Here is a 52,826-nt window from a genome sequence, read left to right on the forward strand (position 1 = left end):
ATCGGCGGAGTGCTGGTAGCTGGTCTCTATCTTCCCAACGGCAATCCGCGGCCGGGACCCAAATTCGACTTCAAGCTGCGCTGGTTCGAGCGCCTGCACCAGCACATGGCCGGGCTGGTCGCGCTGGACGCACCGGTGATCGTCGCGGGCGACTATAACGTCATGCCGACCGATCTGGACGTCTATGTGCCCGACCGCTGGCGCGACGACGCGCTTTTCGCCCCGGAGGTGAAGCAAGCCTATTTCAGGATCCTCGACCAGGGATGGACGGACGCGCTGCGCCACATGCATCCAGACGAAACGATCTACACCTTCTGGAAATATCTGCGCTTTGCCTTCGAGCGGAACGCGGGACTGCGGATCGATCACCTTCTGCTCAACCCGGTCGCTGCCCGAAGACTGATCGCAGCGGAAGTCGACAGGCGCCCGCGTGGCTGGGAGAAGACGAGCGATCACGCCCCCGTGTGGGTCGAACTATCGGATTGACCAGGACGGACCGCGTCCTCGAGACCGGCGAACCATTCGGCGTAATCGGTGGTCCTCGCGATGCGCCGGCTCAGGTCCGGTGCGCCGTCGTCCCACCAGACCGGCCCGCGCTCGCCCAAGGCATGCTTCGCGCGATCGACCGCGGCGCGCGCCTCGGCCTCTCCGGATGGGTCGTCACGCCGCTTCGCCACGCCGACCGCCCGCCTGGCAGCCATCAGGGCATGCACGAGCGTCTCTCGCTCGCGGTCAGGCAAGGCGGGGTTGGCCATCCGCCAGAGCCGGCCGCGCACGACGAAATAGCGACCGTCCGGCGTCACCGGATATTTTCCGGCAGGGCCTACCCCTTCCACCATCAGCGCAGTTGGCTGTCCTTGCTCCCGCGCCGATTGATTCCGGTGGAGCGGACCGCCGCATCGCGATCGGACTGGCACGCAATACAGGTGCGGCTCCCCGGCTGCGCCTTGCGCCGGGCCTCGGGAATCTCTTCTCCGCAATCTTCGTAATAGCGCGTGCCTTCGCCGGTCGCGAGTCTCGACCGCGCAAGGCTCACTGCGTCGGTGACGGTGTCCTCGATCTGCTCCTGCACGGCGCCATCCTGCGCCCAGCCATTGGCCATTTCCGATCCTCTCTGCACCGGAACGCGCGGCGCGCTCCTGGGTGCCGACGCGTCAAACGCGAAGGGCCGCCCTTTCGGACGGCCCTTCCATTGTCATCCGAACGCGGACAGCTCAGCCGAGCCGGACCCCCGCGGTGGAGGCCATGCTCAGAGAATTTGCCGCGAGCGGCATGTGACAATGAGACATCCGACCACCTCCTTTCCGTTGTTGACGATTGCCCGGATGTGGGATGCCAGTAGCGGTGTTTCAATCGCAAGAAGCTGACATCGCACGCATTTTTCGGGCGGCGACGCCTTTCGAAGCCCGACCGGGCCCTGCCACCCAGGACCGGACACCTTGCCAGGAACCCGCGCCGATGGCTCCTCGTTCTGTCGATGGGGGTACTGGAGCGTGCCATGACCGAGATAGACCGCCTCATCGCCCAATCCGAAACGGAGCTTCTCCGGGCAAGGACCGCGCAGTCCGTCGACGCGCGCGATCGTCATGTGATGTGCTCGGAACGCCTGCTCGACGAAGCCTGGCGGCTTAACGAGGCCGACGCGGATTTGCCGCCGCTCGAGAGCGGTCTGTGGTGCGTGCGTACAGACGGGATGCGCGCGGCCGCCTGAGGCCCGGAACAGGCACCCGGCGGGACGGTTGGGAAAGGACGAGGAGAGACATCATGACCGATCATGTTCCCCAAGGGGCCAGTCCCCAGGATTTCCGCGAGACTGCCGAACGCAGCCTCGATGCCGGTATCGCCGATGAGAGCGCCAGCTACGCGGCCGCGGCTGTACCGGCCGGCGACGATCCGGGACGGCAGGATGCCGATGGCATCCCCCAGACCGGCGAGGAGGATCCGCTCGCGCAGGTGAGCGACGGCGATTCGAGCGCGGGTGCCGCCGAGTTCGCGCGCATGGAGCGCGCCGAGGCGCCGCAGGAGTCGGTGGACGGTAGCGACAGCATCGAGCCCGGTCGTATCCCGGGCTCGGCGGAAGACATCGAGGTGGCTGGCGTGACCGGGCCCGGCCCGAGTGGCTGACCGCGGATCTAGCGGAAGTCCCGTGGCTTGATCTTGATGCCCTCGGTCGGCTGTCCGGGAATGATGCCGGATCCCAGGCGAAGGTCCGGGATATAGATATCGCGAGGATTGCGGCCGAGCGGCCGCTCCGCCGGATCGCGCGGATCGGGGCCCTGGCCGTGCCTGACCACATCGGCCCGCGCGACGCGGTAGATGTCGGCGACCTCGCGCCGGCTCCCGACGCTCGCCAGCAGCGAGGACAGGTCGTCGAGCTGCTCGGCGATGACGTGGATGACGTCGCCTTCGCGCTGCACCTTTCCGCGAAGACCGATCATCGAGGCGCCGAGCACGACGCTGCGATATTTCTCGAAGACGCCGGTCCAGACGACGAGGTTGGCGATATCGGTTTCGTCCTCGATCGTGATGAACATCACGCCCCTGGCCGAGCCCGGCTTCTGCCGGACCAGGACCAGTCCCGCGAGATTGATCCAGCGGCCGTCCCTCGTCGTCCGGGTCGCCGAGCAGGGCAGGATATGCCTGTCGGCAAGTTCCTTGCGGAGGAAGGCGAGTGGATGCGCCCGCAGCGACAGGCTCGTGCTGCGATAATCCTCGACCACTTCCTGACCCTCGCCCATCGGCGTCAGTATCACCTCGGGCTCGATGGCCTCATCGCGCCAGGCCTGGTCACGCCGGTCGGCGGCCGCGAACAACGGCAGCGGCGCGTCCGCCAGGCCCCGGACCTGCCAAAGCCCGCTCCGGCGCGTCTGGTCCAGCGAGCCGAACCCATCGGCCTCTCCGATACGGTTGAGCGCGCCGGCGCCGATTCCGGCGCGCCGCTGGATTTCCTCTACGCTGGCATATCGCCCTTCGCCCCGCGCGGCGACGATTGCAGCCGCATCGGCATTGGCGAGGTCGCGAACCATGCGCAGGCCCAGGCGCACCGCCATGTAGCGCCCGTCGGTCGGCTCCAGTGTACAGTCCCAGCGGCTGGCGTTGACGTCTATCGGGCGCACCTCGACGCCGTGCTCGCGGGCGTCCCGGACGATCTGTGCGGGCGCGTAGAAACCCATCGGCTGGGCATTGAGCAACGCTGCGCAGAAGGCGTCGGGATGATGGCATTTCATCCAGCTCGAGGCATAGGCGATGAGCGCGAAGCTCGCCGCATGGCTCTCGGGAAAGCCATAGCTACCGAAACCCTCGATCTGCTTGAAGGTCTTCTCGGCGAAGTCATGGGCGTATCCGCGCGCGACCATGCCGTCGATCAGCTTGTCGCGAAAATGGCTGACGCCACCGGTCAGCTTGAACGTCGCCATGGCGCGGCGGAGCAGGTCCGCCTCGCTCGCCGAGAAGCCGGCGCATTCGATCGCAACGCGCATCGCCTGCTCCTGGAAAAGCGGTACGCCGAGCGTCTTCTCGAGCACGCGGCGCAGTTCCTCCTTCGGATAGGTGACCGCCTCCTTGCCCTCGCGACGCCGGAGATAGGGGTGGACCATGTCGCCCTGGATCGGGCCCGGGCGCACGATCGCGACCTCGATCACCAGGTCGTAGAAGGTGCGCGGCTTGATGCGCGGCAGCATCGCCATCTGCGCGCGGCTCTCGATCTGGAAGACGCCGAGCGTGTCGGCCTTGCGGATCATCGCATAGGTAGCCGGATCCTCCGCCGGGATGGTCGCGAGGTCGAGCGCGACGCCCTTGTCGGCCTCGAGGAATTCGAAGGCGCGCCGCATGCAGCTCAGCATGCCGAGCGCCAGCACGTCGACCTTCATGAAGCCCAAAGCGTCGATGTCGTCCTTGTCCCATTCGATGACCTGGCGGTCCTCCATTGCGGCGGGCTCGATCGGCACCAGGTCGTCGAGCCGGTCCCGGGTCAGCACGAAGCCGCCGGGGTGCTGGGAGAGGTGCCGCGGCGTGTTGATCAGCTGCCGCGCCAGCTCGAGCGTGAGCGCGAGCCGGGGATCTGCCATGTCGAGATTGAGTTCCTCGGCTTGGACGGAAGTGACACCCTCGCGGCTCCAGCCCCAGACCTGGCTCGCCAGCCCGGCAGTCATGTCCTCGCTGAGCCCCAGCGCCTTGCCGACCTCGCGTACCGCCCCGCGCGCGCGGTAGCGGCTGACGACCGCGGTGAGCGCGCTGCGGTCACGGCCATAAGTCTCGTAGATCCACTGGATCACTTCCTCGCGCCGCTCATGTTCGAAGTCCACGTCGATATCCGGCGGCTCCCTGCGCTCGGCGCTGACGAAGCGCTCGAACAGAAGTTCGGAGCGGACCGGATCGATCGACGTGATGCCGAGGCAATAGCATACCGCCGAGTTGGCGGCCGAGCCCCGGCCCTGGCAGAGGATGTCCCGCGAGCGCGCGAAGGCGACGATGGAATGGACGGTCAGGAAATAGGGCGCGTAGTCGAGCTGGCCTATGAGGCGCAGCTCATGCTCGAGCTGCGCGCGGATCTTCGGCGTCACGCCGTCCGGATAGCGCCCGGGGGCCTTCTCCCAGGTCAGCCGCTCCAGCTCCTGCTGGGGGGTGCGCCCCGCCCCCTTGATCTCGTCGGGATATTGATAGCGGAGGTGCTCGAGGTCGAAGCTGCAGCGCTCCGCAATCTCGAGGCTTCGTACGACCGGACGCGTATCGCCGAGATAGCGGCGGTACAGCCGCTCCATCTCCGCGCCGGTCTTCAGGTGCCGGTCGGCGATCCTTTCGCGGCGGTCGCCCAGCGCATCGACCGTACATTTCTTCCGGATGCAGGTGACCACGTCCTGCAGCAAACGCCGCTCCGGCGCGTGATAGAGCACATCGCCCGTCGCCACGGTGGCGACCCGCGCCTTCGCCGCCATTTCGCACAGGTCGCGCAGTCGCACCGCGTCGCGCGGGCCGCGGCGCAGCGCAAGCGCCAGATAGGATCGGTCGGCGAAGATACGGCTGGTCCGGTCCAATGCCGCCAGAGTATCGGCATTGGCCCGGTCCGGAACCAACACGCCGATAAGTCCCTGGTTCCAGGTCTCGATATCGCCCCAGTCGAGATGACAGGCGCCCTTGCCGGCCCGGCTCTTGCCGATCGAAAGCAGGCGTGTGAGCCGGCTCCAGGCGGTCCGGTCGGTCGGATAGACGAGCAGGGCTGTGCCATCGGCCAGATCGAGCCTGCAGCCGGCAATGGAGCGCACGCCGGTCGCCTTCTGGGCGTCCCAGGCGCGCACGATTCCCGCGACCGAGTTGCGATCGGCGATACCGAGCGCGGGAAGACCGAGCAGCGCCGCCGCAGCAAACAATTCCTCGGGCGAGGAGGCGCCGCGCAGGAAGCTGAAATGCGTGGTTACCTGGAGTTCGACATAAGAGGGGCTGGACATGGGACGAGTCGGCAAGAGGAACGGTGTTCCTTATATGTTCTTGCCGGCCGGGTCGAATCGATCCTCAGGCCTCATTGCCCCGGACCGACGCTCGTGTCCGGGGCCGACCGCCGCCTAGTCGCCCTGCGCCAGCAACGTGCGGATCGCCACCGCAAGCGTCTGGAGCTTGTATGGCTTGCGAAGAATGGGAAATTCCCGCTGGTCCGCGGGAATGAACTGCTTGCTGCTATAGCCGCTCGCCAGCAGCACCGCGACCCGATCGTTCTGCTCGCGCACGCGCTTGGCAAATTCCAAGCCGTTCATGCCCGGCATGACGATGTCGGAGAATATCAGGTCGACCGAGTTGTCTCTCAGGCGCTCGAGCGCTTCCTCGCCGCTCGCAGCCTCGACCACCTCGCAACCGAGATCCTCGAGCAGCTGTCGCGCGAAATAGCGGACATGGTCGCTATCCTCGACCAGCAGCACATTGAGGCCGGCGGAAATCGAGACTTGGGGATCGAGCTCTGCCCCCTTTTGCGCCGGCTTGTCGGTCCGGGGCAGCAGAATGCGGACCGTCGTGCCGTGGCCGAGCTCCGATTCGATGGTTGCGGAACCCCCGGATTGCACGGCGAACCCATGGATCTGGGACAGGCCGAGCCCGGTGCCCTTTCCGGCCGGTTTGGTCGTGAAGAAGGGCTCGAAAACGCGCTCCAGCTTCTCGGGCGCGATGCCCTCCCCGGTATCGCTGATCGCAAGGCACACCATGTCGCCCTCGGGCCGCGAAAGGTTGCTCGTCACGAGACGGATCTGGCCTCCGTTCGGCATCGCATCGCGCGCATTCAACACCGCATTGAGCAACGCAGTCTCCAGCCCCGTCGGATCGATCTCGACCGGCCAGAGCGCCGGCGCCAGGTCGAGCTCGAGCGCGACATTGCCGCCCAGCGTACGCTGGAGCATCTCGGCCACCGCATCGAGACGAACGCTCAGATCAAGAACCTCGGGCTCGAGCGGCTGGCGCCGCGCAAAGGCCAAAAGCTGCGAAGTCAGGCTGGCGGCGCGCTCGGCGGTCTCCAGCATGACGTGGAGATAGCGGTTACGCTTTTCGGCGGGCAGGTCCGGCTGCTGCAGAAGGAAATCGGTCGAGCCGCGGATCACGGTCATCAGATTGTTGAAGTCGTGCGCGATGCCTCCGGCCAGCTCGCCGAGTGCCTGGAGCTTCTGCGACTGGAGGAGCGCGGCCTGGGTGTCGCGCAGCTCGTCCTGCGCGAGCTTGCGCTCGGTCACGTCGCGCGTGATCTTCGCGAAGCCGATATGGGTGCCGACCTCGTCGTAGATCGGATCGATGACGACATGGGCCCAGAACAGCGATCCATCCTTGCGGACGCGGCGAGCCTCGGCCTCGAACTTGCCTTCGCGCAGTGCCGTCTCGAGCGCCATGGCCGGCGTGCCCCGCGCGCGATCCTCTTCGGTGTGGAAGAGCGAGAAATGCTCGCCCAGCACCTCCTGCTCCTCATAGCCCTTGATTGCGCGGGCGCCGGCGTTCCAACTCGTGATGCGTCCGCTCGGATCGAGCATGTAGATGGCATAGTCGTGTACGCCCTGCACGAGCATGCGGAATTGCAGTTCGCTGGCCAGGCGCGCCTGTTCGAGCTGGCGCCGCTCGGTGATATCGCGCGTGATCTTGGCGAACCCGACCAGCGTCCCATCCTCGGCGCGGATCGGGTCGAGCACCGCATGCGCCCAGAACCGGCTGCCGTCCTTGCGCACTCGCCAGCCCTCGACCTCCGACCGCCCCTCGTCGGCCGCCTTGGCAAGCGCTTTGGCGGGAAGCCCGGCCGCGCGATCCTCCGGCGTAAAGAAACGCGAATAATGCTCGCCGACGATCTCCTCCGCGGCATAGCCCTTGAGCCGCTCGGCACCCGCGTTCCAGGTGACGATCCGGCCTTCGCGATCGAGCATGTAGATCGCATAGTCGATCACCGACTGGACCAGTATCTCGAACCGGTTTGCGACAGGATCCTCGAGCGGCGATTGGACCATATTATTCCCTGAAAAGAAGGCGCTGCGCCGCCATAGCGCGCATGGGCACGGCCGCGCAAATCCCGCTAGAAGGCGGAGATTGCTGGAAATTGTCCGGCTCCTCCGGGCCGCAGGATGCGCCACGACCGGAGCGCGCCCGAGGGGCGAGCATAGCTCAAACGGCGGGCCAGTTATGACTGTGGGCGGAACGTGCGCGTTGCCAAGGGGTTGATATCACCGCGTGGAAAGTATGCCCTGAAGTCAGCTAAGTGCAGGAAATCATTGTGTCGGATCCTCGTATCGTCGCCATTGGTCTGCTTACCCGGCAGGACCCGGAACGGCTGGGAGAAAGCTTCCGGGGCGCGATACCAGTGCCGGCCGATGGAGGGTTCGACGATCTCTTGCGCCAGCTCGACCAGGTCGAGCTGGCCGCCTCGGGCCGCGGCGTCCTGTTGGTTGCCGATCCTGCGTCGCACGGCGAGACATGATCTTCGCTCCGCCGGCTTGCTGCCATGCACGGTCCATAGCGGAGTTCGCCCATCATAGCGCGGCAGGCAAGTTCGCCCCCTATCACGCTCGAACCCACGATACCGTTTGCCCGACACGAGTCCTGATCTGGGTTAATTCGTGATTTATTAGGTAGTTAGCGCCCAGATGACCTCTGCAAGGAGAATTCGATGCTGCAACTTCTCTACATCAGCTCGGCGCGCAAGAACGAAGTCATCGATCTCGACCAGCTCCTTGCACAGGCGCAGCGCAACAATGCGCGCGACGAGATCACCGGCCTTCTCTACACCGATGGGCGTCGGTTTCTCCAGGCGCTCGAAGGACCGAAGACCGCGGTCGAGGACGTCTTCCTTCGCATCATCGCCGACCCTCGCCACCATGCGCTGGTGCTTCTCTCGCGGCGCGAAACCACGCGGCGCGAATTCGGCGAATGGTCGATGGCCCGCCGCAGCTTCCAGGAGACGCAGGACCAGTTCGGCGGCCGTATCGCCGCACTTTGCCGGGATACCGATCCGTCGATCCGCGGCACCTTCGCCGGGCTGGTCGACGTGCGGGACGCCGCCTAGCCCTCCTTGGGTCCGAAGTCGCCCATATCGTCCCGCGACGGCTGCTGCGGCGGTCGAGCGCGATCCGAACCCGGTCCGCTAGCTCCCCTTGCGATAGGGCTTGCCGACCACGTCGAGCTGTGTGCCGCGCGGAATATCCGCGACAAGATCCTCGTTATAGCCGGTCGTCATCAGAATGGCAGCAACGGCTGGCAACCGAAGTCCCCACGCCACCGGCGAAACACAACGCTAGGACTTGCCGCCTGTGGCGGTGTCGCCAGCCAGCATCGATTCGACCATGGCGCCACCGACGCCCGCAATCGCAGTCTGCGCCAACTCCTTCACTTCCTGCCGGCCGATATCGATCGCACTCTCCGTGGCGCCGCGCGCGACGTCCTCCAGCGTGTCCGCGAGCGGACCGAGAACCTCGGCTTCGCGGCGCGTTACGGGCAACAGCAGCGCGATTCCGGCGCCGATCGTGGCGGCACCAAGCGCGGCGGTAATCGGATTTTCCGCGACCTGCCGCGCACCTGCCGATGCCAGCCGGCCGAGGCGACCGCCAGCGCCGGCGATCACGGCGCGGCCTGTGTCGATGCGGCGTGCCTTGTGCGCGCCCCGTGCCTGGCTCGTGGCGGCGTTGAGCTTCGTAGCGGTCTGACGGGTCATGCGAGTGCCTCCTTTGCGCGTGCCTGGCTACCGGACCCGGACCGAACCAGCCCGGCCTTGAAAATGCGTCCGGCCGCGAAGCCCAGCAGCGAGGCCGCGCCGATCGCGATCACCGGGTTGCGCCCGATGACGCGCCGCGTGCCGTCGGCGATTTCGTCCAGTTGCGTGTTCCGCACCGTCTTCGCGAGCCGATCGAGGGCGTCTCCACCACGATGGACGGCGCTTCCGGCAGTATCGCCAAATCTTTCCCCGGCATCGTCGCCGAACTGGCGCACGATCTCGACGACGGTGCCGACGGCATCGGCAGCTCCTGCCTTTCGCTCTTCGGCAATCCGGCCAAGCCGCGCGATACCCTGGTCGACAAGGGCATTGCTCGAGGTGCCGATGCGGCTGGCGATGTGGGACAGTGCCGAGGGCGACGCCGCCTCGGGCGCCTCGGGCGCCGCGGCGGCGCCGGCGGCTTCTGTCGGAGTCGTCGTCATGTGATTTGCTCCCGTCGGAATTCGCGCTTTCAACCGACGCGAATGCACCCAGTTCCCTTTCGCCGGCAGAGTCAGGCCGTCCGCCACCGGGGACGCGACGATCGCAAGGAAGGGCGTGCGTCAGGCGGCCAGCGCGTAGCGCCTGCAATGCTCGAGATACCCCGCCTCGTGGCTCCCTGCGAGGGAAACGACGCTCTCCCAGAGCCAAGAGGGGGCGTCGATCAATCCGCGCCGGTCGGCGTCAAGCGCCTCCCCCCACGCCTTGCGGTCATGGGCGTCGAGTTGCCTCGCATGCGCCTTGGCCACCACGAAGGCGAGATAGCGTGCAGCCTTAATCGCCTGTCCCTGGCTGAACTGCTCGACTTCGATCTTGAGGTCCTGGGGCGCCAGTTCGCGCAGCACCACGCTGCGGCCCAGCATATGCACGGGCATCATGCGCGAGCCGAGGTGAGGCGAGAGTGCCTTCGCGGCGGTGACAACCCTTTCCCCCTGGTCCTTGGGCAGGCGGGCGCCCCGATAGGCCGGCGCGATCGGCTCGACCGCCTCTTTCAAATCCATCAAGGCGTATTCCGATTTCCCCTTGCCCGTCTCCAAGCCGACGATCGCCGCGAAACGCAGCGACCCGAGCGAGCTGCAGCCTTTCATCCAATAGGCTGCATCGACGAGCCGGACGCTGCGCGCCTTCCCTTTGCGGTCGAGCGACAGGATCAGCCGCGCGACATCGCCATCCTCGAACAGGCTTTGCAGCGCGGCACGCTCGTCGGGGTCCAGCGCCCAGAAGCGCTTGCCCAGCGGCAGCCTCGGCTCGATCGCGTCCAGGCGCTCCTTGGCAAGGTGTTTCCAGCGGCGTCCCAGCGCTCGCCGCTTGACGCTGCGGACGAGCTCGGGCTCCACACCGGGGTCGTCCCGATCGGGATCGCGCAGCGCCGCGCCATAGCCATCCACCATTTCCTCCATCATTCGAGCGGTCACGACACCCGGAAGATCGGAACCGCGTGCCGCCGTCGCGAGCGACAGGCCCAGGCGAATCAGGTCGTGGGCCGGATTTCCGATGACGGCCTGGTCGAGGTCGCGGATCTGAATTTCCACGTCGCCCAGTTCGTTGGCGAGCGGTCCGAGATTGCCGAGGTGGCAGTCGCCACAAATCCATATCGCCGGCCCCTGCGGGATCCGGCGCGCGGCGGGCGATGCCGCCAGCCATTCGTAGAATTTGGCGGTGTTGCCGCGGACGAAGGCGTGCGCGGACCGGGCCATCTTCATGGCGCGGCGACTTTCCAACATGGTCTTGCGGTCGGCTGGGAGTGGCATCGGCAAATCTGGCTTCCTCATTGGGAAACGCTGCAACGCCCGAGCGGCCGGATTGTAACAAACTGTTGCTGCAACCATGCTCCCAACCGTCGCCTAGGGGTTTAACCTGAAGCAAGTGCCTGAGCGAGCGCGAGATTTCTGAGGAACGCCGTGCCCGCTTTCGAGTTGAGCAGCGCACCGACGCCATAGGGCGACGCGCCACTTTGGCAAAGGCCGCGACCTGCGCGTCGCGACCGGACAATCATCGGAGGTCGCCACGCTTATTGCGATTACTGGCTGGGTAGCGCCCTGCGCGACCATGATCGCGGCGATGATGACCGCCGCGAACCTCGGTGCCCGTTTGACGGGATGGGGCTTCGTCGTCTTCACCGTCGGATCGCTCGGCTGGGCGACGGTCGGCCTTTCCAGCGGACAGACCAATTTGCTCGCGACCAACTGCTTCCTGACGCTCGTCAACGCGGTGGGGATCTGGCGCTGGCTGGGCCGCCAGCGCGTCTATGAGGATGGCGGGAAGTCCGCCTCCGAGGCGAGCCGGCGCGCCGCCGCGCCATCGCTGTTCACTGCCACCGGCCTGGCCGGGATGCCCGTCGTCGACAGCGTCGGCGACCGCGTGGGGAAGGCGGTCGAGGGGCTTGTCGAATGCGCGACCGGCGAGATCAGCTATGTGGTAGTGGCGAGCGGACCGCCCACCGGGATTGGCGAGGCGCTGCGCGCAGTGCCGCGCCAGGCGATCCGTTTCGGCTGCGACTTCCTGGCGCTCGATATGCCGCGCAACCTCTTCGACGCGATCGAGCCGCTCGACGGCGGCGACTGGCCCGTGAAAGTCGTGCTGGACCATGCGTCGTGATCGGCATCGGCCGCTCGGGTGCGGCTCGCCGTCTGCGCCCAGCGCGTGGGGATGCGGCTCCCCGGAGGACGCTTGCCCAGCCTCCGGCTGGCATGACCTTCCCATTCGAAAGGTAGAACAGCGTGTCATCCATGCCCGAGCCTGCGGTCCGCGCCCTCGCTACCCCCGATAAGGTGCGCCCCGCCCCGATCGGCGCGGCCGCGGCCCAGTTGGCCGAGATCCTTGCCTTGGAAGACGTCATCGTCGCCGCTGGCGATGAACAGCGGGCGGCGGCGCTTGCCCGGACGCTAGACGCTCTCACCGAAGCAGAGATCATCTACTGCCCCGGCAGCGACGCGATTCCGGGCGACGACGCGCCGGCATCCCCGGTGAATGTCGGGCAACGCGTCTCTGCGTTGCGCCGCCTCCGCCTCGCCCAGGCGCACGAGCGCCAGCGCCGGATCGCATTGGTGATCAGCGGCGAGGCGCTCGGCCATCGCTACCCGCCGCCACAGGCTTTCGATGCCGAGCCGCCCAGGGTTGTCCGCGGCGAGGCAGTGGACCTGGCCAGCCTCTTCGACGGCCTCGTCGAGGCTGGCTATGTCAGCGACGAACGGGTCGACGAACCGGGAGAAGTGGCGCTTCGGGGCCAGGTCCTCGACGTGTTTCCGGCCGATGCCGAGCTTCCGCTGCGCGTCGAGATTGTCGATGGCGTGATTGTTTCCATCCGGAGCTACGATCCGATCGACCAGCGTTCGGTAGAGGAACTCGACGCGCGCGAGCTTGGGCGCGTGGCCGAGCCGGATATTGGGAACGAAGGCGTCTCGCTCGTCGATCACCTCCCGGGCGCCCGGCTCGCGATCGAGACCGGCGCGGAGGAGCGCCGGCGTCGATTGCTCGCCCTCGTCGCGGATGCCGAGCGGAGGCGTCCTGGCAAGGCGCGCCGGCACGTCGTCGGCGATCGCGACTGGTCCGCAGCGATCGCGGAGCGCAAGGCTATAGAGCTGGAAGCCGAACCGGCTCCCGTCCCCCGGTTCGTGGAGGAAAGATCCCCAATGCGCGCCTTTGGAGCATTCGCGCGCGCGCTGCTCGCGGGGGGTGGCACCCTGGCGATCCTCGGAACCGCCCGCGACCTGCGCTTTCTTCGCGCACGCGTCGCCAAGGCGGCAAAGGCCGAGATCACGGACATGCCGGACTGGGAGAGCGTCGTCGGAGCCGAGCCTGGCCGCCTTCTCGCCCTGGAAGTGCCCCTGGACCGCGGCTTCCGCCGCGGCAATCTGGTTGCCGTTGCGGCCGCCGATCTGCTCGGCAGCCGGGCGGAACGCGGCGATGAGATCGCCGACAGCCACCAAGCATTGGTCTTCGCGCTGGACGAGATCCGCATCGGCGACGTCGTCGTCCATGAGGACCATGGCATCGGCCGCGTCCATGGGCTCGGAGCCTCGCCGGCAGGGGACACGGAAGCGATCGCACTCGAATATGCAGGGGGCGCAATGCGGCTCGTGCCGATCGGCCAAGCCGATCGCCTGTGGCGCTACGGCGCGGACGCCGACGCAGTGACGCTGGACAGGCTCGACGGTTCCAGTTGGGAGAAGCGCCGTTCCGCGATCGACGCCGCGATCGCGGAGACCGCAGCGGGGCTGATCGAGATCGCAGCGGCGAGCGCCGGGCGAACGGCGCCGGTGCTCGCGCCGGACTCGGCTGAGTATGAGAAATTCGCCGGCGGATTCGCATTCACCGAGACGCGGGACCAGGCCAGGGCGATCGATGCGGTGCGCGCCGATCTCGCCTCGGGAAAGCCGATGGACCGCCTCGTCATCGGCGATGTTGGATACGGCAAGACCGAGGTGGCGCTGCGCGCGGCCGCGCTCGCTGCGCTTGCGGGATATCAGGTCGCGATCGCCGCCCCCACCACCGTGCTCGCGCGCCAGCACCTTGAAAATTTCGCCGCGCGGTTCGAGGGAACCGGAATAGAGGTCGCGGGTCTGTCCCGGCTTTCCAAGCCGACCGAGCGCAGGCGCGTCCGAGCCGGCATCGCGGACGGCTCGATCCGGGTCGTCGTCGGCACGGGCGCCGTGGCCGGCAAGGGCGTCACCTACAACAGGCTAGGCCTGGTCATCATCGACGAAGAGCAGCGGTTCGGCACAGCCGACAAGGAACGCCTTCGTAAGCTGGGGGCAGGCCATGCGCTCTCGCTGAGCGCGACTCCGATCCCGCGCACGCTGCGAAGCGCACTTGTCGGCATCCAGCAGCTCTCGATCATCGCATCGCCGCCAGCGCGGCGGCAGCCGATCCGCACTGCGGTCACCGCGTTCGACAAGGCCGCGATACGGGCGGCACTGCTGCGCGAGCGCAGCCGGGCGGGCCAGAGCTTCGTGGTCGTGCCGCGTATCGAGGACATGGCGCCGCTCGCCACAATTCTCGGCGAGCTCGTGCCGGAACTCGACGTGCTGACTGCCCATGGCAAGATGGGCGCGGCGGAGATCGACGAGACCATGGTCCGCTTCGCGCGGGGCGACGGCGACGTCCTGCTGGCGACCAACATCATCGAGGCCGGCCTCGACGTACCGCGCGCGAACACCATGGTGATCTGGCGGGCGGACCGTTTCGGCCTGAGCCAGCTCCACCAGCTGCGCGGACGCGTCGGTCGCGGCGGACGCCGTGGCCAGGTCATCCTCCTGACCGACCCGGACAAGGCGCTGGCGCCGCGAACGTTGAAGCGCCTGCGGACGCTCGAGGCCTTCGATCGGCTCGGCGCAGGCTTCGCGGTGAGCGCGGCGGACCTGGACATGCGCGGCGCGGGCGACCTCATGGGCGACGCACAGGCCGGCCATATGAAGCTGATCGGCATAGACCTCTATCAGGATCTGCTGGGGGCGGCGCTTCGCGCCGCGCGCGGCGAATCCGTGGAGCGCTGGACGCCCGATCTTCGCCTCGGCATCGAGGGCCGGCTCCCGGGATTGTTGATTCCGGAAGCTGAGATCCGGATCACTTTCTATATCAGGCTCGCCCGTGCGCGATCGTCGAGCGAGATCGATCGGATCGAGGAGGAGCTGGAAGATCGGTTCGGATCGCTGCTTCCCGAAGCGAGGACATTGCTTGCGATCGCCCGCGTCCGAACCGAAGCGCGCTCGGCAGGCATCGCCCGCATTGATGCCGGGCCGGCTGCGATCGCGCTGACGCCGCGACCCGATAGCGGTCGCGCGTTCGAGGCCCTCGCGCTCGAGCGGAAGGGCGACCGGCTGATCGCAAGGGATCGCATCGAGGATCCGCTCGCCAGGCTCGAGCGGATAGAGGAATTGCTCGCGACGATCCGCGAGGCCGGCGAGGGCGGAGCCACGGACCCTGTTCGGTAAGGCCAGGCCCGGCTAACGGCGAAGCGCGTCGCGACCCGGACGCCATTGCCGGACTTCGCCCCGGGCTAGCCGTCCTCGCGATCGGCTCTTGCCGGCGCCAGCGATGGCTTCGCCGCGAAGTCCTCGAAGCTTGCCTCGCCACCCTGGGCCAGACTAGTCAGTCGGAATCGGCACCAGGCTCGGCCATGCCCCGATGCAGTTCCGCCAGCACCGATTGCGGCGCGATCCCTGCAGCTGCCACCTGCAGCTTGTTGGCGAGGCCCGACACGATATGACCCTTGCCGGCCATCAGCGCATCCCAGCCGTCCTTCGCCACCTTGGCAGGATCGGCCTTGGAATCGTCCCGGCCGACCTTGGTGTCGAGCATGTCGGCACGTGCAAAGAATTCGGTGTCGGTCGCGCCAGGCATCAGCGTGGTCAGCGTGACGCCCTTGGCGTCCTTGAGCTCGTTGCGCAGCGCCTCGGTGAAATTGTCGATGAACGCCTTGGTGGCATTGTACACGGCATTGAAGCTCCCGGGGATGTATCCGGCGATCGAGCCGGTCACCAACACCTTGCCGCTGTCTCGAGCTACCATGTCGCGCAGGACGTTCTGGAGCAGATAGACGGTGCCGGTGACGTTGGTGTCGATCGAATGTCGCCAGGCCGCGACGTCCTGCTCGAGAAAAGGACCACCGGTGCCAATGCCCGCGTTCGCGCAAACCAGATCGATGGCGCGGCCGGCAGCTGTCGCGAGCAGCGCCTCGACGCCGTCGAGCGTCGAGAGGTCGGCCTGCACCGACTGTACCTCGGTGCCGAACTGCCGGAAGTCCGCTGCCGCCGCATCTATTAGCGGTTCGTCGGCGACGACGATCAGATCATAGCCTTCCTTCGCCGCGAGTGTCGCCAGTTCGAACCCGATCCCCGTGGAGGCACCGGTCACGATCGCGAGTTTGTTCGCCATTTTCCCTACTCCGCTGCCAGCGCCAGGCCGGGCTTGAGCACGACTTTGGTCACTTCGTTCTGGTTGTCGTGGAACATCTTGTAGCCCTTGGGCGCGTCCTCGAGCGGCAGCGTGTGGCTGATCAGGAAGGTCGTATCGATCTTGCCTTCCATGATCGCGTTGAGCAGCGCCGGCATGTAGTGCTGGACATGGGTCTGGCCGGTCTTGAGCGTCAGGCCCTTCTCCATGAAGGCTCCCAGGGGAAACTTGTCGACGAAACCGCCATAGACGGCTGGCATCGAGACGCGGCCGCCCTTGCGGCAGGCGTGGATCGCCTGACGGATCGAGTGGATGCGATCGGTGCCGAGAAAGGTGCTTGCCTTGATCTGGTCGATCACATTGTCGACGAAGAAGCCATGCGCTTCGAGCCCGACCGCGTCGATCACCGCGTCGGGGCCAATGCCGCCGGTCATCTCCATCAGCGCCTCGTAGGTGCGCGTCTCTTCGAAGTTGATCGTCTCCGCACCGAACTTCTTCGCGAGCTCAAGCCGGCGCGGAAAATGGTCGATCGCGATCACGCGCTCGGCCCCCATCAGGAAGGCCGACTGGACCGCGAACAACCCGACCGGGCCGCAGCCCCAGACCGCCACCGTGTCGCCGGGTTCGATCTGCGCATTCTCCGCCGCCATCCAGCCGGTCGGCAGGATGTCGGAGAGGAACAACACCTTCTCGTCCTCGATCCCCTCGGGGATGACGAGCGGGCCGACGTCGCTGAAGGGAATGCGGACATATTCGGCCTGTCCGCCCGAATAGCCGCCGGTCATGTGGCTATAGCCGAACAGCCCGCTCATCGGCTGCCCGTACAGTTCCTGGGCGATGTCCTGGTTATCGGCGGGCAGCCCGTTATCGCAGGCTGAGTACTGGTGTTTGCCGCAATGGTAGCAGCTGCCGCAGGCGATGGTGAACGGCACCACGACGCGCTGGCCCATCTTCAGCGTCGATTTGGGACCGACCTCGAGCACCTCGCCCATGAACTCATGGCCGAGAATGTCGCCCTTCATCATCGTCGGGATGTAGCCGTCGTAGAGATGAAGGTCGGATCCGCAGATCGCGGTGGAGGTCACCTTGATGATCGCGTCGCGCGGGTTGAGGATCTCGGGATCGTCGACCGTATCGACGCGGACGTCGTGCTTTCCGTGCCAGGCCAGTGCGCGCATCAGCGTGCTCCCTCTTCAAAAAGACTCGCGCGCATCAGTTCTTCCCTTCGTCCTGGAGCCGCTTGTTGCGCGCGCCGGTGGCGATCTCGCCGGTTTCCATCAGTTGCTTGAAGCGGCGCAGGTCCCGGCGCGCCTGAATGGCCGGCTCGCGCTGGAACATCTTCGCGATCAGCTTGCCGATCGCGCCGGCTGGCGGATCGTAGAGGATCGTCGCAGTCACGATCGTGCCGCGACCACCTTGCGCATCGCGAAAGTCGATGCGACCGCTGTTCGGCACGTCGGCGCCATCCTCGGAAGCCCAGGCGATGAAGCTGCCGTCCCGCTCCTCGGTGATCGCCGAGGTCCATTCGACGGTCCTGCCGCCGGGGGCCTTGACGACCCAGTGCGAGCGCCTGTCATCGAGCACGTCGATGCGTTCGACATTCTCCATGAACGTCGCAAGATTGGCGAAGTCGCGCCAATAGGCGAACAGCTCTTCGCGCGGCCGGTTGATCGTCACAGTACGACCGACCAGCACGTCGGCGTCACCCTGGCCAGGCTTGTCGATCAGCGTATCGGTCGCCGCATCGACCGCGGCCGAATCCTTGGAAGTCGCCAGTGGCGCATCGTCGCGCTGCGGCGTGTCGAGAGTCTCGCCCATCTTCGTCTCTCCGGGAGATTATCTCGTTAGAACAATGCGCTATTCGCGCCGTTCCGGCCTGCATCGATCCGTCCGTCGCGCGCCGCTTTCCATCTGTCGCCACAGTTCAGCCTGGGTTTCGCGCGGAACTGCCTGTCATGCCCGATCGGCCTGCGGCGCGCCTTGACCAAATGACATGTCGGCGGTGACCGCTCGCGCCGCGCGCCTGCGGATCGTCCACCCCGGGGCGATTCGACCGGTAGATCACGCCTTGGCCAGGATCACCTCCAACTCGGCGGGCCGGAGTTCGCGTATCAACTGGTCTCGCGTACATTGCGCCGGTGCCTTGTCGGGCCTCCAGCGCAGGAACCGCGTGCCATGGCGAAAGCGCCCTGCGCTGACCTGGTCGTAGACCACCTCGGCCACCAGCGCGTGGCGCAGCTTCACATAAGGCTTGGCAACCCCGCTCCACCGACTCGGTGCGCCCGGTGCGTCGCCGGTGAAACCTGGCTCGCCCACGGCTCCGGTCACCCTTTGCAGGATTTCAGCTCGGTCGGCGGCCGCGAAACTCGAGGTGAAGCCAACATGATCGAGCAATCCGTCCTCGTCGTAGAGACCGAGCAACAGGGACACGCTTCCCTTGGCGCCCTGCCGATAGCCACCCACGACGCAGTCGGCGGTCCTTAGTTGCTTGACCTTGCGCATAGCGCGTTCGCCGGCACGATAAGGTTCGCCCAGCGGCTTCGCGACAATGCCGTCGAGCGCGCCGCCGCTTCCGGCGAGCCAGTTCCGTGCCACCTGCGCTTCCTCGGTCCGAGGGGACAGCATCAGCCGGGGCAATGCATGCGCCGCGTGGAAGGCCTCGAGCGCAGCGCGCCTTTCGACGAGCGGCTTGTCCGCCAGGAACGTTTCGCCGAGCTGCAGGCAGTCGAACAGCATGAACTGTGCGGGTGCCTCGGCCACCAGCTTGTCGACGCGGGAAGCCGACGGATGGAGCCGAGCCTGGAGGGCCGCGAAGGACAGGCTGTCCCCGACGGGAATGATGAGCTCGCCATCTAGAAGGAAGCGCTTCGCCGCCAAGCCCCGCAGCATGTCGACGATGTCGGGAAAATATCGGCCGAGCGGCTTGCCCGACTTCGACCAGAGCTCGACCTCCTCTCCCTCGCGCAGCGCAAGCGCGCGAAATCCGTCCCATTTGGGCTCGAACTGCCAGCCGCCGCCCATAGGCAGGTCGTCGGCCAGCACTGCCTCCATCGGCTGCGGAATCGAACGCGACTTCATGATCGCGCCGAGCAACGATCGGAGCGCCGCGCCCGTTCCTGCCACGCCGGCGCGGTTTCCGGACCGTCGGCGCGAATGCTTATGCGAATTTGCGAAGGTTTTTCGCGGTACTGTGCGATCGGGGTCAGCGCCGGGTGAGCCGCCTGCGGTTCGCGCGGACCTTGCCGCCATAAAGACGCAGCAAAGCATCGGCCACGCTGTGCGGCGAGCTGCCATAGCTGCCCGTCAGCAGGCGGGTATTGGCCTCGACCAGTGCCAGCCATTTCTCGGACACCATGCGGCTCGCCTCGGCGCCGGCGCCGCTCCCGCCGCTCGCGATCTTCCAGGACCGCAGGCCGATCACGATGCTCGCCTCGACGCCGAGCTGCCAGAGGCGAAAGCCGATGGCGAACGCTTCCAACGGGGATTCGCGATCCATGGCGTTCTCCATTTCCGTCTCGGCCTCGGCATCTTGCCGGGCGGATTTCCCGCCGAGCGATTCGCAAGCCGGCCTTTCGCGATCTTCGGCAGCAAGCGCTTAGGGTGCGGGCGAACCGGCGCCCGCATCCGGTCCTGCTCAGGCGGTGATCAAATTCACGGCCCGGGGCTTCGCCACGGGAAGCCCCGACGCTTCCTCCTGCGCAAGCAGGCTCTGCTTCAGCGCCAGCATCTCGTCGCGCAACGCGACGAGATCGACATCGGTCGCCCTGCACTGGGCGAACATGCCCTCCGAGGGCATCTCCTCCTCGTGCACATGGTGCTTGATCTCCTCGGAGAGCACCTTGACCTTGGCGTCGTAGAAGTCGTCGCCGGGATCTCCGGCCTCGATATCGTTGACCAGCACCTTGGCGCCGTCATGCTCGACATAGGCTTCCTCGAGGATATCGTCCTCGATCTTACCCTTGAACGCCGGGTAGAAAATCTCCTCCTCGATCGCGGTATGGATCTTCAGCTCCACGCAGATCTGGTGGGCGATCTTCTTCTTCGCGGCGGCACCGTTGGTGCCTTCATATTGCTCGAACAAGGCTTCGACCTTGCGGTGATCGGCCTTGAGCAGTGCGATTGCGTCCGTGAATTCAGCCATGTTGGATCTCCCGCTTGCGCGCGATCTAAGCGGTCCGGAATTGCGTTCGGTTCCGCCTGCGAATCGGTTGCAACTGGAAGGCGGGCGTCTTTCCAGTATCGTGTTTTCGCCTCAGCGGTGCAGATACGGCCAGCGTGGACCGGCCCTCGGCAGGCAATAGTCGCTCCGCCGCTAGCCGGAGAGAACTTCGAGGCGGCGACCGCGTTATCCGCCGGTGTTCCAAGGAGATTTGCATGACCGACGACGCTTCCGCCCCGCAATCCAACAGCAAGACCGCGCTGACCGACGACATCGTCAAGCATTTCTCCGGCGATGCGCCGCTGACGGAAAAGGCCAAGGGTTTCGCCAAGGCGCGTCCCTGGACCAGTGCGGCATTCATCGGGATCGCCGCGATGGCGCTGATCAACGGACTGCGGGGCGTCCGCCGGCGCTGACGTGCGCGGCGATGCCGCGCCGACCCTTCATGCAAACCTGCTCTTGGGGATGTGGGTGACACGGCATGCGAGGTCCGCCTCGCCCGACGCCACGACATAATGGTCGCCCGCATCGGCGATGCCGGTGGTGAACACGACGTCGCGGACGTACATCTTGTCCTCGAGCGGCCTGGTCAGTTCGGGCGCCGCCTCGAGCAAAGGCGTATGCTCGGTGCGCAACACCCTGGCGGGATCGTCGCGGTCCAGGATCGACCAATAGGTCCGATAGATGCCGACGATCTCCTTGGGCTCGACGCCGTGCCACAAGGTCAGCCAGCCGGCATCGGTGAGGATCGGTGGTGTGCCACCGCCCATCCGCGCTGTGGCGATCGTCGCCGCGTGCGGGCGGATGCCGGGCTCGCGGTGCGGCTTCCAGTGAAGCGCGTCGGGCGAGGTGGCGAGATTGATCGACGGGCCGCCGCGCCATTCGCTGCCCGGAGGATAGGTGAAATAGAGGTCGCCGAGCGGCCGCGTCTGCGCCCAATATTTGCCGTCCACAAGCCCTTCGAAGATCAGCATGTCCTTGTTCTGGTGGTCTAGGACCACGTCCTCGAAGGTGAAGTCGAGGCCGTTCTGCGAGCTGTACAGCGTCGTCGAGTGGCGCTCGGGACTCACCGAGCAGGTCGTCATCAGCCAGCGATCGCCGACTTTCGACACGCGCGCATCCTCGACGCCGTAGCATTGGAAGCTGCCTTTGGGCGCGATCGCCTTGTCGTAATGGACTTCGACGATCTCGAGGCCATCCGGCGTGAGCTCCACCGGCAGGATCCACGAGAGCGAAGTCAGCGCCATCACTTTCCAGCGACCGCCGCGGATCAGGAACTTGCGGGGATCGCCGGTGTCGACCAGCTCGAGCGGCCAGGGATCGAGGACGTAGCGGCCCTCGTGCCAGCGGATTGCGTGGATCTTGCCGTCGACGATCGGATCGCGGAGCGCCTCCGCCACCCGGACGAAGATCGCCAGGTTGCCGTTGGGAAGCCGCGTCAGCGCAGGGTTGAAGGCGCCGAGCACATAGGTCTCGGCATCGAAATGCCCTGCCAGCGGAGAGCGCGACAGGTCGATGTCGTCGGGGCCGAAGACGAGCCGGTCGACCGGGAAGCTGGTCATTCCTTGTCCTGCGTGCGAGGCGCGATCGTCACCTGCTGGACGACGGCGCGCCGGGGCTGGGTCAGGACGTAATGGACCCCGACGGCGATATCCTCGGCGCGCAACATCCACTCCTTGTTGATCTGCTCGGCCTGCTCCTCGGCGGTGAAGCTCGAATATTGAAAGTCGGCGCCCGTCTTGCCGGGCTCGACCAGCGCGACCTTGATTCCCTTGGGGCCGAGCTCCTTGCGCACCGCTTCGGCGAAGCCGGCGATGCCGGCCTTCATCCCGGCATAGACGCTGGAATCCGGCCCCAGCACATGCGCGCTCATCGAGCCGATCAGGACGATATCGCCATGGTCCTGCATCACCTCCGCCGCGGCATCGACGCTCGCGAGATAGGCGGTGAAGTCGGTGGCGATGGCATAGCGGAGCTCCTCCGCGTTCATCTTGGTCACGCCCTGCGCCGGGATCGCCGCATTGACGACCGCGATGTCGAACGCGCCGAAATAGTCCTTCGCCGCCTCCACGAAGCGGGCGACGCCGTCGGGGTCGGCGAGGTCGATGTTGATGCCGTCGCCCTTGCCGACCTCGCGGATGCGGCCGAGCCCGTCCTGGAGATGCTGCGGATCGCGGCCGCAGATGAACACGTCGACACCTTCGGACGCGAGCAGCACGGCGATCGCCCGGCCGATGCCGGTGGTCCCGCCGGTGACGATCGCCTTGCGCCCCTCGAGGCTCGGCATCTCGGTATGCGCGTCGGAAAGGTCGCGGGCCGGCGGGTCGGCAATCTCGGTCATGGCTGCATTCTCCTTCCCGGCTCGAACCAAAGGGACACGCGCGGGTTCCCGGCATAACCCAGGTTATGGCGCGCAACTGGCCGCTGAAATCGGGCGTTGTTGCAGTCGGTTAGACGATGGGAGAGCGATCATGCCCCAAGGCGACAAGAGCAGTTACACCGACAAGCAGAAGCGCAAGGCCAAGCATATCGAGGAAGGCTATGAGGACCGCGGCGTCGGCAAGGAGGAGGCCGAGCGCCGCGCCTGGGCGACCGTCAACAAGGAGTCCGGCGGCGGCAAGAAATCGGGCTCGGGACGCGGCAAGCAGGAGAATCACGACAGCGCGCGCAAGGGCGGCGAGAAGGGCGGCGCCTCGCAAAGCGCGGCAAAGCGCTCGGCGGCGGCGAAGAAGGGTTGGGAAACCCGCCGCCACCAGGCGCACGCGCATTGAGGCGGCGATGAGCGACCCATGGGGAGACCGCCGGGCGGGCGACGTGGCGGACCGCGACTATCTCGAGCGGCGCGCCCGGGAGGAACGCGCGCGCGCCGAGCAGGCGGACGATATGGGCGTGGCCTATGCCCATCGCCGGCTCGCCGAAGCCTATGAGCAGCGTCTTGCGGCGATGAAGACCGAGCTTGGCGCCTAGCCTACCAGAGCAACTCGATCGTCGCGTCTGCCGGAACGTGATACTCGATGCGGCCCGCGGACGCGTGCCGCGGCCGCAACGCCTTGCCGCCGTGCGCCGACAGGGTGAATTCCGGTAGCCCGGCGCTTCCCGCCCGGATCAGGCTGAGCCGAGCGTCGCGGCCTGGGCTGCCCGCGAGCTGGAAGCGCAGGGCCTTCTCTCCCGGGCGGTCCAGGCCGAGCAGGAAGTGATCGCAGAACAGCAGGAAGGGCGCACCCTCGACGCGGTGAAAGGCGCGGCTGGCGAAGACGAAGGCCGAGCCCGCGCCATAGATTTCCTGCCCGACCTGCCCCGCCGGCTGCCCGTCGACATACAGGTCCTCCACCGGGAAGGAGAGCGCGCGGTCGATATGGCCGTTGGTCGGGCGCTGCTTCGGCGCGATCGCGTCTTCCGGAAGCGCGTCGGGATAGTAGAACCAGGCGCGGTCGAGCGCGTAGCGGCAATATTCGCAGATCAACAGCTTCGCGGCGGGATCGAGCTCGGGGCCGGCGTCCTTCAGATAGCGCTCGAACGCCGCGAAGCTGTCGAAGCACTCGTACATCGCCATATAGGGCGCATCGTGGAGCGCCGTCGCGCCGAGGAAGTTGCGATAGTGGCGGGCATGGCCGATCTCCGATTCCCACATCGCAGTGTTGTGGAAGAAGCTCGCCAGGTAGACATAGCTCTGGCGCAGATAGGTTTCCTCGCCGGTGATCCGCCATAGCCGAATGCAGGCGGCGGCCCCCCAGGCGGTCAGATTTGCCTGGTAGTTGAGCTCGAAGCGCATCTCGCGCGCCGCGTCGATCGCCGCGCGCGCCTCGTCGAGGTATCGCCACTCATCGGTCAGCTCGAAGGCCTGGAGCATGACATAGGCGTACATGCCGCCGACATCGGTCTGGCCTAGCCCGGCATCGTCGCGCGCCGCCTGCAGCACCTTGAAGTCGCGCACGTCATATTGGATCGGCCATCTGTACTCGAAGTGGCGGGCAGCGCGGATTCCGTAGTCGAGCGACTTGCTGAACAGCCGCAACGCCGGCTTGTCGCCGTCGATGGCGAGGCGCCCGAGCTTCGACAGCGGATGATAGAGATACCAGCTGTCGACCGCATTCCTGTCCTTGTCCTTGCCGACATTGGGCAGATAGCGGCGCAGCGTTCCGAGCCTCGGATCGTAGAACTTGCCGAGCCCGGCCGCCAGGTCGACACCGATGGCGGCCTTCCCGCCGGCCCATACCTCCCAGTCGCGGATCGCGCTCAGCACGGAGAGCTGGACCATCGAATCCGGATATTCGGCGGCGGTGTAGGGATGGACATAGCTATGGCCATAATGGCGGATCGTCGCCTTGGGCGAACGGGCGAGGTCGCGCAGCGAATCCTCGGCGCGAGCGGTCCAGTCGCGATAGGCGATGTCGGGCTGCTCGATCTGGCCGAACACGGCGCCGAGCAGCGAGAGATAGCGCTGCGCCATCGCCTGCTCGTCGCCATCGCTGTCGTCGTGGAAGGCGATCAGGGCGTGGGAAAGGAGGACTTCCTCGCCCGCGGGCAAGGGATCGACCGGCGGGGTTCCACGCTGCGGCGGCGTCGGCAGGAGATAGCCGATCTCGGGCCAGACGCCGCCGACCGCGCCGTCGGGCTTGGTATCGGTTAGGGCGAAGTAGCGGTTCAGGCGGGTCAGGTCCTGGCAATAGAGCACGCTGCCGAAGTCCGGCTCCTCGAGCCGGAAATAGATGGCGCCGGTGTTGAAGCCGCGCTGTGCCGCCTCGACCTGCCCGACCGCACCCAGGGGATCGTCGCGCGCGTCGAGCGGATATAGGTCGCGCGGCACGAAGGAGGTGAGCAACGGGACCTTGGCCTCGAGGCTCGTCGCCACCTCTAGCACCGGAATCGCACCCTCGACCAGGCGCACCGCGATCCGGTGCGTACCGATCGGGCTCCTGACCTCGATCCGCGCAGCCTCGCCCTCCCGGGCGCGCACCGTTCGCGCTTGCCGATAGCCCGCCGGGCAGAAGGCCGCCCGCATTGCGATGCCGCCGCGCCCCGGGCGGCGCACGATTACCCAGATAGCGTCATGGCCCGCCGCGAGCGAGATGGTCCGCCCGCCGAGCGACAGCTGGCAAAGCTCTGACATCGTGCCGCGGCGCAGCTCCTCTCGCAGCAGCACCGCGCCCGGCGTGGCGCCGGCAACCGGGTCATGGCTGCGACCGTGCATGGCTAGGCGACCTCCCGCCAGGCGGCGCGGCGAGGCTGCCGAGACACCTGGGTAGATCGGACAGGCGTACGGCCCGCCGCCGCGCGACCCGAACGCCGTACGACCCCGACGCTTAGCGCTCGAACCCTCGGCGAGCCCGGACGGACGAACCCGGGTTCGTCGATCGCGTGCATGTCCATCATTCGGCAGCCTCCCGATGCTTTTGCGCGAGAACCCTGCCGATCGGGCGCGGTTCCGGCTTGCGTGAAACCCGCGCCAATTCGCGGGCGTTGGCCGGGCATGGAATGGTTTCGCCAGCTTATCGGGCCCGACGAGGGGGCCAGCGCACTGCAGCTTTGCTTCCGGGTGCTGCCGCTCCTCGCCTTCGGGATCCTGTGCGTGCGGATCGCGGGGCGCCGGACCTTCGCGCATTTCTCGCCGCTCGACATCGTCGTCGCGCTGATCGTCGGATCCAATATCAGTCGAGTCATGACGGGCAAGGCGCCGTTCTTCCCCGTCCTTGCGGCGACGCTGGCCCTGGTGGTCCTGCACCGCCTGCTGGCCCTTGTCGCGATGCGCTGGCACTGGGTCGCCGCGCTGGTCAAGTCGCGACCGATTACCCTCGTCGAGGACGGCAAGGTCGATGCCAGGGCGATGCGGCGCGCCAACCTGTCGGACCAGGACCTTGCCCAGGGAATTCGCAGCGAGCAGATCCGCGACATCGACGATGTCGCGCTGGCGACCCTCGAAAGCAGCGGAAAGCTCAGCGTCGTGCCCAAGCGGCGTCGCTAGCCGCGCGGCGAGCCCGGCTGCTCGGGCGGCGCATCGTCGGCCCCCTCGGCGGGCTGTTGCGAGGATTTGTTCGTCGGATCGACGTCGGTGCTGCCCGGGTTGGCGCGCTCCGCCTCGCCCGGTCCCTCATTACGCTTGTCGGTCATGCCTGGTCTCCCTTGGCGGGCTCAGCATAGTCCTCGGGCTTCACGCTGCCCACGCCCGGGCGGTCCTCGACCGGCTCCGGCGGAAGGCCGCCCGGCGTCTGGTCGTCCTTGTCCTGCCCGGCATCGGCGGGCGGTTCGGAAATCTGCCTGTCCATCGCGTCATCCTTTCGTCGCGCACAGAATATGTGCACCAGGGTTCAACCCGCCGGAATTTCCCCGGGGTCCGTGCCCCGCCGCAATTTTCATCGCGTGCCGAACGTGGCGAGCAGCGATGGTAAGCGCGGCGGAAGCTCGCGGGCGAGGAAGCCGATCGGGCCCGACTCCTCGGCGAGGAAGCGTCCGGCCTCGCCGTGCAGCCACACGGCCCAGGCGGCTGCCAGGCAAGGCGCCGCACCGCGCGCCAGCAGGCCGCCGAGTATCCCGGCCAGCACCTCGCCCGATCCTGCGGTTGCGAGGCCCGGGCCGCCGCCTCGATAGTGGAGCAATTCCCCATCCGGGGCCGCGATCCAGGTCTCGGCCTGCTTGAGCACCACGACCGCACCGAAATGCGCGCTGGCGCGGCGCGCCAGCGCGTCCGGCGCATCGCGAAGCTCGGCCGCGCCGCACTCCATCAGGGCGATCATCTCGCCGGGGTGCGGCGTCAGCACCACCCTGCCATCGCGGGCGCGGACCGCGTCGGCGCATCCGCGCGCGCCCGCGATGACCGCAGCGTCCAGCAGGATCGGCAGGTCGGCGCGCGCCTCGGCAAGGATATGGCGCAGGATCGTAGCCGCGGCAGATCGCTCGCCCATGCCCGGACCAAGCACCAGACTGTCGCAGCGATCGAGCAGGCCAGCGACCCGTTCGCCGGCCTTGCCGGCCAACTCGCCCTCGTCATTCGTCGGGAGCGCGAAGACGGCGGCTTCGGGCATGGCGATGCCGAGCCCCAGCCGCGCCGGCTCCGGCACCGCGAGCAGCGCCTTGCCGGCACCGGCGCGCAGCGCCGCCTCGCCGGTAAGCGCGAGTGCGCCCGGAACCGCCAGTGAACCGCCGGCGCAGAGCATGCGCCCGCGCGCATTCTTGTCGGTCTCCTGCCCGATCGCCGGCAGCGGATGCGCCGCCAGCCAGGCGGAATCGAGCGGGCTCATCCGCGTGCGGCGACGCGCGCGTCGGGCGCGCGCGTCACTTGCGCCGCGGGATCTTCCTCCATCGGCGCCACTTCATTGTACCGGACCAGCACGAGCCCGCCGTCCTTGCCCGACGATGCGTCGAAGCGATATTCGGTCACCGAGCAATTGGAGACATCGCCGAGCCTGTCGACGGCCAGAATCTCCTCCTCGCTCATATTCTCGAGGATGTAGCGCAGGCACAGCACTACGACCTGGTGGGCGACGATCATGACGCGGCGCCCGCCGTAGTGGAGCGACACGGTATCGAGCAGGCTGCGCAGCCTGAGGATCACGTCTGCCCAGCTCTCGCCGCCGGGCGGACGATGGTAGAATTTGCCGAGCAGCCGGCGAAATTCCGCCTGCTGGGGCTCCTGCGCTGCGACGCCCGCGGTGGTGAGCCCGTCCAGGATGCCGAACTCCTTCTCGCGCAGCCGTTCGTCGACGCAGACCGGCTCCTCTGGCTCCGCACCGCCCGCGTCGCGGAAGCGGCGGGCCGTGTCCCTCGAGCGAACATAGGGGCTGGAAAGGATCACGTCGGGCAGGCCGTTGCCGCAGCCGCGCGCGAACCACCGGCCGAGCGCCTTCGCCTGCTGCTCGCCGAGCACCGACAGCGGCACATCGACGTCGCGCAGCGTCAGCGGGATGCGCTCGAGACCGGCGGCATGCGCCTCGTCGCGCGCGACATTGCCCGCGCTCTGGCCGTGGCGGACCAGCCAGAGCTGCAGGGGCCAGCGTGGAGCGGACTCGCGCATAGCCTCGCGAGGCCGTCGGTCAGAGCGACTTGGCCATGTTGAGGTGCGCGGTGACGGTCGGTATCAGCTTGGTCGCGAAGTCCCGGAGCGACTGCGGTACGGCGTTGTCGCCGGCATTGGCCTTGAGCGCATCGAGCGTCTTCTGGTGGGCATCGACCTGGGCCGTCGCATAGCCCTTGTCGAAATCGGCACCCTTCACGCCCTTGAGCGAGTCGAGCAACTGCTGCTGCTCGGCGGTGAGCGTGGCATCGGGAACGATCGCCGGCGTCGCGGCGCGCGCGGCGGCCTTGAGCTTCGCGGTCGATTCGGTGTGCGCCTTGATCATGTCGGCGGCGAACTTCTTGGTCTTGGCCGAGGCGCCCTGCGCATCGGCGAGCTGCGACGTCGCGATCTCGAAGGCGTCGCTCGCCGCGGCCGCATTGGCGAAGGTCTGTCCGGCCGAGGTGGCGGGGACAATCGCCATGTCGTTGGCCATCGTGCCATCGCTATTGGCGGTGACCGTCGTGGTATCCGTGGTGCTGGTCTCGGTTTTCGAACCACAGCCTGCGAGTGCCAGCGCCGCGGCGCCCAGCGTCATCCAACGAACTGCGTGCATCCTTGCCTCCCGATTGTCGCCCCTTGCGGGCTCGCTCCTCCAACGCCCGCATTTCCGGCGCGTTCCGCGCGAACCCTTTGAAGCCGTTCCGCGTTTTCTCGCCCGACGCCAGGAGACAAGGAGCAGACCATGGGCATCTTCAGCAGCATCAAGGACAAGATCTTCGGCCACAAGGCCGCTACGCCCGCGGCCGCACCGGTGCCGGCCCCGAGCCCCGCCTCGCCGGCGCCCGCCCCGGCTCCCAACGCGACGCCCGCGCCCTCTCCGGCCGTCGATGTCGGCGCCGTACTTTCAGAGATGGCGGAGATGAAAGACGGCGGCGGCAACTACCAGACCTCCATCGTCGACCTGCTCAAGCTGCTCGATCTCGATTCGAGCCTCGAGGCGCGCAAGGCGCTCGGAGAGGAGCTGGGCGTCCATGCCGGCGAAAACGGAAGCGCGGAGCAGAATATCGCGCTGCACAAGGCAGTGATGGCGAAGCTCGCCGAAAATGGCGGCGTAGTGTCCGACAGCCTGCGCGGCTGACCGGGTCCTTGCCCGGCCTTTCTTAACCTGGGTTGGCGCGCGAGCTCGGCTCCGGCGGCAGAGCTTCGAGCATGGAAAAGAACCTGATCCAACGGGCGCTCGAACTCGCCGGAACCGGTGAGTTCGAGCGCATCGACCAAATCGAGCGCAAGCTCACCGCCGAGGGGTATTCGCACGTCGCCTCTCATCTGGTCGGGCCAACGATCCGGCGGCAGCTGCGCGACACGGCGCGGCGCGCGCGCGGCGAGACGGCCCGACGCAGAGGACGCCCGCCCTCGGCGCAGGGCACCACGCCATAGTCACGGGCCCTACCGGCGATATCCAGGCAGCGGGCCGGTTCCCGGCGATCGACTTGGTTGCCAAAGCGACGCGCCGCGCGGCGCGTCCCACGCGCCACCCTATTCGATGGGGTTGTTCTCGAGGAACGCCTCGGCATCGAGGTCGACCTTGAACTCGCGCTCCCAGAAGCGAAGCTGCCCGGCGGCGTCGAGAAAGGCCTTGGCGGAGGCCGCTCCCTCGAGTTGGACGAGCGCCTCGTCCATGTCGGCCTCCGCGATTCCCGCCTTGGCGAGAAGCGGCATCGCGTCCGGCGTGTAGCCGATGAACTTGAGGTGCCCGAACGCATCGGCCACAAAGTCGCGGGCCGCCCCGTCGCGCGCGAGCTGTGCCGCGCCCTCCGCGGTCACCAGCAGCGCGACCGCATCGTACAGGACCGAGGGGCCGCCATCGATCTTCTGCTTGCCTTGCGCCAGCGTGCCGTCGTCGAGGACGACGCCGCCGACCTTCGGAGTGACGAGCTCGTAGCTCGCGGGAAGCGCCTCCACTGCCTTGACCAGTGCGGCGAGCAGTGCGGCCGGCGCGCCGTCACTGACCAGGATGCCGAGCTTGCGTCCGGCGAAGCTGCCGGGCGCGCGCTTGACGATACTGAGCGCATCGGAAGGCGGCAGGTCGTCGCGCGGCGAGACCGCCGCCTTCGCCGCCGGCGGCAGCTTGTCGAGTCCGAGCCCTGCGGCGACGGTGCTGGCGAGCGCCGCGTCGATGTTGCGCAGGTGGCCGACCATCCGCTCGCGGATATCGACGCGCGCGCATTTCGACAGCTCGAAGACCAGCGCATCGCCGATATGTTTCCGCTCGATCGGGGTCTGGCTGACGAAGAACTGGCGCGCTTGGCTATAATGGTCGGCGAAGCTCTCGGGACGAAGCTGGACCTTCTGGCCCGCTTCCTCGGCCGCGAAATGGCGATAGCCCGCCTTGGGGTCCTCGCGCGGCCCGCCCCAGCTGTTCGGCTCGTAATTGGCGCGGCCCTTGGGGTTGCGCATCGCCATGTGCCCGTCCTGCTGGAAATTGTGGACCGGGCAGCCGCGCGGCTGGTTGATCGGGATATGGGTGAAGTTCGGCGAGCCCAGCCGCTTCAACTGCGTGTCGAGATAGGAGAAGTTGCGGCCCTGGAGGAGCGGATCGTTGGTGAAGCCGATCCCCGGCACGACATTCTGGGTACAGAAGGCGACCTGCTCGGTCTCGGCGAAGAAATTGTCGACCAGCCCGTCGAGGACGAAGCTGCCGACGATCCGCACGGGCACCTGCTCCTCGGGGATGATCTTGGTCGGATCGAGGATGTCGAACTCGAAGCGCTCGGCGAACGCCTCGTCGAACAGCTGTACGCCCAGGTCCCATTCGGGCGGCGTCCCCATGTCGATCGCGTCCCAGAGGTCGCGGCGATGGAAATCGGGATCGGCGCCGTTGATCTTGACCGCCTCGTTCCACAGCACCGACTGGAGGCCGAGGCGCGGCTTGAAGTGGAACTTGACGAAGGTCGACTTGCCCTTGGCGTTGATCAACCGGAAGCTGTGGACGCCGAACCCTTCCATGAAGCGGAACGAGCGCGGGATCGCGCGGTCGGACATGGTCCACATGATCATGTGCATCGCCTCTGGGGTGAGGCTGATGAAATCCCAGAAATTGTCGTGCGCCGTCTGCGCCTGGGGGAAGTTGCGGTCGGGCGCCGGCTTGGCGGCGTGGATCAGGTCCGGAAACTTGATCGCGTCCTGGATGAAGAAGACCGGGATGTTGTTGCCGACCAGGTCCCAGTTACCGTCCTTCGTATAGAATTTGCACGCGAAGCCGCGCACGTCGCGCGCCAGGTCGAACGAGCCCTTGCTGCCGGCCACGGTCGAGAAGCGCGTGAACATCGGTGTCTTCTCGCCGACCTCGGTCAGGATGCGCGCGGTCGTGAATTCCTCGAGCGACTCGGTGAGCGTGAAGGTGCCATGCACGCCGTAGCCGCGGGCGTGGACAACGCGCTCCGGGATGCGCTCATGGTCGAAGTGGAAGATCTTCTCGCGAAAATGGAAGTCCTCGAGTAGCGCCGGTCCGCGCGCGCCGAGGCGCAGGGTGTTCTGGTCGTCGGCGACCGCCACGCCCTGTTGCGTCGTGAGCGCGCCCTCGTCGCCAGCGAGCTGGTGGAGCTCGCCGCCATTGCCGCGCTTCGTCTCGAACTCGGCCGGCGCATCGCCGACCAGCTTGTCGTTCGTTCCCTTGACCATCTCCGCATCTCCCTTTGAGCCGGGCGCCCGGCGCCGATTGCCTGGGTGCCCGGTGACGTCGTTCGTTCGTCGATCGCCGGGATCGCCCGGCGGGACCGGTCAGGCGCCGGGCATCAACTGCGCGCGGTAGCGCGCGAAGCAGCGCTCGCCGCAGCGCAGGCGGATCAGGGCACCCTCGGCCATCGCGGTGGCGCGGCGCGGATCCTCCTCCACCGCCGGGCGGATCGCCTCGCGATTCCAATCCTCGCTGTGCTTGACGTCGAGCACCGCGTGCAGCGTGAAATAGCGTGCTTGCTTCGGGCTCAGGCCGACGCGCTTGAGCCCCTCGGCGACCAGCGCGGCGCGACCCGGCGCAGTCAGCTCGATCACGCCGAGGGCACCCACCGAATGCCAGGCATAGCGGCGCTGCGTCGCCATCGCGGTCATCGCATTGGCGAGGCACAGGCTTTCCCACACCGTGTTCTCGATCACGGGATTCACTTCGAGCGTCTCGACGAGCGCATCGAGCATCGGCCCGTGCATTCCCTTCTCGGTGCCGTGCCCCATCTCGTCCCAATAGTTGCGGGCGAGCTCCAGCTTGGGGCGTACCGGCAGCTTGACCTGGGTCATCGCGACGAGATCGTCGAAGCCGGCCTCGCCGGCGGCTTCCTGCTCGAAGAACCAGCGCAGCTCGTCACGGTCCGCCTTCTCGGCGAGCCAGGGGAAGAGCGGGTCGCCCTGCCCGGGGCCCACCGCCTTCAGCCCCTCGAACCAGGCGATAAAGCCCTCGACATCGGTCGGCGCCGCCGCCGCCTCCTCGGCGACCTCGGCGCGCAGCTCCTCGAGGAAACCGCCCTCGAGCCGCTGCATCTTGACGTCGCGCTCGAAAATCTTCTGCCTGTCGTCATCGGCGAGTCCGGGCGCCAGCCGCTCGCGATTCCAGTGCGCCAGTCCCCGCTGGAAACTATCGGTAAGGAACTGCGAACCGCTCTGGGTTCGTCGGTCGGCGGTAGCAAGCATCATCATCTCCGGGATTTCCTGCTCGCTGAACGTGTCGCCATATCCGTCGTTCCCCATCACGGCGCGGTTTCAAGCATTTGATAACATGGATTATTAGATCGGAACGGCGCGGCGGCGACGGCTTGCTCGAGACGCGCGGCTAGCGCGTCGTAACGCGGACGCTCACGCCCCATGCGCGTGTCCGCGTGCGATCCCGAAAGGATGGCAGCGTCGCTCAATGAAATGCTGGATTCCGGCCCGGAGGCATCGATGGCGAAGTCGAGGCACTAATACGCGAAGCCGACGCGCCGGCACCGGCCCAGGATAGTCTCGGGAGCAGACTGCGCAATCGAGCCTGGAGGGCTGTCATCTTCTCCACGGCGCCTGTCCGACAAGCGAGCCCAGGCATATCCCTCGATCGACCGGGTCGCCGCCGTCTTCCACGCAAGGCTTGGCCGCTACCGGTGCCACGTCCCGCTTCAGGCGTCAAAAGGGCTCAGCGCGGCAATTTCTCGAGATAGAGATAGTTCGGGTCGAACTCGGCAAGCGTTTCCAGTCCCGGCAGGTCCAGTATCTTAACATGGCCGCGCCGGACATCGGCGAGTCCGCGTTCGCGCAATTGTCGGACGATGCGATTGACGTGGACGGGAGTCAGCCCGACACACTCGGCAAGTTCGACCTGGGTCAGGGGAAGTGCGAAGGCGAGGCCATTGGTCATGCCGACCAGTTCGAAGCGGATGCGAAGCTCGCACAACAGGTGCGAGACGCGGGCGATCGCCATCCTGCGACCGAGCGACAATTCCCACTCGCGGTGCGACGCCGCGTCCATGTTGGTGCAAAACCAGTATAGGCGCGAAAGGTGCGGATGATGCTCCGACAGCGCCTTCAGGCGCTCGTGCGGTACGATAGCGACCTTGCACGGCGTCAGCGTCATCAGGTGATGATCCAGTCGCTTCAGGGTAAAGCCGTGCAGGTCGACGAAATCGCCGGCGAGATGCAAATCGGTAATCTGGCGCTCGCCTTCGCGTAGGTCCTTGTGACGGCACATCATGCCCTCGAGCAGCAAGGTCGAGCTGGACAAGCGTTGCCCGGCGCGAATGAAATTCGTCTTCGCCGGCACTTCGCGCGTCTCGGAAATCAGCGCAAGCAGCACAGCTTCTTCCTCGAGCGAGACATCGTCGCGGACCCGGAGCATCCGCAGGTGCTTCTCGATCATTGCTCCATCCGCGTTCGCTGGACCAAGACGGCCTCTGTGAAGGGAATCGACAGAAGTACCCTGTCGTCCGCGTCGCAGATATCGAGGCGTCCGGAGAGGTCGACGATGCCACGCATCAGTTCCTCTCCGAGAACCGACCGGATGCCCGTCAGCGCGGACTGGCGGGCCGCATCGAGATCTACGAATTCCTGGCCTTCCTCGTCCCGGGTGCAGCCATTGCCGTTCTGGATATGGAAGAAATACCGCATGGCGGCGATAACTTCCTCGAAAGCAAGAGGTTTCAAGCTTTCGTCGGATCCAGCAGATGCAGCTGCGCGCGCTGCGTTTGCCGGCTGAAACCAACCCAGGTTGTGGAATTACTCCCGCCCGAACGGGCAGCAGCGCGACAGGGGCGCCGATCTTGCCCCTAGGGTGCGCGCATGCAGGGAGTTGGAAAATTTGCGCTGGAGCGCGTGGCCGAGCGTCTTGCCGCGCAGCACGGGCTGGGTGCATGCGAGCGCCAGGCTATCCTGGCGCTTCCCGGTACAGTCGTTCGTTGCCGAGCCGCTGCCCAGATTACGCAGGGCGACGGCGACGATCGCCTCTACCTCGTCATTGAGGGTTTGCTGGCCGGCGTCCGCCAGCTCGCCGGCGGACGACGCCAGGTCGCAGCGCTCTACGTCCCTGGCGACCTTTGCGGACTCGATAAGGCGATCGGGATACGACGCGGCTGGGAGGTGGGTACCGGCTGCGACACGCTGGCACTGAGCCTGTCGTGTAGCGCCGTACTAGGGATCGCGCAGGAATATCCCGCGGTCGCGTGGGCCTTGTGGCGCGAGACGGCGGTGCAGGCGGGAATCACCGCGGAATGGCTGGTCGGCTTGGGCCGACGCGACGCCCGGACACGCCTTGCCCATCTGCTTTGCGAGATGGGCCTGCGCCTGGAGGCTACTGGCCTAGGGTCGCGGCAGCATTTTCGGCTCGATGCGTCGCAGATGCTCTTGGCCGATGTCCTGGGCCTGACGCCCGTGCATGTAAGCAGAACCTTTCAAGATCTGCGCGCCGAGGGCCTGGCGATCGCGCGCGGACGGATCATCGAGGTTCCAGATTGGCCGCGCCTCGCGCGCGCCGCGGAATTCGAGGCCGACTATCTGCGGGCAGGTCCCGCGGCAGCTTCTCCGGCCACGGCGCAATGACCGCCGAGGGCAAGGGCCAGGCGATCCTCAACTGACGATCGCCGGTCGGCCTCTGCCGAGGACGGTGCCCGCTATGAGATCTGGTGCGCCAACTCGGAGAGATAGATACGCGCAACGACATGATTGCCTGCGTCCTGGATATCGAGGGTTCCCCGGACTTCCTCTGGCCGGCAGCGGGCGTAGTGGCGCAGGAACGCACGAGCGCGCGAATGCGCCTTCCTCAACGCCGCCGGAAGGTCCCTGCAATCATGGCTCTCACGTCCGAAAATCTCGGCGTCACCGTGGCGGGCGACCTGGAAATGATAGAGGGGCATGCCGACACAATGCGCAATTAATCAATCGGTTGCAGCACCGCAGGCTTAGCCTCGAGTTATCAGGCGGGCGTGTCTGCAAACGCTTGTCGCCGACCTTTCGCAAATCTCGGGGCCACTGTCTTTCAGCCAATTTTACGCCGCACCCGTGTCGGCCGGGTCCCAAGCCAATTCCGGCGCGTTGCGGCGCGCATGAAGATCGATATCCATACCGAGATCGCCTACCGGCTGGCCCAGCCGACCGACATCCTGTTGCAGCTCGAGGCGGCGGCGATCCCCGAACAGTGCGTCGAGAAGGCGCATATCGAGGTTTCGCCGCATGCGCATTTCGCGCGCGTCCCGGCACAAGACGGCATCGGCGAGCGGATTTGGGTGCGCGCGGAAGGCCGGCTCCTTGTCAGCTACCGCGCTATAGTCTCCCTCCAGCGGCTGCTGACCGAGTGCGCCGACCTCGCGATCGTGCCGCCCCACCAGCTGCCCGGCGAGACGGTCCAATATCTGATGGCGTCGCGCTATTGTCCCGCCGACCAGTTCCAGAGCTTCGTGGCCGCTGAGTTCGGTAGTATCGATGGCGGGGCCAGGGTGCTCGCGATGCGCGATTGGATCCAGCGCAACTTTCGCTACGTCCCAGGGGTAAGCAATACCGAGACCACCGCCGCCGATACGTTCATCCGGCGCGAGGGCGTCTGCCGCGACTATGCGCACGTCCTGATCGCCCTCGCCCGCGCAGCAGGCATTCCCGCGCGCATCGCGAGTGTCTACGCCCTGGGCGTCGAGCCTCAGGACTTCCATGCGGTCGCCGAGATATTCCTCGGCGGCGAATGGCACCTGCTCGACGCGACCGGCATGGCGACGGAGGCGGAGATGGCAAAGATCGGCATCGGTCGAGACGCCGCCGACGTCGCGTTCCTGACCGCCTTTGGCGAGGCGGTGATGGAGAACCAGTCCGTATCGGTCAAACCGGCCCAGTGACGGCGCAAGAGAGCGGTGGCGACCCGTTCGCCGGGTGAAACCGGCGCGAATGACGCTTCGTTGCTCCTTCCACCTGAGCAAGGAGGAAAAGATGGACCAATTCTTCACGCGCGTAGCGAGCCGCTCGGCCTCGCTGATGGGGCATCCCCTGGCCTTCATCATCTCGGTCGCGTTCGTGCTGCTCTGGGCCGCGAGCGGTCCGCTGCTCCACTATTCGGACACCTGGCAGCTGATCGTGAACACCGCGACGACCGTGCTCACCTTCCTCGCCGTCTTCCTGATCCAGAACAGCCAGAACCGCGACGGCGCCGCGATGCAGGCCAAGCTCGACGAACTGCTGCGCGCCGTCGACAAGGCGCGCGGCGAGTTCGTCGGCATCGAGCACCTGACCGATGCGCAGATCTGCGAGATCCGCGACGCGCTCGAGAAGGACATCGCCCAGGACCATGGCAAGGAGACGACGACCCGCCCGACGGTCGAGCGCCTGCTGGCGCGCTATTGACGGCGCCGTCCGGCTTCGGGCTCCGGCGTGCGGGAACCTGCACCGTGGCCGGCGCGTCTCGCCCTGCGCAAAGAGAAGGTCGATGGGATTCATTTTGTGGCTGGTCGTGGGCGGCGTGAGCGGGTGGTTCGCGAGCATGATCATGCGGACCGATGCACAGCCGGGCGTCTTCCTCAACATCGTGGTCGGGATCGTCGGCGCCTTTATCGGCGGCCTCATCGTCGCCGGCGGCTCGATCAACAACGCGCCGCTGACGGTGACCTCGTTCCTGGTCTCGCTGCTCGGCATCGTCAACCTGGTGCGGCGCGGCAGCCTTCACTGACGGCGCGGCGCGACGCGCGGACGATATCGGCGTCGCGCTATTTCCGAAAGACTGGGCGCCGGCTGCCTAAGGCAGCCGGCGTCCTGTTTCAGGGAGCACCTTCCAGCGCGGCACGCGCCGCGCGGATTGCCTCGGTGGCGACCCGATCCGGCGCCGATGGTCCGGGCCGTCTGCCGAACCCGAGCGCGGTCTCGAGATCGCGCCGGATGTGCGCCGCCACCCGCTGCAGATCGGCCTCGCTGGGCTGCCCGCCGCGTGCGATGCACGCGACGATCTCCGGGGCGATCGTCCCGGGCATGTCAGGCGGCTCCGGGCTGGCCCGCGTCGAGCTGGCGGAGCGCCGCGAGCAGCTCGCCCACGGGGACGGGATCGCTGAGCTCGGGCGGCTTGCGCAGCCTGGGTTGCGAGCGGACGGCGTGTGCGTCCGAGGCCCAGGACGCCAGGATGGCACGCTTGACCTCGGGCTCGAGTTGCGGGTGCTCGACCAGTTCCCGCGGATCGCGCAGCAGCCCCAGGAAATGGACGGTCATCGTCGAATCCTCCTCGATGCGGTCGATCGGGACATGCCCGCCCTTGCCAGGCGGGCATGTCGGCTTACGCCGCTTCGCGGTCTGCGGGCTCGGCCTCGCTTACGGGTGTGGAAGGGCCCTCCAGCCGATCGTTGGCGGGCGCGGAAACCGTGCCGCCGATCGCGATGCGCCGGGGCTTCATCGCCTCGGGGACTTCGCGCTTGAGCGCGATCCGCAACAGGCCGTTGTCGAACTGCGCATCCTCGACGACGACGAAGTCGGCCAGCTGGAAGCGGCGTTCGAAGGCGCGCGTGGCGATGCCGCGGTGCAGGAAGCGACCGGTGTCGCCCTCCTCCTCTTCCTTGCGGCCGGTCACGCTGAGCTGGTTGCTCTGCGCCACGATCTCGATCTCGTCGGGGCGGAAACCCGCGACCGCCAGGGTGATGCGATAGCGGTCCTCTCCGGCCTGCTCGATATCGAACGGCGGGTAGCTGTCGGTCTCGCCGCGCGCGCCTGCCTCAAGCAGGTCGAACAGACGGTCGAAGCCGACCGTCGAGCGGCGATAGGGCGAAAAGTCGAAAGTCCTCATATCCAAATCCTCCATATGAGCAATTTGAGCACGAGGCGCACCGGGAGAGAGCCGGTGCCCTCAGGTCCTGCCGGACCGAGTTTTCGCGTCCGGCGACGCGAAGATGGTTTTTGCAAAGGCGGCTTCAAGACCTCTTTCGGAGAATTTTTTGCGGCATCGCCGGGCCCGTCGCGAGGACGCAGGCGGCGCGCCTGCGCTTGCCGGGGCGGGCCGTTGTCGTTCCGGCGCCTGCCCCGTCCGCGGCGCGATCAGGCAAAGGCACCGTGGATGAACCAGGTCATCGGGCCGGTGGCGCCGCGCTCGCCGTCGCCGAGGCGAAACAGCCAGTAGCGCCCGCCGCCCTCGACCTCGACCTGGAAATAATCACGCACCGAATAAGGCGCCCGTGCTTCCGTGCCGCCCTCGCGCCACCATTCGCCGTGCAGGCGCTCGGGCCCGTCGGCCTGGACCACCCGGTAGCGCGTGCGTCGCCAGACGAACATCGCCGGCGGATGATCGGGCAGCATCGCCGTGACCTGGATCGGCTGGGGTGGATCGATCAGCCGGCCGGGGCGCGGCAGGTCGTAGGCCCAGCGCGCGCCTGCGGCAGGGGCGAGCGCGGGCAAGGTCGCCACCGACCGCTCGGGCATGCCGCCCGGCAAGGGCGCGGCGCGGCGAAGGCTCGCTTCGCCGAAGCGGTTGGCGAGCGTGTCGATCAGGCCCGCCACGTCCGCCTCGCGACGGCCGGCGCGGGCAAGATCGGCCTGGGCGGCGGCCAGCGGCTCGACGAGCTGCGCTACCAGGGTCATCGCCTCAATGCCGAGCCCCGGCTCGATCTGGTCGATACGCGCCTGGAGCAGCCGGGCGAGATGGGCAGCGTCGCGCGTCGGCGTGGCGGTACCGACGCGGATCGCCTGCGCCTGGCCGTCGACGCGCTGGAAATGGCAGTCGAGCCGGCGCGCGCCCTTGCCGAGCCGGACGAGCTGCGCGGTTATGTCGCCGACGAGGTCGCCGATCACCCGGCCGAACGCCTCCGGCGTCGCGATCGGCTCGAGCAGGGCGCGCCGGGCGCGCGGCACCCGCGGCGCGAAGATCGGCTCGATCGGCTCGGGCGCGTGGCCGAGCGCCTGGTCGAGCCGCTGGTGCAGCACCCGGCCGAACCGGCGGGCGAGCGGGCCGCGCGGCGTCGCGAGGATCTGCTCGATCCGCTCGAAGCCGAGCTTGCGCAGCCCTTCGACCAGCGGCGCCTCGAGCCGCAGCGCCGCGAGGGGCAGCAGCGCCATCGCCTTGCGCTGGTCGTCAGGGGGGATCGCGACCGGCCGGCCGGCAAGCACGTGCCGGGCGACCGCATGGGCGCAGCCCGGCGTATCGGCCACCGCGACCTGTACCGCGAAGCCGGCGCCGGCGATGCGGCGGTGCAGGTCCTTGAGCAGCGCGCGCTCGCTACCGAACAGCGGCGCGCAGCCGGTGACGTCGATCCAGATGCCCCGGGGCGGATCGGGGGCGACGACGGGGGAATAGCGCGAGCACCACAAGGCGAGGCGCCGGAGCGCGGCGAGATCGCCTTCCGGATCGGCATCGACCACCATCAGCCCGGGCGCCAGGCTGCGCGCCCTGGTGACGGTCATGCCGGGCGCTATGCCTAAGCTGCGCGCAGCGGGATCGATCGCGGCTACGATCTTGCGGCCATGATCGGGGAGCGCGGTGACGAGCGGCCGGTCGCCGGCCGGCGCGGCGTCGCGAGACTCAGCTCGCGAGACGCCGCTCGTCCGCCGCAGCCGGTCGGTCGACCAGCTTGGCAGGTAGAGCGAGACGACCCTGCGCATCGCAGGCCTCCACGATCCAGGACTTGGGCTCGCCGCCGCGCACCCGCTCGAGGCGCAGGTCCCAGCGGGCGCGGCCGAGGCTGGGGATGCCGAGCGGCTCGCTGGGCGCGGCGAGCACGCGCCAGCGCGTGACCGCCGCGGTGCCTTCCGCGACGGCATCGACCGGGGAGGCCCGGCGGAACACGAAGGCCGTGGTGCCCGAGCTCTCGGCGGCAAGCTGCAGCCGCTTCGATGCCGTCGTCGTGAGCTTGGCGACCTCTCCCACCACCCCGGCGAGCCCGGGATGGCGCAGGCACTCCTCCATCGCCAGCAGGACGTTCGTGTCGCTACCCGCCTCGACATGGACGACGCGGTCCGGATGCAGGCCTGCCAGGTCGAGCGCGGGCGCGAACAGGTCGCGCCATCTGAGGCACCAGAAGACCGGACCCTCGATCCGGGCGAGGATGCCGGCAAGGAAGACGGTGGCGGCGGCGTCGTCGCACAGCGCATCACTGCCGGCGACCTCATGGAGCGCGCCGGTCGCCAGGCCGCCGCCCGGAAGCCGCCCGTCGAGCGACGCGATCCCGAACGGCACCGCTGCGTGCCGCTGCCCTACGCCTTCGATGGCGGCGATGCGTGAACGCAGATCGGCAATGACAGCTGGCTGCCGCATGAAGGTCCAAGACTCGATAAGAGGTTGATTCGTTCCCTTTTTGTTCGGAAGAATGCCGGGCCGTCAAGAACGGGGTCCGACGCCGAGGTCCCGACCGGCTTGCCGGGAACGCGGGCCAGGCCGGTCGCGCAGAGACGAATCCTCGGGTCGTTACGGGGCCGTCAGCCAAGAAAAATATTTTGTGGTCCGACCCCGTATTCCGCCGGCCCGCCCGTCAATCCCCCAACGCCGCACGAAGCTCGGCGATTGGGAGGGTGGAAATGAGAGTCTTGAGAAAAGCATTCTGCGCCGCGCTGCTCGGCGCGACGGCGATCCCGGCCCGCATGGCGATCCTGCCGGCAAGCGCGCAGGAGGCATCGATCGCCTTCGACCTGGCGCAGCAGGACCTTGGCGCAACGCTGCGTGCGCTCGCCCGCCAGGGCGGCCGCGAGATCCTGTTCGCCGACGCCGATATCCGCGGCCGCCAGGCACCGGCGATCCGGGGCAGGTTCACTATTGAGGAGGCGGTTCGCCGGGCGATCGCGGGCACTGACCTCGTCGTCGACCAGCAGGCTGGGGCGCTCGTCATCAGGGTGCGCGCCAGAGCTGCTGCGGAGGACGGCACCGACCCGGCGATCATGGTGACGGGCACGCGCATCCGCGGCGCCACCGGCCCCTCGCCGGTAATCGTGATGACGCGCCGCGGCCTTGAGGAACAGGGCCTGCCGGACATGGCGAGCGTTTCGCGGATCATCCCGCAGAATTTTACCGGAGGGCAAAACCCCGGGGTCGCGGGGGGCGGTGACCAGGGCGGATACAACAACATCAATAACTCGACGACGCTCAATCTTCGCGGGCTGGGCTCGGACGCGACGTTGACGCTCATCAACGGTCACCGCCTTCCTTACGACGCCGTCAACCAGGGCGTCGATATCTCGACCATTCCGCTGGCGGCACTCGAGCGCATCGAGGTCATCATCGACGGCGCCTCGGCGCTATACGGCTCGGACGCGGTCGGCGGCGTCGCCAACCTGATCCTGCGCCGCGACTATGACGGCCTTCAGGCGAGCGCGCGCATCGGCGGCTCGGCCGAGGGCGGCAATGTTCAGCAGCAATATTCGGGGGTCGGCGGCGCGCGTTGGGCAGGCGGCGGCTTCATGGCCGCGATCGACTATAGCAAGGCGACGCCGATCTATGCGGACCAGCGGGACTATACGCGCGGCCTTGCCCGGTCTCAGATGCTCGGCAGCGGCTATCGGCAGGTCAGCGGCGTACTGACCGGCCATCAGGATCTCGCGAGCTGGGTCTCGTTCGAACTCGACGCCGAACTCGCCGACCGCCGGTCGCGCAAGGCGGTCGCCTATTCCGTGACGGCCCCGGTGACCACCTATGGCCAGCTCAGCCTGCCCGTCGTGCGCTCCTATTCGGTCACGCCGTCACTGCACTTCAAGCCCGGCGGCGGGTGGGAAGCGACCCTCGCGATGACCGACGGCGAGAGCTCGACCGTCAGCAACGCGAAGCGCTACATCAACGGGCTGAGCCTGGGCCGCTCCGCCTATGACAACCACCTCACCAATTTCGAGGCGAGTGCCGAGGGCCCGCTCGCCCATCTTCCCGGCGGCGAGGCGCGCCTCGCACTGGGCGGCGGGTATCGGCGGTTCCAGCTCGACTTCGATGTGCGATCGACGAGCGGCGGGGTCACAACAATAGCCCGTGACGCCAGCGAGCGGCGCGAGAGCCTGTTCGGCTATGGCGAGCTTTCACTGCCCCTTGTCGGCGCCGCCAATCGCATGCCCTGGCTCGACGCCCTGCGCCTCAGCGCCGCAGTCCGCTACGAACGCTATGCCGGCATCGACGAGGTCGCGACGCCGAAGCTGGGCCTGATCTACGCCCCCCATCCGGGCATCACGCTCAAGTACAGCTGGGGCAAGTCCTTCAAAATCCCGACCCTGAACCAGGTCAATCAGGCCCGCCAGGCCATCCTCCTGCGCGCCAACCAGTTCTCGACGCAGCCGACCCCGCCGCTCCCGGCGGGCTCGACGGTGCTGCTCGTGGCCGGCGGTAACGCGGACCTACGTGCAGAACGCGCGACCAGTTCGACGCTGTCGATCGAGTTCAAGCCGCTCGATGGCCTGCGTATCGAGGCGAGCGGATTCGACATCGACTATCGAGGCCGCATCGCCAACGCCGTGAGCGACTATACGACTGCGTTCACCAATCCGGCCGCGGCCAATTTCGTCTTCTTCGCACCCAGCGCCAGCCAGTTGCAGGGCCTGATCGCCGAGGCCCCGCTCGGGCTCGAGAACCAGAGCGGGCAGGCTTATGATCCGGCGCGGGTCGCGGCGGTCGTCGATGCGAGCCTGCGCAACACCGCGCGCGAACATGCCCGCGGCGTCGACGTCGCAATCGACTATAGCGCCGGGCTACGTGGCGGCAGTCAGCTCCAGCTGGCAGCGTCCGCGAGCTATCTCGACGACAAGCGACAGCCGGTGGCGAACCAACCTTATGAAGGTCGTGCCGGGCTGATCTTCACCCCGCCGCACTGGCGCGCCCGCGCCTCGGCGGGCTGGCAGTCCCGGACGCTGCAGTTCGCCGCCGCGCTCAACTATGCCGGCAGCACGCTCGACAGGCGCCGCCCGCCCGAATCGACCGTGGGCGCCTTCACCACGCTCGACCTGAGCGGGTCTTTCCGCCCTGCCATCGACCATGGCGCGCTCGCCAACCTCGAGCTTCGGCTCACGGTACAGAACCTGCTGAACGAGGCGCCGGATCCGATTAGCAATCCATCCGCCGCCTCGATTCCATTCGATTCGACCAACCAGTCGCCGATCGGACGGTTCGTCGCCTTGTCGGTGACGAAGCAATGGTGACGCGTCGCCTCCTGACAGCCCTTGCCGCGCTGGTGCTCTCGAGCCCGGCAAGGGCCGCCCCGGACTGTATGGGCCTCGTACCGTCCGGGGCGCACCTACCCCGGCACGCTCTGGTGCCCGAGGACCTGGTGCGCCTGCGCGACATCGGGCCGGTCGATCCCAACCAGCAATATGATCGACTCTTCTCGGTCTCGCCGGACGGAAGCCGCGCAGCGTTTCAACTGCGGCGGGGCGATCCTGCGACCAACAGTTTCTGCATCGCCATGATAGTGGTCGATATCCGGGCCGGCGGACTCGCACGCGTCGTGGACCGTGGCGGTACGTTCCTGCGGCTCTCCTATGACTTCCGCGGCAAGGCCGAGTTCCCGAACGGCTTCGCCGATCCGATCACGCCGCGCTGGACGCCGGACGGCCAGTCTATCGTCTATCGCCGGCGCGACGCCGGGGCCGTACAGCTATGGCGGGCCGCCGCCGATGGCAGCGGCAGCGCGCCCCTGACGACGAGCGCCGACGACATCGGCGACTTCCGGATCACGGCGGATGGGCGCGGCATCGTCTATGCGACCCGGCCGGGGCTGCGTACCGCCCTCGCCGCCATCGATCGCGAAAGCCTTGTCGGCTATCATTATGACGACCGCTTCGCGCCCTCGGCCAGCGATCGGCCCTTCGCGCCGGCACCGATCCCCAGGTCCATCCACTTCCTCGACCTGGCCAGCGGCGCGACCCGGGAAGCGGCTCCAGCCGAGGCAGGACTGCTGGGCGGGGCGTCGATGCAGGAGGGGAGCTGGACCGAGACGCCGACGGTCGCCGGGGCCCGGGCCTGGGTGGAGGTCCCAGTCCCGAGCCTGTATCCGACGCGGGGCAGGCTGCATGCCGATACCGGCGCTCGCACCTTCGCCTGCGACGCGCCCGAATGCGCCGATGCGAGCTTTCCCTGGTGGGTGCATGGCAGGGTTCGCTTCATGCGGCGCGAAGGGTGGGCGAATGCCGCGACCGTAATCTACGAATGGACGCCGGGTGCCTCCCGCGTCCGCCGGCTATACGCCACCGACGACTTCCTGCTAAGCTGCGTGCCGACCGGGCCCGGGCTCACCTGCCTGCGCGAAGGCGCGCGCCAACCGCGCCGGCTCGAACGGCTCGATCCGGCAAATGGCCGACGCGCGATACTCTTCGATCCCAACCCCGAATTCGCGCGCCTGACGCTGGGCAGGGTCGAGCGCCTGCGCGTGCGCAACAGCTTCGGCCTGGACGCGTTCGCCGACCTGGTCCTTCCCGTCGGCTATGCGCCGGGCCGGCGCTACCCGCTGGTGGTGGTGCAATATGCCTCACGCGGCTTCCTTCGCGGCGGTACGGGCGACGAATATCCGATCCAAGCCTTTGCCAATCGCGGCTTCGCGGTCCTGAGCTTCAATCGCCCACCCCTGGTCGGCCTGAAGGGGCAGACGGATTTCATCAAGATGGAGCAGGTCAACCTCAAGGGGTTCGCCGACCGCCGCAGCGTGCTCGAGTCGCTCGAGGCGGCGGTACGCGCAGCGATTGCGCGCGGCGTCGCCGACCCTGGCCGCATCGGCATCACCGGTCTCAGCGACGGCTCCTCCACTGCGGGCTTCGCCTTGCTGCACAGCAAGCTCTTCTCCGCCTATGCGATGAGCAGTTGCTGCTGGGACACCAATCTCGCGATGCGCGTCGGACCGAGCGCCGCCCGGGAATTCTATGCCATGGGCTATCCGCGGACGACGGACGACGCTCCGGAGGCGAGGAAATTCTGGCAGGAGATCGCTATTTCTCCGAACGCGCGGCAGGTTCGCGCGCCCATCCTCGTGCAGGTCGCCGACACCGAAGCACTGAGCGCATTGCAAAGCTACACCGTGCTGCGCGAGCTGAACCGCCCGATCGACATGTTCGTTTTCCCCGGAGAAGGGCATGTCAAATGGCAGCCCGCACACCGGCTCGCGGTCTATACCCGGTCGATCGACTGGTTCGACTATTGGCTGAACGGCGCGAAGCCGGCGGGCCGTGCTTCCGAACTCGCGCATTGGGACGCGCTGCGCCGAGAGATGGAGGTGATGCCCGGCGCGCCGGCGAAGACGTCCGCGCGACCCTGAGGCTGGGCCTCGGCTGACATCGGATGCCGAGCGGGCGACTTGCGCCCGCTCGGTCTCTGGTCAGTCGTCGGAGAGACCCGGGAACACCATGAACCCGGAATCGCCGTCGGACACACCGGTCACGCCGCCCTGGGTGGTGGTGCTCACAGCACCCAAGTCGATCGGGTTCCTGTCGTCGGTAGCCATCGTCTTCTCCTTATGCAGCCCCGGTGGATCGTGCCCGAGCCGGCAGGGGCTCATCGCCGAGGCGCGACGACCAGGTCGCGGTCCACGCCTCCGCATTGACCAGTTCGAGCAGGCGCACATTCTCCTCTCCGGTCGTCTGTCGATCGGGCCGGAGTGCTTCCTCGACCGCGCCGGGGTCGAGAATTCCATGTCGGGCAAGCTGCCCGTCCATCAGGCGCTCGCGCAGTTCGGCGCGTCTGCGCCGGACGATTTCGCCGCAGAACGGATCGGGGGTGCCCTTGACCCTGCGCTCGACGATCTCCTTGGGCAGCCATCCGGCGAAGGCGGCCCGCGCCACCGCGCGGTCGCGGCCGCCCTCCCGCCATTGCCAGGTGGGAATCGACAGGCAGGTCTCGAGTATCGGCTGGGAAAGCAGCGGATTGACCAGCGACGCGATCCGGCTCCGGTCGGACTCCAGATTGAGATGGGCACGAAGCAGCCCGGCGATATGCACGGCCTTGCCCGGCAGCGCGCCACGCGGAACCTCGAGCCACGGGTGCGCGAACACCAGCCCGCGCAGCGCGACGAGGTCAGGATGGAGGAAGCCGAGATTCGGCTTCCAGCGATAGCCCGGTGGTTGCCGCGCGACCCGCACCGCAGCGCGCGTCACGCGCAGCGGACCTGCGTTCGTATGCCGGCAGATATCGCGCAAGGTCGCGAACGCGCCGGCCCCGGGGCCCTCGCTCAGCATGCGATCCGCCAGCGCCGCGGCGGACTGCGAAAAGGCGAAGACATTGTCGCCGCCATTGCCGCTGAAAAAGGCATCGGCATCGATTCTGGCGGCGATTGCGCGGTGCGCCGCTTCATAGGGCTGCGCTTCGGCGCGGCCGATCGGATAGGGCAGATGGGCACCGAGTGCATGTCCCAGATCGACCTGCGCCAGATCGTAGCGGCACGCCTCCAATGGCAGGCCGAGTTCGTCGCACAGCGCCTGGGCATAGGCGCGCTCGTCCCCGGCCGGGTCGTCTGTATACAGGGTGAGGCAGGCTGCATTCCGGTTCGCGCGCGCCAGGCAGGCGGCGAGGATCGAGGAATCGAGGCCGCCCGACAGGCTGAGCAGCGGGTGCCGGTAAAGCGACGACCAGGTGCTGACGCATTGCTCGACGACACGCCGCAGCCGCTCGGCGGTCGCGGCACTTTCCTCCCCGCTGCGCGGCGTGACGAAATCCCAGGGCGACCAGCCGCGCATCGTCGCCTCGGAGGCGCCGTCTAGGGTCAGCACTTCGCCTGCGAGTAGTACGCCCACGCCCCCCAGCGCGGTTTCGGCGGTGGGAAGGCCGGACGAATATAGGAACCGGCCGAGCCTGTCCCAGGCAATTCCCCCGAGATCGGCGCCGGCGAGCGAGAGCAGTTCGACGTCCGAGGCGAACAGCTGGGTGCCGCCGGAGCGCGCCCGGAAGCAGGGCAGCGCAGCGGAGGGATCGCGCAGGATCTGGATGACGTCCCCCTTCGACCACAGGCCGAGATAGCCACCCCACCAGGACTTGAGCAGCGCCTCCCGCCCGCCCTGCGCCAGCGCAGCCCGCTCGGCCTCGCCCAGCATCTCTGTCGCGCGCGGTGGCCCATGCCGGTGAAACAGCGTGCCGATCACCATACTGTCCGCATCGATTTCCAGGGAGCGGCAAGCCTCATCGACCAGCACCGCGAACCGCTCGGTCACATGCGCGATGCGCAGGCCCGTCCGCTCCGCGGCATAACGGGCCAGTCCGCTATCGATCGGAAACCCGACTAGCAGCAGGTAGCGCGGCCTCATCGCAGCACCAGGATCGGCGTGTAGAGCCGCGTCCGCTCATAGTCGCCGACAAGGACAGCATCGCCTGCCTGCACCCAGCTGTGCGCAGCGAACGGATCGAGGCGCACGCCCAGGATCAAGGCAGCGTCGATCCCGCCGCGCCGGCAAAGCCGCCAGGCCGCGATCGCCCGCGGCAGGCACTGGTCTGCGGCACGCAGCAACGTCGAGCTGGTCCCGAACGCAGCGACGAGCTGGCGCGCGCACTTTTCGCTTTGTGACTTGCGCGGTGGCCACCTGCGTTCCCGGGCGAGCCGTGCGACGATGTCCGCCATCGTCCGATGCCGCAGCCAGAACCGGGCGCGCAGCTGGCCGATGACTGCCGAGAGGGTGGAGCGCCATTGCCCGGTCCTGGCGGCTTCCGCCGGATGGTCATGCCTTGGGGGCTGGTACCACGCGCAAACACCGCGCGCGCCGTCGCCCGGCTCAAGTATGCCTGCCTCGACCAGCGCTTGCTCGGCATCCGCGCCGATGTCGCTGCCGGCGGCCCAGCGCTGGAACGCGCGGTCGAGATCTGCCGGCAGGCAGAGATAGCGGTCGCGCGCGAGGTCCGCGACCACGGCTTGCTCGGCGCAGATGCACCAGGAAAGTCCCGAGCGCAGGACCAGCTTCATGGGAAGCCCCTTTTGTCTGAAGATGTGGCGGAAGGGCGCGTGCCGTGAGGCACGCGCCAGGTCCGATCAGTCGTCGGCGAGATCGATGACGATCTGCTGCTTGCCGCTGTCGGTGTCGGGGGCGCCCTCGGGCAGGCCCTTGGTGTCGGTGCTCACGACGCCGAGTTCGATCGTCTCTTCATGCTTGCGGTTCATGGCATTTCTCCAGTTGCGGGAAACGTCATGGCCATGACCATTCGAATGTACGGGATCACGAGATTATAAGAAGCTTATAATCCAATTATAATCCGATTGTTTTCCGTAGGCTTGGATCGTCGCAAAAGCCGGGCGGGAAAATCATGCCTTGGAGCACGCGCCACCACCTTTAGCCGAATGGCCTGGACATAATGGTGGCCACCCGGCCGCGTTGATCTATGCGATAACTTTGTTGCCGGCTGATATACTCGCGAGCATTTCGAGAAAGCCGATTACTCCAAAATCGACTTATTCCCCATTTAGCTGCATCACCGGGCCGATGCCCGGCGGATCGAGGCGACCGAGATCCCGGACTGGCCGTGCAGCATCGATGGCGAGCCCGGCCCGCCTGGCGACGTGACCCCGCGCTTCGCGCTGGTGACGCCGGTCGACACCTCCAGGTCGCCGGTATCACTCTCCATCCGGCCAATGGCAGGGCTCGGCGGGCGCGGCAGCGATGTCGTCGGCACGATCAGCAACCTGCCATGGTGGGGCGATCGGTCGCCGCGAGGAAACAGACGCCCGCCGCGCCTCAGGAACTTCGCCCACGACACCTCGTTGCATATCCCGGCCAACCAACAGGGAGACTAAGCTTGGGTAAGGGAATTCTATTGTGGCTGCTGGGGGTTCCGATCCCCGTGATCCTCCTCCTGCTGCTATTCTGGCACTGAGATGGCGCGCGATCCCTATAGCCGCCCGGACCCGAACCTCTATCCGGGGCATGACCTCGAGGTTCCGACGGGCTCGGCCGTTTCGCTGCCGGCAATCCTTGCTGGCACGATCGTCGCAATCGCCGTTTCGCTCACACTGGGTGTGATCGGCACGGGCTTCGGATTGGCTTCGCTGTCGGTCTGGCCAGGCGTCGGCGCCGCTACGAAGACTTTCACCATTGGCGCCGGAATCTGGTTGATCGTTACCCAATGGCTGTCGGCCGCCATTGGCGGCTATATCGCCGGCCGGCTTCGTACGCGCTGGCACGGCCTCCACACCGACGAGGTATTCTTTCGTGACACAGCCCATGGGTTCGTCACCTGGGCCCTCGCGACGCTCGTGGTGGCGATGGTTGCGGCAGGCGCATCCGCCATCGCCAGCCTCGCTCCCGTTCCGGCCGACGTGACCGTCACCGCCGACGCCGTCGAGGCCGCGCGCAAGGCAGCGGCGACCTTCGCGGCGTTCACCGGGATCTCGCTGGTGATTGGAGCCTTTATCGGATCCGTGGCCGGCGCGATCGGCGGCCGGCTCCGGGACCTGCACCCCTAGGACCCGCCATGGGGCAGCGCCTTGCGGGGCTGCCCCATCCGGCCGGATTACCGGCAGTCGACGCCACCCATTCGACCGCTTCGCTGGTCGCCGCGGCTTGCGGAAGTCAACTGCCCGTGGCGGCTTTACCGGGAAAGGCAGCCGGAGAACCGGCGCCCCGAATGGCATCCGCGCGCGTGGTTACGGCGAAGGCGCTCGGGAACCGGATCACATCGCCAGTGTTTCTTCAAGTGATTGTTTTCAATCGAGTAAGGAGAGTATCATGAGCATCGAAGGCAAGATCAAGGAAGCCGCCGGCTATGTGAAGGAAGAAGCTTTCGAGCACGGCACCTCGGCGGAAAGCCAGGCAAAGGCCAAGGAGGGCCGCGACCTTCGCAACGAAGGCCGCATCGAGGACGGCAAGGCGCCGAAGACCACCGAACCTGGCTCCGGTGCGAAGTAGGCCTCGCATCCGGCTAACAAGCGCCGCCCTTCGGGCGGCGCTTTTCGTATGCGCGCCTGCCCCTATTTGAGCGGCGTGTAGCGGCAGGTGAATTGCGGGGCGGCAGCGTCGTCGACAGGGCTCAGATGGATGTGCAGCCGGTCGCCGATCTTGCCGTCGAGCGCGAACGCCAGTTCTGCCTCGTAGATGTCGTCGCGATGCGCATCCCTCCAGCTTTCGATCGTGGCCATGGCACGCGCCTTGGCATCCCTCGCCGACGACGCGACCACGAACAGATTCTTGTGCTGCTCGGCGAAATCCCTGCCATCATAGCCGCCCAGGTTGACGAACCAGAGTTTCTCGGTCGCCTTTGACGGTTCGGGACGCAGGGTCACCCTATAGCCATCGGCCTGGGCGATCTCGGCCCAGCAATCGATATGCAGCGTGCCGGGGGTTCCCCACCACTCGGCGCGCAGCTGGGCATGGGTGTCGCGGATCGTCTCAGCGACGATGAAGCGAACGTCGTGGACTTCGATATGCGCCGAGGGATGCTCGCCGCCGATATAGATTGCGAACAGCTTCATGCCCACTTCTCCCGACACTCGGCGCCCCCGGCTGCGGCAGCCAGTTCGGCGCCCACGATGTTGCCCATTTCGTGGGAGCTGGTGATCCCCTGGATGAACGGGTGCCGCTCGAGGAGGAACGGAATGCTGAGGCAGAACAGGCGATGGCGGGCCGGATGGGCGCTTACCGGATGGAATTGCTCGTCGACCACGATGCCCTTGATGCGCGCACCGTCGTCCTCTGCCGCGTCGCGAACCACCTGCTGCTCGAGCAAGCTGGGGAAAGGAAACGCCTCCGCCGCCAGGGGACGCTGGCCGGTCGCATCGATGAATGCCGGGAAATGCCGGCGCTGGCCGTGCATGGTGACCTCCGCCCCCGATTCCCTGCCACGGGTATCGATACGGTGGTCCTCGCCGAGCGCAGCGACGTGCAGGTGACCGCTCCGGTGAAGTGCCAGCAGCCGCTCGATCGAGAGATGCGGGACCGTCGCATATTCATCGACGAAGACGGGCTTGAGGTAGCGGTTGAACCGCTCGAGCGCTTCTTCCTCCAGATGCGGCACGATGCGGCCCAGTACCTCGTGCATGCGCAGGATCGCGTAGCGCCAGGGCACCGTATATTCGCGTGCGAAATTGGCCCGGGCCTCTGCAAGATCGGCCTCGGCCCATTCAAAAGGATCGGCCGCGATGCGATCCGCGAAATAGCGGTCGGCGAATTCCTCCAGCGCAAGCGCGTCCAATCCGACCGTCGCGGCATAGTCGGGATCGGCAGCACGCAACTCCGCCCGGAAAAGGTCATAGGACCGGTCGAGCAGATGATCGCAATCCGCCGCGATGAGCGCCTCGATCGCCTCGGGGGTGCAGATCGACAGCGGCTCGTAGGGGATCGGATGATAGAAGTCGGCTTCCGGCAACAACCCCTTGCGCGACATCATGGTGATGCCGAAGCCCTCGGCACCCGGGTGAATGCGATATTCGATCGACTTCCCTTCGGTCTCGATCAACGTGCCATGCGCGACCGCCAGTGCGACCGCCGCATCGATCGCAGTCAGTGAAGAGCCGCGGATGCCGATCGCGACCGGCGGGATCCTCTGGAGCGCAGTCGCGGGCCAGGGACTGAGGAAATAGCCCGGCCGCACTTCGGGTTCTTCGGGCCACTGGTGCCCGGTCGCTATCACGACGCGATCGTAAATCCGCTCGCAGGCGCTCCCTCGTCGCGGCGAGACAAACAGGTGCAACCCGTCGCCGGCAGCACGAATGTCGGTCACGCGGCAGCTTGTGGCGATCTCGACCGCTATGCCCCGTCCGCGTGCTTCCTCTATGAGGCCGTTGAACTGGTCGAGGAAATATTCACCCAGTGCCAGTCGTGGATAGAAGGCATGCGCGTCGATCTCTTCGGGATCAATGCCGAGCCGCACGAGCCGCGCGCGCGGCTGGCGGGCGAGCCAGTCGATCAACGACTCGCATATCGGGGGGATTTCGATACTGGCGATGTTGGACAACATCGCCGGGTCGTTCCAGCCGGGCCGATAGGGCGTGCCCAGCCCCGCGCGCGGCTGCTCCTCGAAGATCGTCACTTCCGCCGCGCCGGCCACGCCGCGAAGAAACGCACAGAAGGTATAGATGGTGGTCGGACCCGCTCCGACAAAGGCTATGGAAAAGGACATCGAACGTCACAATGCTTGGCGCGCACTGTAGTGCCCGGCATAGCGGTGGAGCCGACGACAAGGCCGTGCGCTAGGCCGCTCAGAGCCGAAGAACAAATCGACCAGCGACCAGCGACCAGCGACCAGCGACCAGCGACCAGCGACC

At 67.2% G+C, this 52,826-nt stretch carries 59 protein-coding genes (1 of these 59 cut by a window edge); 21 read left to right on the forward strand and 38 right to left on the reverse strand.

Translation table 11 applies throughout. From position 1 onward, the window contains the following. Positions 1-486: the 3' portion of an exodeoxyribonuclease III gene (xth, locus tag AC1RJ5_RS09275; protein WP_269574135.1), read on the forward strand. The gene continues 288 nt to the left of window position 1, outside the view; the window shows 486 of its 774 coding nt (coding positions 289-774); the start codon falls outside the window, past its left edge; its stop codon occupies positions 484-486. On the opposite strand, the gene AC1RJ5_RS09280 is transcribed toward xth, so the two are convergent. Continuing rightward, positions 453-839, reverse strand: a complete 387-nt coding sequence (locus AC1RJ5_RS09280) for a hypothetical protein (protein WP_269574134.1) — start codon at positions 837-839, stop codon at positions 453-455. The two genes, xth and AC1RJ5_RS09280, sit on opposite strands and share 34 nt — an antisense overlap. Then, positions 839-1,102 (reverse strand): DksA/TraR family C4-type zinc finger protein, encoded by a 264-nt coding sequence (locus AC1RJ5_RS09285; protein WP_269574133.1) that lies wholly within the window; start codon positions 1,100-1,102, stop codon positions 839-841. The genes AC1RJ5_RS09280 and AC1RJ5_RS09285 overlap by 1 nt, the downstream gene beginning before the upstream one ends. A gap of 396 nt (positions 1,103-1,498) precedes the next feature. Here AC1RJ5_RS09285 and AC1RJ5_RS09290 point away from each other — a divergent pair, with 396 nt between their 5' ends. Together AC1RJ5_RS09290 and AC1RJ5_RS09295 are read left to right on the forward strand one after the other, a co-directional pair. After that, positions 1,499-1,711 carry a hypothetical protein gene (locus tag AC1RJ5_RS09290; RefSeq protein WP_269574132.1) on the forward strand — a complete coding sequence of 71 codons (213 nt, stop codon included), beginning with the start codon at positions 1,499-1,501 and terminating at the stop codon, positions 1,709-1,711. 53 nt (positions 1,712-1,764) lie between these two features. Then, entirely contained in the window at positions 1,765-2,124 is a 360-nt protein-coding gene (locus AC1RJ5_RS09295; RefSeq protein WP_269574131.1) for a hypothetical protein, read from the forward strand. Between the two features lie 8 nt (positions 2,125-2,132). Here AC1RJ5_RS09295 and AC1RJ5_RS09300 read toward each other — a convergent pair whose 3' ends face one another. Together AC1RJ5_RS09300 and AC1RJ5_RS09305 are read right to left on the reverse strand one after the other, a co-directional pair. Then, positions 2,133-5,444, reverse strand: a complete 3,312-nt coding sequence (locus AC1RJ5_RS09300; protein ID WP_269574130.1) for an error-prone DNA polymerase — start codon at positions 5,442-5,444, stop codon at positions 2,133-2,135. A 114-nt stretch (positions 5,445-5,558) separates the two neighbouring features. Next, a complete protein-coding gene (locus AC1RJ5_RS09305) occupies positions 5,559-7,463 on the reverse strand; it encodes a hybrid sensor histidine kinase/response regulator (protein ID WP_269574129.1) in 1,905 nt (634 codons plus the stop codon). 263 nt (positions 7,464-7,726) lie between these two features. Here AC1RJ5_RS09305 and AC1RJ5_RS09310 point away from each other — a divergent pair, with 263 nt between their 5' ends. Together AC1RJ5_RS09310 and AC1RJ5_RS09315 are read left to right on the forward strand one after the other, a co-directional pair. Continuing rightward, a complete protein-coding gene (locus tag AC1RJ5_RS09310; protein WP_269574128.1) occupies positions 7,727-7,930 on the forward strand; it encodes a hypothetical protein in 204 nt (67 codons plus the stop codon). A gap of 189 nt (positions 7,931-8,119) precedes the next feature. Beyond that, positions 8,120-8,515: a BLUF domain-containing protein gene (locus AC1RJ5_RS09315; protein ID WP_269574127.1), complete on the forward strand. Its 396-nt coding sequence runs from the start codon at positions 8,120-8,122 to the stop codon at positions 8,513-8,515. 228 nt (positions 8,516-8,743) lie between these two features. Here AC1RJ5_RS09315 and AC1RJ5_RS09320 read toward each other — a convergent pair whose 3' ends face one another. The 3 genes from AC1RJ5_RS09320 to AC1RJ5_RS09330 form a co-directional block, all read right to left on the reverse strand. Then, positions 8,744-9,160 (reverse strand): hypothetical protein, encoded by a 417-nt coding sequence (locus tag AC1RJ5_RS09320; RefSeq protein ID WP_307117730.1) that lies wholly within the window; start codon positions 9,158-9,160, stop codon positions 8,744-8,746. Further along, complete coding sequence (locus AC1RJ5_RS09325) at positions 9,157-9,642, reverse strand: hypothetical protein (protein ID WP_493112916.1); 486 nt, start codon at positions 9,640-9,642, stop codon at positions 9,157-9,159. The genes AC1RJ5_RS09320 and AC1RJ5_RS09325 overlap by 4 nt, the downstream gene beginning before the upstream one ends. A gap of 120 nt (positions 9,643-9,762) precedes the next feature. Continuing rightward, a complete protein-coding gene (locus AC1RJ5_RS09330; RefSeq protein ID WP_493112918.1) occupies positions 9,763-10,902 on the reverse strand; it encodes a DUF2252 family protein in 1,140 nt (379 codons plus the stop codon). 346 nt (positions 10,903-11,248) lie between these two features. Between AC1RJ5_RS09330 and AC1RJ5_RS09335 the strand changes: the two genes are divergently transcribed. Next, positions 11,249-11,797 carry a PRC-barrel domain-containing protein gene (locus tag AC1RJ5_RS09335; protein ID WP_493112920.1) on the forward strand — a complete coding sequence of 183 codons (549 nt, stop codon included), beginning with the start codon at positions 11,249-11,251 and terminating at the stop codon, positions 11,795-11,797. 131 nt (positions 11,798-11,928) lie between these two features. Continuing rightward, complete coding sequence (locus AC1RJ5_RS09340; protein WP_493112922.1) at positions 11,929-15,132, forward strand: helicase-related protein; 3,204 nt, start codon at positions 11,929-11,931, stop codon at positions 15,130-15,132. A gap of 157 nt (positions 15,133-15,289) precedes the next feature. Here AC1RJ5_RS09340 and AC1RJ5_RS09345 read toward each other — a convergent pair whose 3' ends face one another. The 6 genes from AC1RJ5_RS09345 to AC1RJ5_RS09370 form a co-directional block, all read right to left on the reverse strand. Continuing rightward, on the reverse strand, positions 15,290-16,075 hold the full coding sequence (locus AC1RJ5_RS09345; RefSeq protein ID WP_269574122.1) for an SDR family NAD(P)-dependent oxidoreductase: 786 nt from the start codon (positions 16,073-16,075) through the stop codon (positions 15,290-15,292). Between the two features lie 5 nt (positions 16,076-16,080). Then, positions 16,081-17,271: a zinc-dependent alcohol dehydrogenase gene (locus AC1RJ5_RS09350; RefSeq protein ID WP_269574121.1), complete on the reverse strand. Its 1,191-nt coding sequence runs from the start codon at positions 17,269-17,271 to the stop codon at positions 16,081-16,083. Between the two features lie 34 nt (positions 17,272-17,305). Further along, positions 17,306-17,911, reverse strand: a complete 606-nt coding sequence (locus tag AC1RJ5_RS09355) for an SRPBCC family protein (protein ID WP_269574120.1) — start codon at positions 17,909-17,911, stop codon at positions 17,306-17,308. A gap of 243 nt (positions 17,912-18,154) precedes the next feature. After that, positions 18,155-19,216 (reverse strand): ATP-dependent DNA ligase, encoded by a 1,062-nt coding sequence (locus AC1RJ5_RS09360; protein ID WP_493112926.1) that lies wholly within the window; start codon positions 19,214-19,216, stop codon positions 18,155-18,157. 79 nt (positions 19,217-19,295) lie between these two features. Further along, positions 19,296-19,589 (reverse strand): hypothetical protein, encoded by a 294-nt coding sequence (locus AC1RJ5_RS09365; protein ID WP_269574118.1) that lies wholly within the window; start codon positions 19,587-19,589, stop codon positions 19,296-19,298. A 138-nt stretch (positions 19,590-19,727) separates the two neighbouring features. Then, positions 19,728-20,234, reverse strand: a complete 507-nt coding sequence (locus AC1RJ5_RS09370; protein ID WP_493112928.1) for a hemerythrin domain-containing protein — start codon at positions 20,232-20,234, stop codon at positions 19,728-19,730. 233 nt (positions 20,235-20,467) lie between these two features. Here AC1RJ5_RS09370 and AC1RJ5_RS09375 point away from each other — a divergent pair, with 233 nt between their 5' ends. Then, positions 20,468-20,668: a hypothetical protein gene (locus AC1RJ5_RS09375; RefSeq protein WP_269574116.1), complete on the forward strand. Its 201-nt coding sequence runs from the start codon at positions 20,468-20,470 to the stop codon at positions 20,666-20,668. Positions 20,669-20,695: 27 nt separating this feature from the next. Here the strand turns inward: AC1RJ5_RS09375 and AC1RJ5_RS09380 are convergent, their stop codons facing one another. Next, complete coding sequence (locus tag AC1RJ5_RS09380) at positions 20,696-21,814, reverse strand: glycoside hydrolase family 130 protein (protein ID WP_493112930.1); 1,119 nt, start codon at positions 21,812-21,814, stop codon at positions 20,696-20,698. After that, on the reverse strand, positions 21,811-22,593 hold the full coding sequence (locus AC1RJ5_RS09385; protein WP_307117720.1) for an SDR family oxidoreductase: 783 nt from the start codon (positions 22,591-22,593) through the stop codon (positions 21,811-21,813). Before AC1RJ5_RS09385 ends, AC1RJ5_RS09380 begins: the two co-directional genes overlap by 4 nt. 130 nt (positions 22,594-22,723) lie before the next feature. Between AC1RJ5_RS09385 and AC1RJ5_RS09390 the strand changes: the two genes are divergently transcribed. Both AC1RJ5_RS09390 and AC1RJ5_RS09395 read left to right on the forward strand, forming a co-directional pair. Continuing rightward, on the forward strand, positions 22,724-23,023 hold the full coding sequence (locus tag AC1RJ5_RS09390; protein WP_493112933.1) for a plasmid stabilization protein: 300 nt from the start codon (positions 22,724-22,726) through the stop codon (positions 23,021-23,023). 7 nt (positions 23,024-23,030) lie between these two features. Beyond that, positions 23,031-23,219 (forward strand): hypothetical protein, encoded by a 189-nt coding sequence (locus AC1RJ5_RS09395; protein ID WP_493112935.1) that lies wholly within the window; start codon positions 23,031-23,033, stop codon positions 23,217-23,219. 1 nt (position 23,220) lies between these two features. Here AC1RJ5_RS09395 and AC1RJ5_RS09400 read toward each other — a convergent pair whose 3' ends face one another. Then, positions 23,221-25,443 (reverse strand): hypothetical protein, encoded by a 2,223-nt coding sequence (locus tag AC1RJ5_RS09400; protein ID WP_493112937.1) that lies wholly within the window; start codon positions 25,441-25,443, stop codon positions 23,221-23,223. 279 nt (positions 25,444-25,722) lie between these two features. Between AC1RJ5_RS09400 and AC1RJ5_RS09405 the strand changes: the two genes are divergently transcribed. Further along, a complete protein-coding gene (locus AC1RJ5_RS09405) occupies positions 25,723-26,214 on the forward strand; it encodes a DUF421 domain-containing protein (RefSeq protein WP_493112939.1) in 492 nt (163 codons plus the stop codon). On the opposite strand, the gene AC1RJ5_RS09410 is transcribed toward AC1RJ5_RS09405, so the two are convergent. The 5 genes from AC1RJ5_RS09410 to AC1RJ5_RS09430 form a co-directional block, all read right to left on the reverse strand. Beyond that, positions 26,211-26,360 (reverse strand): hypothetical protein, encoded by a 150-nt coding sequence (locus AC1RJ5_RS09410; RefSeq protein ID WP_493112941.1) that lies wholly within the window; start codon positions 26,358-26,360, stop codon positions 26,211-26,213. The two genes, AC1RJ5_RS09405 and AC1RJ5_RS09410, sit on opposite strands and share 4 nt — an antisense overlap. Continuing rightward, complete coding sequence (locus tag AC1RJ5_RS09415; RefSeq protein ID WP_269574109.1) at positions 26,357-26,515, reverse strand: hypothetical protein; 159 nt, start codon at positions 26,513-26,515, stop codon at positions 26,357-26,359. The genes AC1RJ5_RS09410 and AC1RJ5_RS09415 overlap by 4 nt, the downstream gene beginning before the upstream one ends. Positions 26,516-26,602: 87 nt before the next feature. Further along, a complete protein-coding gene (locus AC1RJ5_RS09420) occupies positions 26,603-27,487 on the reverse strand; it encodes an NAD(P)H-hydrate dehydratase (RefSeq protein ID WP_493112943.1) in 885 nt (294 codons plus the stop codon). Continuing rightward, positions 27,484-28,260, reverse strand: coding sequence for a histidine phosphatase family protein (locus AC1RJ5_RS09425; protein ID WP_493112945.1), 777 nt, complete (start codon positions 28,258-28,260; stop codon positions 27,484-27,486). Before AC1RJ5_RS09425 ends, AC1RJ5_RS09420 begins: the two co-directional genes overlap by 4 nt. Positions 28,261-28,279: 19 nt before the next feature. After that, entirely contained in the window at positions 28,280-28,855 is a 576-nt protein-coding gene (locus tag AC1RJ5_RS09430) for a DUF4142 domain-containing protein (RefSeq protein ID WP_493112947.1), read from the reverse strand. A gap of 129 nt (positions 28,856-28,984) precedes the next feature. Here AC1RJ5_RS09430 and AC1RJ5_RS09435 point away from each other — a divergent pair, with 129 nt between their 5' ends. Further along, positions 28,985-29,380 (forward strand): DUF3597 family protein, encoded by a 396-nt coding sequence (locus AC1RJ5_RS09435; protein ID WP_493112949.1) that lies wholly within the window; start codon positions 28,985-28,987, stop codon positions 29,378-29,380. Between the two features lie 71 nt (positions 29,381-29,451). Continuing rightward, entirely contained in the window at positions 29,452-29,679 is a 228-nt protein-coding gene (locus AC1RJ5_RS09440; protein ID WP_493112951.1) for a hypothetical protein, read from the forward strand. Positions 29,680-29,778: 99 nt separating this feature from the next. On the opposite strand, the gene AC1RJ5_RS09445 is transcribed toward AC1RJ5_RS09440, so the two are convergent. From AC1RJ5_RS09445 to AC1RJ5_RS09460, 4 genes are all read right to left on the reverse strand, one after another. Then, on the reverse strand, positions 29,779-31,923 hold the full coding sequence (locus AC1RJ5_RS09445; protein WP_493112953.1) for a catalase: 2,145 nt from the start codon (positions 31,921-31,923) through the stop codon (positions 29,779-29,781). 99 nt (positions 31,924-32,022) lie between these two features. Beyond that, positions 32,023-32,922, reverse strand: coding sequence for an iron-containing redox enzyme family protein (locus AC1RJ5_RS09450; protein ID WP_493114667.1), 900 nt, complete (start codon positions 32,920-32,922; stop codon positions 32,023-32,025). Positions 32,923-33,397: 475 nt separating this feature from the next. Further along, positions 33,398-34,117 carry a Crp/Fnr family transcriptional regulator gene (locus AC1RJ5_RS09455; protein WP_493112955.1) on the reverse strand — a complete coding sequence of 240 codons (720 nt, stop codon included), beginning with the start codon at positions 34,115-34,117 and terminating at the stop codon, positions 33,398-33,400. Next, positions 34,114-34,365: a DUF6894 family protein gene (locus AC1RJ5_RS09460; protein ID WP_269574101.1), complete on the reverse strand. Its 252-nt coding sequence runs from the start codon at positions 34,363-34,365 to the stop codon at positions 34,114-34,116. The genes AC1RJ5_RS09455 and AC1RJ5_RS09460 overlap by 4 nt, the downstream gene beginning before the upstream one ends. Before the next feature lie 171 nt (positions 34,366-34,536). Between AC1RJ5_RS09460 and AC1RJ5_RS09465 the strand changes: the two genes are divergently transcribed. Then, positions 34,537-35,292, forward strand: a complete 756-nt coding sequence (locus AC1RJ5_RS09465; RefSeq protein ID WP_493112957.1) for a Crp/Fnr family transcriptional regulator — start codon at positions 34,537-34,539, stop codon at positions 35,290-35,292. Positions 35,293-35,363: 71 nt separating this feature from the next. Here AC1RJ5_RS09465 and AC1RJ5_RS09470 read toward each other — a convergent pair whose 3' ends face one another. Beyond that, positions 35,364-35,606 (reverse strand): DUF6894 family protein, encoded by a 243-nt coding sequence (locus AC1RJ5_RS09470; RefSeq protein ID WP_269574099.1) that lies wholly within the window; start codon positions 35,604-35,606, stop codon positions 35,364-35,366. A gap of 189 nt (positions 35,607-35,795) precedes the next feature. Here AC1RJ5_RS09470 and AC1RJ5_RS09475 point away from each other — a divergent pair, with 189 nt between their 5' ends. The 3 genes from AC1RJ5_RS09475 to AC1RJ5_RS09485 all read left to right on the forward strand — a co-directional run bounded on the left by AC1RJ5_RS09475 (position 35,796) and on the right by AC1RJ5_RS09485 (position 37,399). Further along, positions 35,796-36,575, forward strand: coding sequence for a transglutaminase-like domain-containing protein (locus AC1RJ5_RS09475; protein ID WP_493112959.1), 780 nt, complete (start codon positions 35,796-35,798; stop codon positions 36,573-36,575). A gap of 91 nt (positions 36,576-36,666) precedes the next feature. After that, entirely contained in the window at positions 36,667-37,077 is a 411-nt protein-coding gene (locus AC1RJ5_RS09480) for a low affinity iron permease family protein (protein ID WP_269574097.1), read from the forward strand. A gap of 82 nt (positions 37,078-37,159) precedes the next feature. Continuing rightward, the gene (locus AC1RJ5_RS09485; protein ID WP_493112961.1) at positions 37,160-37,399 is read left to right on the forward strand and encodes a GlsB/YeaQ/YmgE family stress response membrane protein; all 240 of its coding nucleotides are present in this window, start codon (positions 37,160-37,162) and stop codon (positions 37,397-37,399) included. Between the two features lie 88 nt (positions 37,400-37,487). Here AC1RJ5_RS09485 and AC1RJ5_RS09490 read toward each other — a convergent pair whose 3' ends face one another. From AC1RJ5_RS09490 to AC1RJ5_RS09510, 5 genes are all read right to left on the reverse strand, one after another. Further along, positions 37,488-37,697 carry a hypothetical protein gene (locus tag AC1RJ5_RS09490; protein ID WP_269574095.1) on the reverse strand — a complete coding sequence of 70 codons (210 nt, stop codon included), beginning with the start codon at positions 37,695-37,697 and terminating at the stop codon, positions 37,488-37,490. 1 nt (position 37,698) lies between these two features. Beyond that, positions 37,699-37,929: a hypothetical protein gene (locus AC1RJ5_RS09495; protein WP_269574094.1), complete on the reverse strand. Its 231-nt coding sequence runs from the start codon at positions 37,927-37,929 to the stop codon at positions 37,699-37,701. Between the two features lie 64 nt (positions 37,930-37,993). After that, positions 37,994-38,497 carry an Hsp20 family protein gene (locus tag AC1RJ5_RS09500; protein WP_493112964.1) on the reverse strand — a complete coding sequence of 168 codons (504 nt, stop codon included), beginning with the start codon at positions 38,495-38,497 and terminating at the stop codon, positions 37,994-37,996. A gap of 248 nt (positions 38,498-38,745) precedes the next feature. After that, positions 38,746-40,302 (reverse strand): Y-family DNA polymerase, encoded by a 1,557-nt coding sequence (locus tag AC1RJ5_RS09505; protein ID WP_493112966.1) that lies wholly within the window; start codon positions 40,300-40,302, stop codon positions 38,746-38,748. Continuing rightward, positions 40,223-40,954: an ImuA family protein gene (locus AC1RJ5_RS09510; RefSeq protein ID WP_493112968.1), complete on the reverse strand. Its 732-nt coding sequence runs from the start codon at positions 40,952-40,954 to the stop codon at positions 40,223-40,225. Before AC1RJ5_RS09510 ends, AC1RJ5_RS09505 begins: the two co-directional genes overlap by 80 nt. A 260-nt stretch (positions 40,955-41,214) precedes the next feature. On the opposite strand from AC1RJ5_RS09510, the gene AC1RJ5_RS09515 reads away from it, so the two are divergent. Both AC1RJ5_RS09515 and AC1RJ5_RS09520 read left to right on the forward strand, forming a co-directional pair. Next, positions 41,215-43,803: a TonB-dependent receptor domain-containing protein gene (locus tag AC1RJ5_RS09515; RefSeq protein WP_493112970.1), complete on the forward strand. Its 2,589-nt coding sequence runs from the start codon at positions 41,215-41,217 to the stop codon at positions 43,801-43,803. Between the two features lie 113 nt (positions 43,804-43,916). Beyond that, complete coding sequence (locus AC1RJ5_RS09520) at positions 43,917-45,908, forward strand: Atxe2 family lasso peptide isopeptidase (protein WP_493112973.1); 1,992 nt, start codon at positions 43,917-43,919, stop codon at positions 45,906-45,908. 60 nt (positions 45,909-45,968) lie between these two features. On the opposite strand, the gene AC1RJ5_RS09525 is transcribed toward AC1RJ5_RS09520, so the two are convergent. The 5 genes from AC1RJ5_RS09525 to AC1RJ5_RS09545 form a co-directional block, all read right to left on the reverse strand. Then, on the reverse strand, positions 45,969-46,094 hold the full coding sequence (locus AC1RJ5_RS09525) for a benenodin family lasso peptide (RefSeq protein WP_493112975.1): 126 nt from the start codon (positions 46,092-46,094) through the stop codon (positions 45,969-45,971). A gap of 10 nt (positions 46,095-46,104) precedes the next feature. Continuing rightward, positions 46,105-47,793 carry an asparagine synthase-related protein gene (locus AC1RJ5_RS09530; RefSeq protein WP_493112977.1) on the reverse strand — a complete coding sequence of 563 codons (1,689 nt, stop codon included), beginning with the start codon at positions 47,791-47,793 and terminating at the stop codon, positions 46,105-46,107. Between the two features lie 89 nt (positions 47,794-47,882). After that, positions 47,883-48,536 (reverse strand): lasso peptide biosynthesis B2 protein, encoded by a 654-nt coding sequence (locus AC1RJ5_RS09535; protein WP_493112979.1) that lies wholly within the window; start codon positions 48,534-48,536, stop codon positions 47,883-47,885. Positions 48,537-48,602: 66 nt separating this feature from the next. Further along, positions 48,603-48,731 (reverse strand): hypothetical protein, encoded by a 129-nt coding sequence (locus AC1RJ5_RS09540; RefSeq protein WP_269574085.1) that lies wholly within the window; start codon positions 48,729-48,731, stop codon positions 48,603-48,605. 308 nt (positions 48,732-49,039) lie between these two features. Then, entirely contained in the window at positions 49,040-49,192 is a 153-nt protein-coding gene (locus AC1RJ5_RS09545; protein WP_493112981.1) for a hypothetical protein, read from the reverse strand. 250 nt (positions 49,193-49,442) lie between these two features. Here AC1RJ5_RS09545 and AC1RJ5_RS09550 point away from each other — a divergent pair, with 250 nt between their 5' ends. Further along, entirely contained in the window at positions 49,443-50,030 is a 588-nt protein-coding gene (locus AC1RJ5_RS09550; protein WP_493112983.1) for a hypothetical protein, read from the forward strand. Between the two features lie 262 nt (positions 50,031-50,292). After that, entirely contained in the window at positions 50,293-50,472 is a 180-nt protein-coding gene (locus AC1RJ5_RS09555) for a hypothetical protein (protein ID WP_269574082.1), read from the forward strand. 62 nt (positions 50,473-50,534) lie between these two features. On the opposite strand, the gene AC1RJ5_RS09560 is transcribed toward AC1RJ5_RS09555, so the two are convergent. Both AC1RJ5_RS09560 and AC1RJ5_RS09565 read right to left on the reverse strand, forming a co-directional pair. Continuing rightward, entirely contained in the window at positions 50,535-51,035 is a 501-nt protein-coding gene (locus AC1RJ5_RS09560; RefSeq protein WP_493112985.1) for a DUF1543 domain-containing protein, read from the reverse strand. Further along, positions 51,032-52,681 (reverse strand): FAD/NAD(P)-binding protein, encoded by a 1,650-nt coding sequence (locus tag AC1RJ5_RS09565; RefSeq protein WP_493112987.1) that lies wholly within the window; start codon positions 52,679-52,681, stop codon positions 51,032-51,034. The genes AC1RJ5_RS09560 and AC1RJ5_RS09565 overlap by 4 nt, the downstream gene beginning before the upstream one ends. Between the last annotated feature and the right edge of the window lie 145 nt (positions 52,682-52,826).

The sequence above is a fragment of the Sphingomonas sp. GW822-FHT03G08 genome, from assembly GCF_058801135.1.

Excerpts from the sequence above, each read along its gene's own strand:
- AC1RJ5_RS09280 (WP_269574134.1), bottom strand. The coding sequence starts at position 839 with ATGGTGGAAGGGGTAGGCCCTGCCGGAAAATATCCGGTGACGCCGGAC.
- AC1RJ5_RS09285 (WP_269574133.1), bottom strand. The coding sequence starts at position 1,102 with ATGGCCAATGGCTGGGCGCAGGATGGCGCCGTGCAGGAGCAGATCGAG.
- AC1RJ5_RS09290 (WP_269574132.1), top strand. The coding sequence starts at position 1,499 with ATGACCGAGATAGACCGCCTCATCGCCCAATCCGAAACGGAGCTTCTC.
- AC1RJ5_RS09295 (WP_269574131.1), top strand. The coding sequence starts at position 1,765 with ATGACCGATCATGTTCCCCAAGGGGCCAGTCCCCAGGATTTCCGCGAG.
- AC1RJ5_RS09300 (WP_269574130.1), bottom strand. The coding sequence starts at position 5,444 with ATGTCCAGCCCCTCTTATGTCGAACTCCAGGTAACCACGCATTTCAGC.
- AC1RJ5_RS09305 (WP_269574129.1), bottom strand. The coding sequence starts at position 7,463 with ATGGTCCAATCGCCGCTCGAGGATCCTGTCGCAAACCGGTTCGAGATA.
- AC1RJ5_RS09315 (WP_269574127.1), top strand. The coding sequence starts at position 8,120 with ATGCTGCAACTTCTCTACATCAGCTCGGCGCGCAAGAACGAAGTCATC.
- AC1RJ5_RS09320 (WP_307117730.1), bottom strand. The coding sequence starts at position 9,160 with ATGACCCGTCAGACCGCTACGAAGCTCAACGCCGCCACGAGCCAGGCA.
- AC1RJ5_RS09325 (WP_493112916.1), bottom strand. The coding sequence starts at position 9,642 with ATGACGACGACTCCGACAGAAGCCGCCGGCGCCGCCGCGGCGCCCGAG.
- AC1RJ5_RS09330 (WP_493112918.1), bottom strand. The coding sequence starts at position 10,902 with ATGAAGATGGCCCGGTCCGCGCACGCCTTCGTCCGCGGCAACACCGCC.
- AC1RJ5_RS09335 (WP_493112920.1), top strand. The coding sequence starts at position 11,249 with ATGATCGCGGCGATGATGACCGCCGCGAACCTCGGTGCCCGTTTGACG.
- AC1RJ5_RS09340 (WP_493112922.1), top strand. The coding sequence starts at position 11,929 with ATGCCCGAGCCTGCGGTCCGCGCCCTCGCTACCCCCGATAAGGTGCGC.
- AC1RJ5_RS09345 (WP_269574122.1), bottom strand. The coding sequence starts at position 16,075 with ATGGCGAACAAACTCGCGATCGTGACCGGTGCCTCCACGGGGATCGGG.
- AC1RJ5_RS09350 (WP_269574121.1), bottom strand. The coding sequence starts at position 17,271 with ATGCGCGCACTGGCCTGGCACGGAAAGCACGACGTCCGCGTCGATACG.
- AC1RJ5_RS09355 (WP_269574120.1), bottom strand. The coding sequence starts at position 17,911 with ATGGGCGAGACTCTCGACACGCCGCAGCGCGACGATGCGCCACTGGCG.
- AC1RJ5_RS09365 (WP_269574118.1), bottom strand. The coding sequence starts at position 19,589 with ATGGATCGCGAATCCCCGTTGGAAGCGTTCGCCATCGGCTTTCGCCTC.
- AC1RJ5_RS09370 (WP_493112928.1), bottom strand. The coding sequence starts at position 20,234 with ATGGCTGAATTCACGGACGCAATCGCACTGCTCAAGGCCGATCACCGC.
- AC1RJ5_RS09375 (WP_269574116.1), top strand. The coding sequence starts at position 20,468 with ATGACCGACGACGCTTCCGCCCCGCAATCCAACAGCAAGACCGCGCTG.
- AC1RJ5_RS09380 (WP_493112930.1), bottom strand. The coding sequence starts at position 21,814 with ATGACCAGCTTCCCGGTCGACCGGCTCGTCTTCGGCCCCGACGACATC.
- AC1RJ5_RS09385 (WP_307117720.1), bottom strand. The coding sequence starts at position 22,593 with ATGACCGAGATTGCCGACCCGCCGGCCCGCGACCTTTCCGACGCGCAT.
- AC1RJ5_RS09390 (WP_493112933.1), top strand. The coding sequence starts at position 22,724 with ATGCCCCAAGGCGACAAGAGCAGTTACACCGACAAGCAGAAGCGCAAG.
- AC1RJ5_RS09395 (WP_493112935.1), top strand. The coding sequence starts at position 23,031 with ATGAGCGACCCATGGGGAGACCGCCGGGCGGGCGACGTGGCGGACCGC.
- AC1RJ5_RS09400 (WP_493112937.1), bottom strand. The coding sequence starts at position 25,443 with ATGCACGGTCGCAGCCATGACCCGGTTGCCGGCGCCACGCCGGGCGCG.
- AC1RJ5_RS09405 (WP_493112939.1), top strand. The coding sequence starts at position 25,723 with ATGGAATGGTTTCGCCAGCTTATCGGGCCCGACGAGGGGGCCAGCGCA.
- AC1RJ5_RS09410 (WP_493112941.1), bottom strand. The coding sequence starts at position 26,360 with ATGACCGACAAGCGTAATGAGGGACCGGGCGAGGCGGAGCGCGCCAAC.
- AC1RJ5_RS09415 (WP_269574109.1), bottom strand. The coding sequence starts at position 26,515 with ATGGACAGGCAGATTTCCGAACCGCCCGCCGATGCCGGGCAGGACAAG.
- AC1RJ5_RS09420 (WP_493112943.1), bottom strand. The coding sequence starts at position 27,487 with ATGAGCCCGCTCGATTCCGCCTGGCTGGCGGCGCATCCGCTGCCGGCG.
- AC1RJ5_RS09425 (WP_493112945.1), bottom strand. The coding sequence starts at position 28,260 with ATGCGCGAGTCCGCTCCACGCTGGCCCCTGCAGCTCTGGCTGGTCCGC.
- AC1RJ5_RS09430 (WP_493112947.1), bottom strand. The coding sequence starts at position 28,855 with ATGCACGCAGTTCGTTGGATGACGCTGGGCGCCGCGGCGCTGGCACTC.
- AC1RJ5_RS09435 (WP_493112949.1), top strand. The coding sequence starts at position 28,985 with ATGGGCATCTTCAGCAGCATCAAGGACAAGATCTTCGGCCACAAGGCC.
- AC1RJ5_RS09440 (WP_493112951.1), top strand. The coding sequence starts at position 29,452 with ATGGAAAAGAACCTGATCCAACGGGCGCTCGAACTCGCCGGAACCGGT.
- AC1RJ5_RS09445 (WP_493112953.1), bottom strand. The coding sequence starts at position 31,923 with ATGGTCAAGGGAACGAACGACAAGCTGGTCGGCGATGCGCCGGCCGAG.
- AC1RJ5_RS09450 (WP_493114667.1), bottom strand. The coding sequence starts at position 32,922 with ATGCTTGCTACCGCCGACCGACGAACCCAGAGCGGTTCGCAGTTCCTT.
- AC1RJ5_RS09455 (WP_493112955.1), bottom strand. The coding sequence starts at position 34,117 with ATGATCGAGAAGCACCTGCGGATGCTCCGGGTCCGCGACGATGTCTCG.
- AC1RJ5_RS09460 (WP_269574101.1), bottom strand. The coding sequence starts at position 34,365 with ATGCGGTATTTCTTCCATATCCAGAACGGCAATGGCTGCACCCGGGAC.
- AC1RJ5_RS09465 (WP_493112957.1), top strand. The coding sequence starts at position 34,537 with ATGCAGGGAGTTGGAAAATTTGCGCTGGAGCGCGTGGCCGAGCGTCTT.
- AC1RJ5_RS09470 (WP_269574099.1), bottom strand. The coding sequence starts at position 35,606 with ATGCCCCTCTATCATTTCCAGGTCGCCCGCCACGGTGACGCCGAGATT.
- AC1RJ5_RS09475 (WP_493112959.1), top strand. The coding sequence starts at position 35,796 with ATGAAGATCGATATCCATACCGAGATCGCCTACCGGCTGGCCCAGCCG.
- AC1RJ5_RS09480 (WP_269574097.1), top strand. The coding sequence starts at position 36,667 with ATGGACCAATTCTTCACGCGCGTAGCGAGCCGCTCGGCCTCGCTGATG.
- AC1RJ5_RS09485 (WP_493112961.1), top strand. The coding sequence starts at position 37,160 with ATGGGATTCATTTTGTGGCTGGTCGTGGGCGGCGTGAGCGGGTGGTTC.
- AC1RJ5_RS09490 (WP_269574095.1), bottom strand. The coding sequence starts at position 37,697 with ATGCCCGGGACGATCGCCCCGGAGATCGTCGCGTGCATCGCACGCGGC.
- AC1RJ5_RS09495 (WP_269574094.1), bottom strand. The coding sequence starts at position 37,929 with ATGACCGTCCATTTCCTGGGGCTGCTGCGCGATCCGCGGGAACTGGTC.
- AC1RJ5_RS09500 (WP_493112964.1), bottom strand. The coding sequence starts at position 38,497 with ATGAGGACTTTCGACTTTTCGCCCTATCGCCGCTCGACGGTCGGCTTC.
- AC1RJ5_RS09505 (WP_493112966.1), bottom strand. The coding sequence starts at position 40,302 with ATGCGCAGGGTCGTCTCGCTCTACCTGCCAAGCTGGTCGACCGACCGG.
- AC1RJ5_RS09510 (WP_493112968.1), bottom strand. The coding sequence starts at position 40,954 with ATGCGGCAGCCAGCTGTCATTGCCGATCTGCGTTCACGCATCGCCGCC.
- AC1RJ5_RS09515 (WP_493112970.1), top strand. The coding sequence starts at position 41,215 with ATGAGAGTCTTGAGAAAAGCATTCTGCGCCGCGCTGCTCGGCGCGACG.
- AC1RJ5_RS09525 (WP_493112975.1), bottom strand. The coding sequence starts at position 46,094 with ATGGCTACCGACGACAGGAACCCGATCGACTTGGGTGCTGTGAGCACC.
- AC1RJ5_RS09535 (WP_493112979.1), bottom strand. The coding sequence starts at position 48,536 with ATGAAGCTGGTCCTGCGCTCGGGACTTTCCTGGTGCATCTGCGCCGAG.
- AC1RJ5_RS09540 (WP_269574085.1), bottom strand. The coding sequence starts at position 48,731 with ATGAACCGCAAGCATGAAGAGACGATCGAACTCGGCGTCGTGAGCACC.
- AC1RJ5_RS09545 (WP_493112981.1), bottom strand. The coding sequence starts at position 49,192 with ATGGAGAGTGATACCGGCGACCTGGAGGTGTCGACCGGCGTCACCAGC.
- AC1RJ5_RS09550 (WP_493112983.1), top strand. The coding sequence starts at position 49,443 with ATGGCGCGCGATCCCTATAGCCGCCCGGACCCGAACCTCTATCCGGGG.
- AC1RJ5_RS09555 (WP_269574082.1), top strand. The coding sequence starts at position 50,293 with ATGAGCATCGAAGGCAAGATCAAGGAAGCCGCCGGCTATGTGAAGGAA.
- AC1RJ5_RS09560 (WP_493112985.1), bottom strand. The coding sequence starts at position 51,035 with ATGAAGCTGTTCGCAATCTATATCGGCGGCGAGCATCCCTCGGCGCAT.
- AC1RJ5_RS09565 (WP_493112987.1), bottom strand. The coding sequence starts at position 52,681 with ATGTCCTTTTCCATAGCCTTTGTCGGAGCGGGTCCGACCACCATCTAT.